Origin of the sequence: Niallia taxi, assembly GCF_004005475.1 — a bacterium.
In the GTDB taxonomy this organism is placed as follows: Bacteria; Bacillota; Bacilli; order Bacillales; family Cytobacillaceae; genus Niallia; species Niallia taxi.
The window spans coordinates 1-56,989 of record NZ_RZTZ01000021.1 but is presented as its reverse complement, the minus strand read 5'-3'; the positions used below and the strand labels follow the sequence as shown (position 1 = coordinate 56,989).

Here is a 56,989-nt window from a genome sequence, read left to right as displayed (position 1 = left end):
GGCTTAGAGCGGTTAACAATCCCCATTTTTGCTAAACCAAACCGCCTTTGCCATCTGGACTGAGCCACTTCAACCTCAATTACTTTACTTCTCTTCGTAAGGAATAAGGAAGTTTCGAGGCTTCCTGTTCTCATCTGCATATATTCATCCTTTACAATATAACTGCTGTTTAAAAAGTCCAGTAAGCGCAATATATAAACGATCAGCAATACTGCAAAGGAGACATACCATAAGTTTTGTTTAAAGATAATAAGTCCTACTAATGCTGCAAGCCACAAAATACTTGGTCTTAACATTTTTGCCACAAGCGCAGTTTTCGGTAAGCTTGTCATGTTTGGGAGGATTTTATATTCAGGTAATAGTTCATGAACAATTTCATATGCCCTATTTACCGGTAAAAATGGGTATAAAGAATTTGTTTTCAAATCCTCTTCTCCTGTTTCACCTGCACTGACCAGTTTAACCTCAGCAAGTCGCAAGATTCTTTTCAGTGGTGATTGGATTACCTCAATAGCCTGAACCTTCTCTTTTAAGATGGAAAAAGCAACCTCGTCCACCAAACCCTTTCTAATATAAATCCTTTTACTGTCAGATAAAATCTGGTATTTACCATACCTCCAATAAGTAGTGATTACACCAAATGCAATTGCAATGAATGTAAAGATAACCAACGTAATAGCAATCAGCCACCAGTATCTCATGATGGCTTTCAGCCAATCCCCCATAATGCTTGTGACTGGCAACAGGTCTTCCATATTAGAATATATCGTAAACACAACAGGTATAAGTGCAAAAAAGCTTAATGATGTGAAGGATGCCTTCAATACATCTTTTTTAGATGCAATAAAATGAATCTCTCTTTCATTCTGTGTCTCCACTATAGAATCAGGATCCTTTTCCTCCTCGGAGGCTTCTGAAATTTCTTCATCATAAACAATTGATGCAATTGTCTCCAGCCAATCTGCTTCTTGTTTAGAAACAGCTGCTAATGCAATTGATCCATTATCGCCTGACTCTCCGGTCTCCATCGTAATGGAAGAAATATTGAATAGTTTATGGATAACAGTAGTACGCTTTTGAATATTTTGGATTTTACTTAAAGAGATTACCCGTTCTGATTTCTTTATGACACCAGATGAAATATGAATAGCCTCGTCTTTTACTGTATACCGGTAGAAACACCAATTGAAGAAGTTATAAACAATTGCCAAAAGAATGAACACGGCAAATAAATACTGTGAAGCTAGCCAAAGTTTGCTGTCTGTACCAAAATGAATAACGTAAAGAAAGAAAATGATTATAAAATTGGTTTTAATCAATGAAACGAAATCCAGCAGCATTTTTACCGGATGCAGCCTTGCTGTTCTTCCTTCCATTATTCCACTTCCTTAATCTTTGCATAATGAGCTATTTGGTTCCTTAGTTCTAGTGCTTCTTCTTCTGGGATAGCCGGAATTTGATGACTGCTTCCCATCGTACCAACAGAAATAGAATACAGCTGATATTTTCTTAAAAGCGGTCCTTGCACAAGTTCAACCGACTGCACCTTTGTCATCGGGATGAGTTGATGCTGTTTTTTCCATATTCCTGATTTTAACTGGATGAATTCTTCATCCACATCATAACGCCAATATTTCTGTTTTAACGACGGTTCAATAATAATTTCCCAGATTGCTGATAATACTGTTAAACCTATAAGGCCAAGAATAATCCAGCCAATCCAGTACGTCCACTCAAAATAATCATCTAAGTAATATAAAACACCAAGCACTACAAGTATCCCAACATTTATTATGGTCTCTGATATGCGCCAAACTTTCATTGCTTTTTCGGATATTCTTTTCTTCGGTTCCTCTATTTTAGAGTACATTACTCTAGCACCTCCTACTTATAGTTTTATTACGAATTATCCGCGGATTAGTTCCAGTTTTTAATAGAAATATGCAGTTTTTGTAAAAAAATAGGTCAATTGATTCTGTTCCACTAATATTGTTAACGTATGATAGATTATGAAAGCGTTTTTAAATTAAAGACGAAAGGAGGTTAATACGGTAAAATCCATTTTGGAGCCGCTCCCCATACATAGTACAACGCCTCAAAGAATTGGAGCTGTCCATTACAAGCACTATGGCTTCCATTTCAAAAAGAAGGAGTTATGTTCATGAAAAAAAGTAATTTGCGGCTTTTACTGACCGCCACTTTAGCTTTAGTACTAACTATTCCAAGCGCTGCATTTGCAGAAAAAACAAATCAAACAAACCTCGCCAGCGCAAAACCTGCAATTCCTGATTATCAAGACGTATCTGTCCATGATCCATCCATAGTAAAGGATGGAGATACTTACTATGTTTTCGGCTCACATATTGAAGCAGCGAAATCAGATGATTTGATCAAATGGGAAACCTTCACAAATGGTTATACAACTCCAAATAACAAGTTATATGGTGACTTATCAAAAAACTTAGCAGGCTCTTTTAAATGGGCTGGAGAAGATGATTCTGACAGCAAGGGCGGTTTCGCGGTATGGGCTCCTGATGTTTTTTGGAATAAAAACTATGTCAATAAAGATGGCAGCAAAGGTGCCTACATGATTTATTATAGTGCATCATCCACTTATATACGATCTGCAATCGGCTATGCTGTTTCACAAAACATTGAAGGTCCCTATGAATATGTTGATACAATTGTCTATTCTGGCTTTACAAAAGAAAGTGCAAAAGACGCTAATAGCAATGTCGACAAAAAGTGGGTCAACACAAACATCCAAGGCTTGATTAATTCCGGAAACTTGAAAAGTGAAAATGACAACTGGTTCAATTCAGACGGCTCCTATAACAATAATCTTTATCCTAATGCTATTGATGCTAATGTGTTCACAGCTGCTGACGGCAAACTTTGGATGACATATGGCTCTTGGTCTGGCGGTATCTACCTGCTAGAGATAGATAAGAAAACCGGAAAACCAATCTATCCTGAGAAAGATGGCAAAACAAAGGACGGCAGAATGATTGACCGCTACTTCGGCACAAAAATTGCTGGCGGCTTTTACAAATCTGGAGAGGGTCCATATATAGTCTATGATAAAAATACGAAATATTATTATCTATATGTGACATATGGCTGGTTAGGTGCTGATGGCGGTTATAATATGAGGCTGTTTCGTTCAAAAACACCAGATGGTCCATATGTAGATGCAAGCGGCCAATCTGCGGTTCTATCTGGAAATGTAGACAATTCACCCTATGGAAATAAGGTTATGGGAAATTTCCTGTTTGAACGAAGAATTGGAGATCCTGGCACTGGTATCGGAGTCGGCTACGTATCACCTGGACATAACTCTGCTTTCATTGATTCTGAAACAGGTCAGCATTTCTTAGTGTTCCATTCTCGCTTCCCTCAAACAGGTGAAATGCATGAAGTGCGTGTTCATCAAATGTTTATGAACAGTGAAGGCTGGCCTATTGCGGCACCATACCGCTATAGTGGGGAAAAGCTCGAAAAAGTAAATAGGCAAGCTTTAATTGGCCAATATCAGTTCGTTAATCATGGAAAAACCTATTCAGGCGATATCACTGAATCTGTATATATCGAGCTTACTAAAAACGGAAAAATAACAGGAGATGTGACTGGTACTTGGAAAAAGACAAGTCATAATGAAGCGGAAATAAAAATCGACGACAGTACCTACAACGGTGTGTTTGTCCGCCAATGGGATGAAGTATCCAAAAGCTATGTGATGGCATTTACAGCCATGTCAAACGAAGGAGTTACAATCTGGGGCAGCAAAATGGAAGATATGACAGACAAGGAAATCGTACAGGATGTTAAAACTGACCTAAATCTTGGCGATACAGCAAACGTAGTTTCTAATATATCCTTACCGACAGAGGGGACCCGTCATACAACTATCACATGGAAAACCTCTGATTCAGATGTCATCTCAGCAACGGGTGCCATAACACGTCCAGAGGCTGGCGCTGCAAGTAAAGATGCTACGTTGACCGCTACCATTACAAAAGGCAAGTTCACAACAACTAAAAACTTTGTCATTACTGTTTTGCCATATAAGGAAAATGGTTTGGCTGCACAATACTCCTTTGAAGGAAATTTAAATGACAGCAATGCACAATTCGACAGCGGTATTATAACAGGAAATAGAATTGATAATACAGGTGGGACTATTTCCTACGCAGATGGTGTAAACGGCGGGAAAGCAGCAAAATTTAATGGTGCTTCAGGCATACGATTGCCAAACGGATTAATATCAAGCGACAGCTACAGTGTTTCCCTCTGGATTAAACCAGAACAACTGACGCAATACACTACTACTTTCTTCGGTGCAAGAGACAGTAACAACTGGATAAGTCTGCTTCCATATGGCACAGGAAACGGCAGCACAGAAGTATGGTCAGGCAGCTCGACATGGTATGATGCATCAATCGGCAGCCAAATAAAAACGGGTGAATGGACTCACCTGGCTTTTACAGTAGATAAAGATGCTATTTTCGTGTACGTTAACGGAATAGAAAAGTATAAAGGCACAGGTTTCCCAAATATATTCACGACAGCAAATGCAAGCTTCAGTCTTGGTGTAAACTGGTGGGACGCACCATTTAAAGGTTCCATGGATGAATTGAAAATTTATAATGGTTTACTTACAGCGGAAGAAGTAAGCAAGCTTGCCCAGGAAAACAAGTAAGTTTTAGAAACCCCGTATGTCCTACATATGGGGCTGCTTATTAACATATAAGATTGAAGAAAAAAAAGACTCTCAAGCAATAAGCTTGAGAGTCTTTTGAAACGTAAAATTAACGTTTTGAGAACTGAGGTGCACGACGAGCGCCTTTAAGACCGTATTTTTTACGTTCTTTCATACGAGCGTCACGAGTTAACAATCCAGCACGTTTAAGTGTTGGACGGTACTCAGGATCTACTTGAAGTAAAGCACGAGCGATACCATGACGGATAGCTCCAGCTTGACCAGTGTATCCTCCACCGCTAACGTTTACTAGGATATTGTAGCTTCCAGTAGTTTCAGTAGCTACTAATGGTTGTTTTACAACTTCACGTAAAGCTGCAAAAGGAATGTAGTTTTCAATTTCACGACCATTGATGATGATTTGACCGTCGCCTGGTACTAAACGTACACGTGCAACGGAACTTTTACGACGACCAGTACCGATATATTGAACCTGTGCCATTTTTTTTACCTCCCTTATTAATTATCCGCGAAGTTCGTAAACTTCTGGTTGTTGTGCTTGGTGCGGATGCTCGCTACCAGCGTATACATGTAATTTTTTGAACATTTGACGACCAAGAGAATTCTTTGGAAGCATGCCTTTGATAGCAAGCTCAAGCATTTTCTCAGCGTAGTTTGTACGCATTTCTAAAGCAGTTCTTTGCTTTAGTCCACCTGGATGCATTGTGTGACGGTAGTAAATTTTATCAGTCAATTTTTTACCAGTCAATTCGATTTTTGAAGCATTTAAAAGAATAACATGATCACCAGTGTCCACATGTGGTGTGAAAGTTGGTTTATGTTTTCCACGTAGGATTGATGCTACTTCACTAGCAAGACGACCTAAAGTTTTGCCTTCAGCATCAATCACGTACCATTTACGGTCAACAGTGTTTGAATTAGCCATGAACGTTGTACGCATGAGTTTCCCTCCTGAATGTTTAAGTTTTTAATTTTTTTGTTGTTTTAATGATTTACGTCTATATGTTCACACAATTAAGTTTCCGGGGCTTAATGTGGGTTTATAATACATACCATATTATGATATATGCTAGAGTGCCATATGTCAAGAAAATGTTACACCAGGTTTAGTTGTTATGAAAATTTCTTTTCATCTTGATATTTTCTACTTAATAGTAGACCTTCCATAAATACAATCCGTTTGCAGAAGCAGTCTTTCCTGCCGCTTTACGGTCTTTTTTCGCTAGAATTGCATTAATGGATTCTGGCTTTCGTTTGCCTCTGCCTACGTCCAACAGTGTTCCGATAATAATACGCACCATATTATAAAGGAAACCATTACCTTTAAAACTAAAAATAAGCATATCATCCTCTTCCACTAGTTCCATTGACGTAATAGTCCTTACCTTATCTTCCTTGTCCGTCTTCATGGAGCAAAAGCTGGTGAAGTCATGTTCTCCAATAAAATATCCAGTAGCTTCACGAATTGCCTCGATATCCAATTTATATGGATAATAATAGGCATGGTTACGCTTGAACGGATCCCTTCTTTCAGAGAGATGGATAAAATAACGGTATTCCTTGCCCGTTACATTGTATCTTGCATGGAAGTCCATATTTACTGGTTCAATGGTGGAAAATACAATATCATGGGGCAGCAGTGCATTTACTGCAAGCTCCCACTTTCCAGCAGGTATATCCAGATCTGAATCAAAATGGATGACCTGTCCTTTTGCATGGACGCCTGCATCTGTACGGCCTGACGCTTGAATCTTTATCTCACTGCCTTTATGGAGCTTTTTTAAAGCTTTTTCTATTTCTCCTTGAACAGTACGGTCTCTTGGCTGAAGCTGAAAACCACAATATTCGGTGCCATCGTAGCTGACTATCCCTTTATATCTTTGCATCACTTTTCTCCATTATGATTTAAATACAAGCAGCAAAACTGCTACAAGTACTAATAATACTATCATGATACTATCCGATTGCTTCCAAACTAGCTGACGATATTTCGTTCTGCCCTCTCCACCTTGGTAGCCTCTCGCTTCCATAGCAGTAGCCAGCTCCTCGGCTCTCTTGAAGGCATTGACAAAAAGCGGAATTAACAAAGGTACAATTGCTTTTATTCTGCTTTGAATTGGTCCACTTGAAAATTCCACCCCTCTTGCCATCTGCGCTTTCATTATCTTCTCCGTTTCATCCATGAGTGTTGGGATGAAGCGTAAAGAGATGGACATCATTAAGGCAAGTTCATGGACTGGAAAACGGATTTTCTTCAGAGGTCCCAGCAATGTCTCCAATGCATCTGTCAGTTCAATTGGTGTTGTCGTTAATGTGAGCAAGGAAGTCATGATTATAAGCAGAAAGAAGCGTAGTGAGATGAGTATCCCCATCCTTAGTCCTTCTGAATAAATTTTTATCCAACCGTATTCAAATAATAGGCTGCCGTCTTTAGTAAAAAACAAATGAAGACAGAACGTGAATAATATAAGCCAAAGTATTGGCTTTAATCCTAGATAAATATATTTAAAAGGAACCTTTGACAACATAATCATCAAGCCTACATAAGCAGCAAGTATAAAATAAGTGGCTGCATTGTTGGCCAGGAAAACAATACATATAAATAAAAATACAATTATAAGCTTTGAACGAGGATCCATTCTGTGCAGTAGTGAGTCAATCGGAACAAAACGACCTATTATCATTTTCCCCATCATTGATGATCCTCATTATTCTTTAAGTAATCCGCTAGTTCCATAATAAATGTCTCCATATTTAAATGCACTTTATCAAGTTTAAAGCCAAGCTGTGCTTCTAATTTCCTTTGAAATCTAACTATATCAGGAACATTCAATCCAATTCCCACTAAATCTTCGCTTTCCGAAAATATTTCCTCAGCAGTTCCTTCTCTATAAACTTTCCCTTTATTCATAATGACGATTTTGTCTGCATACAATGCTGCATCCTCCATACTATGTGTAACCAGTATAGTCGTCAGGTTTCGTTCCTTATGCAGTCTATAGAACATTTCCATGATTTCTTTTCGCCCTCTAGGGTCTAGACCTGCAGTTGGCTCATCTAAAACAAGCACCTCAGGCTCCATAGCCAGAACACCGGCAATTGCCACACGTCTCATTTGCCCGCCTGACAGATCGAATGGAGATTTGTTCAAATAGTCTTCAGAAAGACCTACTTCCTTTAAAGCCCGTTTAGCTCTGATTTTTGCCTCTTCCTCTTTTACTCCAAAGTTCATTGGTCCAAAGCAGATATCTTTTTCTACTGTTTCCTCGAATAACTGGCTTTCTGGAAACTGAAAAACAATTCCTACCTTTTGACGAATTGGAGCAAGGTTCTTGTTCTTACGGCCAGATTCTATTAACCTGTCACCTATTGCAACACTTCCACTAGTAGGTGTTAACAAGGCATTTAAATGCTGAAGAATTGTGGATTTTCCAGAGCCTGTATGACCAATGATAGCCATATAAGAACCTGAGGTTATATTTATGTCCACATTCTCAATTGCCAATCTTTCAAACGGAGTATTCTCTTGATAACGATAGGCTACTTTTTGAAGTGAGATGTCCATAGCTCAGTCACCAACTCTTCTTCTGTCAATGTTATTTTGTCTACCTGTATCCCCTGCGCTTCAAGACCGCTTCTGAGTCTTATGGCAAATGGGATATCAAGTCCTATTTCAATTAATTCCTTCTCTAGCTGGAATATTTCAGAGGGCTTACCCTCCTGATAAACCTTCCCTTTATTCATGATGATAATCCGGTCTGCTCTTGCTGCTTCATCAAGGTCATGGGTGATAGAGATTACAGTCATATTTTCCTGCTTCAGCTCTTTTATTAATTCAAGCACTTCCTGTCTCCCCTGAGGATCAAGCATAGACGTCGCTTCATCAAGAACAATAATGCTTGGTTTCAAAGCAATAACACCGGCAATTGCTACCCGTTGTTTTTGTCCACCTGATAGATGGTGCGGCTCTTGATCAAGAAAAGATAGCATATTTACTTTTTCTAAAGCAGCTTCCACCCGTTTATGCATTTCCTCCCTAGGAATAGCATTGTTTTCTAACCCAAAAGCCACATCATCTTTAACTGTTGTCCCTACAAACTGATTATCAGGGTTTTGAAAAACCATACCTACTCTTTTTCTCGCATCCCAAACTGTTTCTTCTGATATGACTATGTCTCCAATACGGATAGATCCTTCTTTGGTGAAATACAACCCGTTTAATAGCTTAGCAAGTGTTGATTTTCCTGAACCATTATGACCGACGATAGCTACCCATTCTCCCTCCTTTATTTGGAAGGAAACGTTATCCAGTGCTTTTGTCTGCTGATCTTCATACATAAAGGATAAGGAGTCAACTGATACCAAAACTTTATGGTCCATATAATACCCCACTCATTTTTCTTTTGCCAAAAAGAAAACTCGCCTTACGGGCGAGCTTTGAATTGGTTCTACATAAGATATAAATTTGAAGTAAATACCTATGTCCCTGAATACAGGAAATTCATATGTTGTAAATGAATCTTATGATATTCCTATTCTCGCACCCTGAATGCTTCTTTTAAAAACGAAAAAAGCCCGCACCTCCAATTCGACTTGAATTGCAGAGGTGCTAGAGCTAGACGAGACATTTGTTCTTTATTCTTTCCTAATGCTCATCGTAACACTCTGTTTTGGCTTGATAGCATATAGAATGAGACTACTAAAGAAAAAGGGTACTTGAACAAGTTTCATAGCAATATAAACTGTCCGGCACCCTATGTTCCTTAAATCTCTATTATACTAACTCGATAATTACCATTGGTGCACCGTCTCCGCGACGAGGTCCCATTTTCATGATACGTGTGTATCCACCTTGACGTTCAGTGTAACGAGCAGCGATGTCGCTGAACAATTTTTGAACAGCATCTTGGTTTTCTTCAACGTTAGCAACTTCATTACGTACGTAAGCAGCAGCTTGACGACGTGCATGAAGATCTCCACGTTTACCAAGTGTAATCATTTTTTCTACAACAGAACGAAGTTCTTTTGCACGAGCTTCAGTTGTTTCAATGCGCTCGTTGATGATTAAGTCTGTTGTTAAGTCACGTAACATAGCTTTACGCTGTGCGCTAGTGCGTCCTAACTTTCTGTAACCCATGTGTGATTCCCTCCTTTTGTTGTTATTCAAGCAGCTGGGCAATCAAAAACGGCTGTTTATCAGTCGTCTTTTCTTAGGCCTAAACCTAGTTCTTCCAGTTTATGCTTAACTTCTTCCAGAGATTTTCTACCAAGATTTCGAACTTTCATCATATCTTCTTCTGTCTTATTAGCCAATTCTTGCACTGTGTTAATTCCAGCACGTTTTAAGCAGTTATAAGAACGAACAGATAAATCAAGTTCTTCAATCGTCATCTCAAGAACTTTTTCTTTTTGATCTTCTTCTTTTTCTACCATTATCTCAGCATTTTGTGCTTCATCAGTTAAACCAACGAAGATGTTTAAATGCTCTGTCAAAATCTTTGCACCAAGTGCAATAGCATCTTGAGGACCTGTACTACCGTCAGTCCAAACGTCAAATGTTAGTTTATCATAATTAGTCAATTGACCAACACGAGTATTCTCAACTTGATAATTCACTCTAGAAACTGGAGTAAAGATAGAATCAATTGGAATTACTCCAATAGGCTGATCCTCACGTTTGTTTTGCTCAGCAGGTGTGTAACCACGACCACGCTTTGCAGTTAAACGCATGCGAAGATTTCCGTTGCTGCCCAATGTAGCGATATGAAGATCTGGATTTAAGATCTCTACATCACTATCATGAGTGATGTCCGCTGCAGTGACAACTCCTTCACCTTGCATATCAATCTCTAAAGTTTTTTCATCATCAGAGTAGATTTTAAGTGCCAGTTTTTTGATGTTCAATATGATAGATGTTACATCTTCCACGACGCCTTCAATTGTTGAGAACTCATGAAGTACCCCATCAATTTGAATGGATGTGATAGCGGCACCAGGAAGTGAGGATAATAGAATACGACGTAAGGAGTTACCCAAAGTAGTACCATATCCACGCTCAAGTGGCTCTACGACGAATTTGCCGTATTTGGCATCATCGTTGATCTCAACCGTTTCGATTTTTGGTTTTTCTATTTCGATCATCAAAATATACCCTCCTTCAAAACGTCGAAACCCCGGCTAGATTAATAACCGAAATTCCCCATGTTTACGTTCCCGCTTTGTGCACAACAACTGGGTTAATAATTCTGTACGGGCTTTTAAAAAGTTTTAATCAAATCCCAGTATAGACAAGGATAAATGATTTTATACAGAAAAATTAAACGCGGCGACGTTTAGGTGGTCGGCAGCCATTATGAGGAACTGGAGTTACGTCTCTGATAGCAGTAACTTCAAGGCCTGCAGCTTGAAGAGCACGGATTGCAGCTTCACGACCAGCACCTGGTCCTTTTACAGTTACTTCAAGAGTTTTCATGCCATGTTCCATTGATGTTTTAGCAGCAGTTTCAGCAGCCATTTGAGCAGCGAAAGGAGTAGATTTACGAGAACCTCTAAATCCTAGAGCTCCTGCACTTGACCAAGAAAGAGCATTACCATGTACATCAGTGATTGTTACGATTGTGTTATTGAATGTTGAACGAATGTGTGCAATACCAGATTCGATATTCTTTTTCACACGACGTTTACGAGTATTCGTTTTACGTGCCATTTAAAGTACCTCCTTTACGGATTATTTTTTCTTGTTAGCTACAGTCTTACGAGGACCTTTGCGTGTACGAGCGTTGTTTTTCGTGTTTTGTCCGCGAACTGGAAGACCACGGCGGTGACGAAGACCACGGTAGCAACCGATCTCCATTAGACGTTTAATGTTAAGTGAAACTTCACGACGAAGGTCACCTTCAACTTTTAATTTGTCAATGATATCACGGATTTTGTTAAGTTCATCTTCCGTTAAGTCACGAACACGAGTATCTTCAGAAACACCAGCTTCTGCTAATACTTTTTGTGCAGTAATTTTTCCGATACCAAAAATGTATGTTAAAGATATTACTACGCGTTTTTCACGTGGAATATCCACACCAGCAATACGTGCCATCTATATGCGCACCTCCTTATAATTAACCTTGTTTTTGTTTATGTTTAGGGTTTTCACAGATAACCATAACTTTCCCACGTCTGCGGATAACTTTGCATTTTTCGCAGATAGGTTTAACAGATGGTCTAACTTTCATTATCCTAACCTCCTTGATAGTACGGAGTGCAATCAGATTATTTAAAGCGGTAAGTAATTCTTCCGCGAGTCAAGTCATATGGAGATAACTCAACCGTTACTTTATCACCAGGTAAAATACGAATAAAATGCATGCGGATTTTACCAGAAACGTGAGCCAATACAGTATGACCATTTTCTAATTCTACCTTAAACATGGCGTTCGGCAAAGTTTCAGTGATTGTGCCTTCAATTTCGATTACATCGTCTTTAGCCATCGAATAAATTCTCCCTTCATTTTAAAATGCGAAATACTTAAAACTAACTATAGCAAAGTGTAGTTCATCTCTTCTGTAACACGATCGGTGTACATCAACTACTCTGAACTGCTCTATAATATACTAATTTGTCATATAACTGCAACTAATAGATTATAACATAATGTTACACCCACGTCGCTATTAATAACAAATTAATAATAAAAATTATAAACTTCCATCAGAATCGACCAATGTGACCACCAACACAGCTAATATTCGTTTATATGAACTGTTATAAAGCTATATAATATGAAATATTTCTCGCAAACAGTACGATAGAAACAAATAGCCAGTGCTAACTGCAGCCGTTTCATCGCTTATCGTAATTTCCGCAAAAAAATAAAGTCAAAGCTTCTTCAAGAGTCTAACCGTATTCTTTGCATCACATACACAATTGCTTGATGAAATGCCGTTAAGATCTTCGCATTCCGATATTAAAGAGGAATTACCGATAGCGCACACCTGGTCCAATACCTTATGTCCATAATAGAAAGAATAATAGTTACCTTCTTCACTACTAGATAAAAAAGCAATTCAAGCGGAGCTACCATGAAATCCAAAATACTCTGCACCAATTATCTTAAATTGATTATTCTTCTAACTCACATAAACATGACAAAGTTCATATTTATGCTTTACTTGTTACAGATATAACCATAGGAATTATTATACCTTTTGAAAAAAGGAAATGCATCATGTTTAGGAATAAACTCCTTAGCCATTTCATCCCAATTCTTCTATTTGATTCTCTGATTTTAGTCCATGCTAGAACAGATTAGTCTAAGCAAAAGTGTTTTATGAATTAAGGATTACTTTAAAGTACTTAGTAATTCATCCAAATCTGAAAATACTTTCGAAATATCTTGTTGGCCATTGATGTTTTTCAGATAGCCTTTTGACTCATAAAAATCAAGTAATGGTTGAGATTGTTTGATGTTAACATCCAAACGGTTTTTAACAGTAGCTTCGTTATCATCTGCACGTTGATATAACTCTCCGCCACAGCGATCACATGTTTCTGAATTAGCCGGCGGGTTGAACACTAAATGATAAGTGGCCCCACAGCTTTTACAGATACGGCGTCCTGTTAGTCTTTCCATTAATATTTCTTGATCAACTTGAACATTGATCACATAATCAAGTTTTTTTACTAAATCAGACAAAATGGATTCTAAAGCTTCAGCTTGTGGAACAGTACGAGGGAATCCGTCTAGAAGAAAACCCTTTTCACAGTCATCCTTACTAAGTCTTTCGCGAACAATACCAATTGTAACTTCATCTGGTACTAATTCACCTTTATCCATAAATGATTTTGCTTTTAGTCCAAGCTCTGTCTCATCTTTCATTGCAGCACGAAACATATCACCAGTTGAGATATGAGGGATGCCATATTTCTCGACAATCTTCTCGGCTTGTGTACCTTTGCCTGCGCCAGGGAGCCCCATTAAGACTAAATTCATGCGTATTCCCCCCTAAATAAAGTCTTGCACATATAATTCAAGGGACAAGCAGTCCCCTAAATTAATTTATTTAATAAATCCTTTATAGTGACGTTTAACTAGCTGTGATTCAAGCTGTTTCATTGTTTCCAGTGCAACACCGACAACGATGAGTAAACTAGTTCCCCCAATTTGAGCAGATTGCGGCAAGCCCGCAATATTGATAAAGAAAACTGGAAGAATAGCTATAACAGCTAAGAATAATGCTCCAACTAATGTTAAACGGTAAAGAACACGAGTCAAGTATTCTTGCGTACTCTTTCCTGGTCTAATACCTGGAATGTATCCACCTTGCTTCTTCAAGTTCTCAGAAACTTGTTCTGGGTTAACTTGAATGAAAGCATAGAAATAAGTGAAAGCAAGAATTAATACTGTATAGATAACCATTCCAATAGGATGCGTATAGTCGAATACTTTTTGTATCCATGTTGTAACAGCATTTTGTTCAAAGAATGATGCGATCGTTCTTGGTGTTACCAGGAATGAAACCGCAAAGATAACTGGGATAACCCCAGCGGAATTCACTTTAAGTGGAAGATGTGTAGATTGTCCTCCAACAGAGCTGTTTCCATTCGTCATTCTTTTCGCATATTGGATTGGAATCTTTCTAAGTGCTTGCTGGATGAAGATTACTCCTACAACAAGTGCTATCACTGCAACTACGATTAGAAGCACTGTAGCGATGCGCAAGAATAACTGATCACCAGGATTTTCAAACTGTTGTGCGTATATTTGGTTTGCTATTGATGGAATACCAGCAGCAATCCCAGCAAAGATGATAATGGAAATACCATTACCTACACCTTTTGATGTAATTAGTTCACCTAACCACATTAAGAAGGCAGTTCCAGCTGTTAACACAACAGAGATTACTAAGTAGGAACCAATCCCAGGATTAGTAATCAGAGCACCACCAGCTAGGTTGTTAAACCCATATGACATTCCAAACCCCTGAATGAAGCCTAAGACGATAGTGAAGTATCTCGTAAATTGAGTCAATTTACGTCGACCAGCATCACCTTGTTTAGACCATTCAGTGAACTTAGGAACAACATCCATCTGCAGCAAGCTGACAATGATAGATGCAGTAATATATGGCATAATCCCCATAGCGAGTATTGAAAAGTTTTTCAGTGCCCCACCACCGAATGTGTTTAATATTCCGAAGGCACTAAAAGCATCCTGTGCTTGTAAATAATCTGCATTAACATAAGGTACCGGTATGAAAGTACCGATACGGAATATAATCAACATTAATAGGGTGAATATGATTTTACGTCTTATTTCACCCACACGCATAAAATTGGAGATTGTCTGAAACATTAGATCACCTCTGTTTGACCGCCGGCAGCTTCAATAGCTTCCTTTGCAGCAGAGGAGAATTTATGTGCTTTAACAGTAAGCTTTTTCTCTACTTTGCCTTTTGCAAGAATCTTAATTCCTGCTCTTTCGTTGCTCACAACACCAGTTTCGATAAGAAGTTCTGGAGTTACTTCCGTTCCATCTTCGAAGCGGTTTAGAGCGTCAAGGTTTACAATTGCATATTCTTTACGGTTGATGTTTGTAAAACCACGTTTTGGTAAACGACGGAATAAAGGAGTTTGACCACCTTCGAATCCTGGTCTTACACCCCCACCAGAACGTGCATTTTGACCTTTATGACCTTTACCAGCAGTCTTACCAGTACCAGAACCGATACCACGACCTAAACGCTTGCGTTCTTTACGAGAACCTTCTGCAGGTTTTAATTCATGAAGTTTCATATTGGCACCTCCTTATTGAAGAAGAATGATTTTTAGTTTTCTTTAACAGATACTAAATGTGATACTTTAGTGATCATACCGCGGATAGCAGCATTATCATTTTGTTCTACTGTTTGGTTTACTTTACGTAAACCTAACGCTTTAACTGTTTCGCGTTGGTCTTGAGGACGACCAATTACGCTTTTAGTGAGGGTAATTTCCAGTTTGTTTGCCATCTAATTTCCCTCCTTATCCTAACAGTTCTTCTACTGATTTACCACGTAACTTCGCTACGTCTTCAGCACGTTTTAATTGTTTTAAACCGTCTAAAGTTGCACGAACCATGTTAATTGGTGTGTTTGTACCTAAAGATTTAGATAGGATATCAGCAACACCAGCTAACTCAAGCACTGCACGCACTGGACCACCAGCGATAACTCCAGTACCTTCAGAAGCAGGTTTTAGCAAGATTTCACCAGCACCGAAGTGTCCGATAATTTCGTGTGGAATTGTTGTACCAACCATAGGTACTGCCACAAGATTTTTCTTCGCATCTTCAACTGCTTTACGGATTGCATCTGGTACCTCTTGAGCTTTACCAGTACCAAAACCAACATTGCCATTTTTATCTCCAACAACTACAAGTGCAGAGAAACGGAAACGACGTCCACCTTTAACAACTTTCGCTACACGGTTGATAGTTACAACGCGTTCTTCAAGTTCAAGTTTGTTTGGATCAATACTACGACTACGCATCTATTTTTGTCCCTCCTTTGACTATTAAAATTCTAAGCCGTTCTCACGAGCAGCATCAGCTAAAGCTTTTACGCGACCATGATATAAATATCCACCGCGGTCAAAAACAACTGATTTAACGCCTTTTTCTACAGCACGTTTTGCAACTGCTTCACCGATCTTAACAGCAGCATCAACATTACTTGCAGATTCTAAGTTAAGCTCTTTATCTAAAGTAGAAGCACTAGCGATTGTTACACCATTAACATCATCAATAAGTTGAGCGTAAATGTGTTTGTTTGAACGGAACACATTTAGACGAGGACGAGCTTGAGTACCGCTTAATTTAGAACGCACACGTGCGTGTCTTTTTTTACGGGTTACATTCTTGTCAGCCTTCGTAATCATTCAGGTCACTCCTTTCGTTTGCCTATCTGGCATTACTTACCTGTTTTACCTTCTTTTCTACGTACGAATTCGCCTTCATAACGAATACCTTTACCTTTGTAAGGCTCTGGTGGACGAACGTCACGGATGTTAGCAGCAAGTGCTCCAACGCGCTCTTTGCTAGATCCTTTTACAATAACTTTAGTTGCAGAAGGAACTTCGATTTCAAGTCCTACTTCTGGTTCGATCTCAACTGGATGAGAGTAACCTACGTTAAGAACAAGTTTGTTTCCTTGTTTTTGCGCACGGTAACCTACACCGATAAGTTCAAGACCTCTTTCAAAACCTTTAGAAACACCTTCCACCATGTTAGCTAACAAAGCGCGAGTTGTTCCGTGCAATGCACGATGTTCCTTCGCATCTGAAGGACGAGTCACGTTAATTACGTTCTCTTCAACGTTGATTGCGATATCAGAGTTAAAAGTACGAGTTAATTCGCCTTTAGGACCTTTAACCGTTACAGTACTGTTATCAATAGTAACTGTAACGCCTGCTGGTACTTCGACTGGTTTTTTACCTACACGAGACATTTAGTTGCACCTCCATTCATTTAAACCTTTATTACCAAACGTATGCTAAAACTTCTCCGCCAACTTGTTTAGCGCGAGCTTCTTTATCAGTAATTACTCCTTGAGAAGTAGAAACTAGTGCGATTCCAAGACCGTTTAGTACACGTGGAACCTCAGTTGCTTTCGCATATACACGAAGACCAGGTTTACTAATACGTTTAAGTCCAGTAATTACACGCTCATTGCTAGAACCGTATTTAAGGAAAATGCGGATGATTCCTTGTTTGTTATCTTCAATATATTCAACATCACGGATGAAACCTTCACGCTTAAGAATTTCAGCGATTTCTTTTTTCACATTAGAAGCAGGAACCTCTAATTTTTCGTGACGTACCATATTCGCATTACGGATTCTTGTAAGCAAATCTGCAATTGGATCTGTCATAACCATTGTATTAACCTCCTTCCCATAATGGGGTTTTACCAGCTAGCTTTTTTCACACCAGGAATTTGTCCCTTATATGCTAATTCACGGAAACAAATACGGCAAAGCTTAAATTTACGGTACACAGAATGTGGACGACCACAACGTTCGCAGCGTGTATATTCTTGTACTTTATATTTAGGCGTGCGCTTTTGTTTCGCAATCATTGACTTTTTAGCCACATTTACGCCTCCCTCTAATTAAGGATTACTTTTGGAACGGCATTCCAAATTGAGTTAATAATTCACGAGCTTCTTCATCAGTGTTAGCTGTTGTAACAATAACAATATCCATACCTCTAACTTTGTTTACTTTATCGTAATCAACTTCAGGGAAGATCAATTGTTCTTTAACACCTAGAGTGTAGTTACCACGGCCGTCAAAAGATTTCTTAGAAATACCGCGGAAGTCACGAACACGTGGTAGAGAAACAGATACTAGTTTATCAAAAAACTCATACATGCGTTCTCCACGAAGTGTAACTTTCGCTCCGATTGGCATACCTTCACGTAGACGGAAGCCTGCGATAGATTTTTTTGCACGAGTAACAACTGGTTTTTGACCAGAAATTACTGTCAATTCTTCAACTGCAATGTCCAATGCTTTTGCGTTAGCAACTGCTTCACCAACACCCATGTTGATAACAATCTTCTCAAGCTTTGGAACTTGCATTACAGATTTATAATTGAACTTGCTCATAAGAGCAGGTACAGTTTCTTTTGTGTACTTTTCTTTTAGGCGGTTCATCCATAGTACCTCCCTTCTTTTTTAAACTATTTATCTAGAATTTCACCGGATTTTTTCGCTACGCGTACTTTTTTACCGTCAACAGATGTTGAACCTACACGAGTAGGTGTACCTGTTTTAGGATCGATTAGCATAACGTTGGATACATGAATAGCTGCTTCCTGGTCATTGATTCCACCTTGTGGATTCAACTGGGATGGCTTATTGTGTTTCTTAACAATGTTGATTCCTTCAACTAGCACACGGCTTTTTTTAGGGAATGCTGCAAGAACAACACCAGTTTTGCCTTTATCCTTACCAGAGATGACCATTACTTTGTCACCTTTTTTAACATGCATCTTTCGCACCTCCTTAAAGGCAATTGTATTTATGATTTATAGTACTTCTGGAGCTAATGATACAATCTTCATGAAGTTGTTATCGCGTAATTCGCGAGCAACTGGTCCAAAGATACGAGTTCCACGTGGACTCTTATCATCACGGATAATTACACATGCGTTTTCATCGAAACGAATGTAAGTACCGTCTGCGCGGCGTACACCACTCTTAGTTCTTACTACTACTGCTTTTACTACGTCACCTTTTTTAACAACGCCACCTGGTGTTGCTTGTTTCACAGTAACAACGATAATATCACCGATATTTGCAGTTTTGCGGCCAGAGCCACCAAGAACTTTAATAGTTAGTACTTCACGAGCACCAGAGTTGTCAGCAACTTTCAAACGTGATTCTTGTTGAATCATGTGTGTAACCTCCCTTCGGGATGAAGCTTATTCCGAACAATTATATAATAACTGCTTTTTCTACTACTTCTACAAGACGGAAACGTTTTGTAGCTGATAATGGACGTGTTTCCATAATACGTACAACATCGCCAATTTTAGCTGTATTTTGCTCATCGTGAGCTTTATACTTTTTAGAGTATTTCACGCGTTTGCCATATAATGGGTGCTTTTTGTAAGTTTCTACTACAACAGAAATGGTTTTATCCATTTTGTCAGAAACAACACGGCCAGTATAGACTTTGCGTTGATTGCGTTCGCTCATCTTACGAACCTCCTCTCACGTTATCGATTATTGACGCCGATTTCTCTTTCACGAATAACTGTTTTCATGCGAGCAATCGCTTTGCGCACTTCACGAATACGAGCTGTATTTTCAAGTTGTCCTGTCGCTAATTGAAAGCGAAGGTTGAAAAGCTCTTCTTTTAAAGATTTAACTTTTTGTTCAATTTCTGCAGTGGTAAGGTCACGAATTTCATTAGCTTTCATTAGTTTCACCACCAATTTCTTCACGTTTTACAAACTTACATTTAACTGGAAGTTTGTGTGATGCAAGGCGAAGTGCCTCACGAGCGATCTCTTCAGAAACACCAGCAATTTCGAACATAATTTTTCCAGGCTTAACAACTGCTACCCAACCTTCTGGAGCACCCTTACCGGAACCCATGCGGACTTCTAGAGGCTTTGCAGTGTAAGGCTTATGAGGGAAAATTTTGATCCAAACTTTACCGCCACGTTTCATGTAACGAGTCATCGCGATACGAGCAGATTCAATTTGACGGTTAGTAATCCAAGATGCTTCTAAAGATTGCAAACCATATTCACCGAAAGTTACTTCTGTGCCGCCTTTTGCTTGACCGCGCATTTTTCCACGGTGTACACGACGGTATTTAACACGTTTAGGTAGTAACATTATTATTTGCCTCCTTCCTCAGTTTTCTTCTTCGTTGGAAGGATCTCTCCACGATAGATCCAAACTTTAACGCCTAATTTACCATAAGTAGTATCTGCTTCAGCTGTAGCATAATCGATGTCAGCACGTAGAGTGTGCAAAGGAACAGTTCCTTCACTATATGACTCAGAACGAGCGATATCTGCACCACCAAGACGACCTGATACCATTGTTTTAATACCTTTAGCACCCGCACGCATTGAACGTTGGATAGCTTGTTTTTGAGCACGACGGAAAGATACACGGTTTTCTAATTGACGAGCAATGTTCTCAGCAACAAGTTTTGCATCCATGTCCGCTCTTTTAATTTCAAGAATATTGATGTGTACACGTTTACCAGTAAGTGAGTTAAGAGCTTTACGTAAAGCTTCAACTTCTGTACCACCTTTACCAATAACCATTCCTGGTTTAGCAGTGTGAACAGTAACATTCAAACGATTAGCAGCACGTTCGATTTCAACTTTAGAAACAGAAGCGTCATTTAAACGTTTTGTAATGTATTCACGTACTTTAAGGTCTTCGTGTAAAAGATCAGCATAGTCTTTGCCTGCGTACCATTTAGATTCCCAATCACGGATGATCCCGACACGCAAACCGACTGGATTTACTTTTTGACCCACTGATTACCCCTCCTTCTTTTCTGATACAACGATAGTGATGTGGCTAGTACGTTTATTGATCTGACTTGCACGACCCATAGCACGTGGACGGAAACGTTTAAGTGTTGGTCCTTCGTTAACGTATGCTTGTTCAACCACTAAGTTATTGATATCCATTTCGTAGTTATGCTCTGCATTTGCAATAGCAGATTTAAGAACTTTTTCTACGATAGGTGAAGCAGCTTTTGGAGTTAACTTCAAAATTGCTACCGCTTCGCCTACTTGCTTACCTCGAATTAAATCTACGACTAAACGAGCTTTACGAGGAGCAATACGAACTGTATTTGCAACAGCTTTAGCTTGCATATGAATGCCCTCCTCTCATTAACGTCTTGTTTTCTTATCGTCACTTGCATGACCTTTGTAAGTACGGGATGGAGCGAATTCTCCAAGTTTGTGACCTACCATGTCTTCAGTAATGTAGACAGGTACATGCTTACGACCATCATAAACTGCGATTGTTTGACCGATGAATTGTGGGAAGATAGTAGAACGACGAGACCAAGTTTTGATAACTTGTTTCTTATCAGACTCACTTAATTTTTCGATCTTTGATAGTAAATGATCATCAACAAAAGGTCCTTTTTTTAAGCTGCGACCCATGAGTGAACCTCCCTTCGTGATTGTTCTACGGTTCTAATTATGAACCGTAGTTCAACCCCGTTATTTTTTACGGCTACGTACGATAAATTTATCTGATTTGTTTTTCTTCTTGCGAGTTTTAGCACCAAGAGTTGGTTTACCCCAAGGAGACATTGGTGATTTACGTCCGATTGGAGCGCGTCCTTCACCACCACCGTGTGGATGGTCGTTAGGGTTCATTACAGAACCACGAACTGTTGGGCGTTTGCCTAACCAGCGAGAGCGTCCTGCTTTACCAATCTTAATTAATTCGTGTTGCTCGTTACCTACTTGACCGATTGAAGCGCGGCATGTAGCAAGAACTAAACGAACTTCACCAGAATTTAAACGTACAAGTACGTATTTACCTTCTTTACCAAGAACTTGTGCAGAAGTACCTGCAGAACGAACCAATTGTCCGCCTTTACCTGGTTTTAATTCGATGTTGTGGATAACAGTACCCACTGGAATGTTAACTAATGGTAGTGCATTACCTGGCTTGATATCAGCCTCAGGTCCTGACATTACTTCTAAGCCAACTTCTAGATTTTTTGGTGCAAGAATGTAGCGTTTTTCTCCGTCTACATAGTTGATTAACGCGATGTTAGCAGATCTGTTTGGATCATACTCAATTGTAGCAACGCGTCCTGGAATGCCATCTTTATCGCGTTTGAAATCGATGATACGATATTGACGCTTATGACCTCCACCTTGATGACGAACAGTTAACTTACCTTGGTTATTACGGCCGCCTTTTCTGTGTAAAGGAGCAAGCAATGATTTTTCTGGAGTACTTGTAGTGATTTCACTAAAGTCAGAAGACGTCATGTTGCGTCGACCATTAGAGGTAGGTTTGTATTTTTTAATCGCCATTTGTGTTCCCTCCTCTTCTCAGTTATATATTAAGCTTCGAAAAATTCGATTTCTTTGCTGTTAGCTGTTAATTTAACAATTGCCTTACGACGTTTGTTAGTGTAGCCTCCGAAACGGCCCATACGCTTGAACTTACCTTTGTAGTTCATGATGTTAACTTTCTCAACTTCAACGCCGAAAATTTCTTCTACAGCATCTTTAACTTGAGTTTTATTAGCTCTAACATCAACTTCAAACGTATATTTTTTCTCAGCCATTAAGTCAGTAGAACGTTCTGTGATAACGGGGCGCTTAATAGTATCGCGTGCATCCATTATGCAAGCACCTCCTCTACTTTTTCAACTGCTGCTTTCGTCATGATTAATTTATCATGATTTAATACATCTAATACTGTAACATCAGAAGCAGATACAACAGTGATTCCAGGGATGTTACGAGCAGATAATGCTACGTTTTCATCTAGGTCAGCTGTAACGATAAGTGCTTTCTTCTCTACAGATAGATTACCTAAAACAGTTTTGAATTCTTTAGTTTTTGGTGCATCGAAAGCTAGGCTTTGCAATACTAAGATGCTTTCTTCTAATACTTTAGTAGAAAGTGCAGATTTGATTGCAAGTCTACGTACCTTTTTAGGTAATTTGTAGCTATAGCTACGTGGAACTGGTCCAAACACTGTTCCACCACCACGCCATTGTGGAGATCTGATAGAACCTTGACGTGCACGTCCTGTACCTTTTTGGCGCCATGGCTTACGGCCACCACCAGCAACCTCAGAACGAATTTTAGTTTTATGTGTACCTTGACGTAAAGAAGCTCTTTGCATAACAACTGCTTCAAATAGAACGCTGTTGTTAGGCTCGATACCGAATACAGAATCCTTTAATTCGATATCTCCAGCTTGAGTACCGTCTTGGTTGAATAATGCAACTTTAGGCATTCTTGTTTCCTCCTTTCCGGTTTACTAATTATGCTTTAACCGCACTTTTTACTTTTAGTAGAGCTTTTTTAGCTCCAGGAACATTACCTTTGATCAAAAGAAGGTTACGCTCAACATCCACCTTAACGATTTCAAGGTTTTGAACAGTTACTTGCTCTCCGCCCATACGTCCTGGTAATGCTTTACCTTTGAATACACGGTTTGGAGCTACTGGGCCCATTGAACCTGGACGACGGTGGTAGCGAGAACCGTGAGACATTGGTCCGCGAGATTGTCCGTGGCGTTTGATTGAGCCTTGGAAACCTTTACCTTTAGATATTCCTGTTACATCTACGATGTCGCCTTCAGCGAAAACATCAACTTTGACTTCTTGACCAACTTCGTACTCTGCTAAGCTAACTTCTCGCAATTCACGAACGAAGCGCTTAGGAGCAGTGTTTGCTTTAGCAACGTGTCCTTTTTCAGGTTTGTTAGACAACTTTTCACGTTTATCTTCGAAACCGATTTGAACAGCTTCATAGCCGTCAGTTTCAATAGATTTCTTTTGAAGTACAACGTTTTGAGCAGCTTCAACTACTGTTACCGGGATAAGATCGCCGTTTTCAGCAAAAACTTGAGTCATACCAATTTTTCTTCCTAAGATTCCTTTGGTCATTTCAGTCACACCTCCTGGTAGTTATATATTTATTTAAATTATAATTTGATTTCGATATCTACACCTGATGGTAAATCCAAACGCATTAATGAATCTACAGTTTGTGGTGTTGGGTTAACGATGTCGATTAGACGTTTATGCGTACGCATTTCAAATTGTTCACGAGAATCTTTATATTTATGAACCGCACGTAGGATTGTGTAGATAGACTTTTCAGTTGGTAACGGAATAGGTCCAGATACAGCAGCACCAGAGCGTTTTGCAGTTTCAACAATTTTCTCAGCAGATTGATCAAGAATTCTATGATCATACGCTTTTAAACGAATACGAATTTTTTGTTTTGCCATTATTTTCCCTCCTTTTCGCCTATTTTAGAATAGACAGTTCTCCGCAAAAATTTCCCACACACTCGCCATGGCAAAGCGGCCGGGTGTGTCAGCAACCTTCTGCTTCATCGCAGTCAAAGACCAACATTGTCTATTATACATAAACATTGTAAGAAAAGCAATACCTAAATTATTTTTCTTTATACGTTTTGTACACTTTGATTATTATACAGCGACAATCAATATATTTCAACCCATTAATGAATAGTCATAAAATTACAATCTATTCTACTGTGATCATAATTAAATAATAATCATTGAATTTAAGACATATATATAGAAGGAATTAGAAATAAGTCGATTCACATAAAAACAGACCGGATTAAACCGGCCTGTTTATTAAAGGTTATTATTCAACGATTGTAGCAACTACGCCAGCGCCTACAGTACGTCCACCCTCACGGATAGAGAACTTAGTACCTTCTTCGATAGCGATAGAAGAAATCAATTCAACATCCATTTCGATGTTGTCGCCAGGCATAACCATTTCTACACCTTCAGGAAGGTTGCAGATACCAGTTACGTCAGTTGTACGGAAGTAGAACTGTGGGCGGTAGTTTGTGAAGAATGGAGTATGACGTCCACCTTCTTCTTTAGACAAAACGTAAACTTCAGCTTTGAATTTTACGTGTGGAGTAATTGTGCCTGGTTTAGCCAATACTTGACCACGTTGGATATCTTCACGAGCAACCCCACGAAGAAGTGCACCGATGTTGTCACCAGCTTCAGCATAATCAAGCAATTTACGGAACATTTCAACACCTGTTACAGTAGTTGATTTTTTCTCTTCAGCAAGACCGATAATGTCGATAACGTCACCGACTTTAACTTGTCCACGCTCAACACGTCCAGTAGCAACTGTACCACGACCTGTGATAGAGAATACGTCCTCTACAGGCATCATGAATGGTTTTTCAGTGTCACGAGCTGGAGTTGGGATGTACTCATCAACAGCAGCCATAAGCTCGTTGATTTTTTCTTCCCATTCTGCTTCGCCTTCAAGAGCTTTAAGAGCAGAACCTTTGATAACTGGAATGTCATCACCAGGGAACTCATACTCAGAAAGAAGATCGCGAACTTCCATTTCAACTAGTTCAAGAAGCTCTTCGTCATCAACCATGTCACATTTGTTCAAGAATACAACAAGGTGAGGTACACCAACTTGGCGAGACAATAGGATGTGCTCACGAGTTTGTGGCATTGGACCGTCAGTTGCAGAAACAACTAGGATACCGCCATCCATTTGAGCAGCTCCAGTGATCATGTTTTTAACATAGTCAGCATGTCCTGGGCAGTCTACGTGCGCATAGTGACGAGTAGCTGTTTCGTACTCAACGTGTGCAGTAGAGATTGTGATACCACGCTCGCGCTCTTCAGGAGCAGCGTCGATTTGGTCGTAACCTTTAGCTTCACCGCCACCTGCTTTTGCAAGTACAGTAGTGATAGCAGCTGTTAGAGTTGTTTTACCGTGGTCAACGTGACCAATAGTTCCGATATTTACATGGGGCTTTGAACGATCGTATTTAGCTTTTGCCATTAGGAAAATCCTCCTTTGATTTGTAAAAATTAAGTATTGAGCTGTGACATTAAATCACAGCTTTATTGCTTACATAGTAGTTATACTTCATTAAAAGGGTAAAATCAATCATTACCCTTTATTTTTTTTGATGATCTCTTCAGAGATTGATTTTGGTACTTCTTCGTAGTGATCAAATGTCATTGAGAACACACCACGACCTTGAGTGCTTGAACGTAAAGTTGTAGCATAACCAAACATTTCTGATAGAGGTACCATTGCACGAACAACTTGTGCGTTACCACGAGCTTCCATACCTTCTACACGTCCACGACGTGAAGTAATGTTACCCATGATATCACCCATATATTCTTCTGGAATGATAACTTCTACTTTCATGACTGGCTCAAGGATTACAGGATTACATTTTGAAGCAGCATTTTTAAGTGCCATAGAAGCGGCAATTTTAAACGCCATTTCAGATGAGTCAACATCATGGTACGAACCATCAAACAATTTAGCTTTGATGTCTACCAATGGGTAACCTGCAAGAACTCCTCTATCTAATGCATCTTCAAGACCAGCTTGAACTGGAGCGATATATTCACGTGGAACTACCCCACCAACGATTGCATTTTCAAATTCGAAGCCTTTACCTTCTTCGTTCGGAGCAAATTCGATCCAAACGTGTCCGTATTGTCCGCGTCCACCAGACTGACGTGAGAACTTACCTTCAACTGAAGCAGAAGAACGGAATGTTTCACGGTAAGCAACCTGAGGAGCACCAACATTAGCTTCAACCTTGAATTCACGACGCATACGGTCTACTAAAATATCCAAGTGAAGCTCACCCATACCAGCAATGATTACTTGTCCAGTTTCCTGGTTAGTATGTGCACGGAATGTAGGATCTTCTTCTTGTAATTTTTGTAGTGCAGTTGTCATTTTATCTTGGTCAGCTTTTGATTTTGGCTCAATAGATAATTCAATAACTGGCTCTGGGAATTCCATAGACTCTAGAATAACTAGGTTTTTGTCATCACAAAGAGTATCTCCAGTTGTTGTATCTTTTAAACCTACAGCAGCAGCGATGTCACCAGCATGTACTTCTGTAATCTCTTCACGGCTGTTAGCATGCATTTGTAGGATACGTCCTACACGCTCACGCTTACCTTTAGTAGAGTTTTGTACGTATGAACCAGAGCTCAAAGTACCAGAGTATACGCGGAAGAAAGTTAATTTACCAACATAAGGGTCAGTCATAACTTTAAACGCTAAAGCAGCAAATGGCTGATCATCACTTGATGGTCTTGTTACTTCTTCATCAGAATCAGGTATAGTACCTTTAATAGCAGGTACGTCTAATGGAGATGGCAAGTAATCAATAACTGCATCAAGCATTTTTTGAACACCTTTGTTTTTGAAGGCAGAACCACAAATTACAGGATAGAATTCAACGTTTACAGTTCCTTTACGGATTGCAGCTTTCAATTCTTCTTTAGTGATTTCTTCTCCACCAAGGTATTTTTCCATTAAGTCTTCATCAAGTTCTGCTACTGCTTCAACCAATTTTTCACGGTATTCATCAGCAAGATCTTTGTACTCTTCAGGAATTTCTCGGTCTTCGATATCAGTTCCAAGGTCATTACCATAGAACGTAGCCTTCATTTCAACTAGGTCAATGATGCCTTCGAATTGATCTTCAGCACCGATTGGTAGTTGGATTGCATGAGCATTTGCTTGTAAGCGTTCATGCAAAGTTTTTAATGAATAAAGGAAGTCTGCACCAATTTTATCCATTTTGTTAACAAATACAACACGAGGTACACCGTATGTTGTTGCTTGACGCCAAACTGTTTCAGTTTGTGGTTCAACACCAGACTGTGCATCCAATACTGCTACAGCACCATCTAATACACGTAGAGAACGTTCAACTTCAACAGTGAAGTCTACGTGCCCTGGAGTATCGATAATGTTTACACGATTACCTTTCCATTGTGCAGTTGTTGCTGCAGATGTGATCGTGATACCACGTTCTTGTTCTTGCTCCATCCAGTCCATTTGAGATGCACCTTCGTGAGTTTCACCAATTTTGTGGATACGACCAGTATAGTAAAGTACGCGCTCAGTTGTAGTCGTTTTACCGGCATCGATGTGAGCCATGATACCGATATTACGAGTATTTTCTAAGGAGAACTCTCTAGCCATTGGTATTTCTCCTTCCATAAGAAAGTATTTTTGAAATGCTAAATCCTACCAGCGGTAATGAGCAAATGCTTTGTTTGCTTCCGCCATTTTGTGTGTATCTTCACGCTTCTTAACAGATGCACCAGTGTTGTTAGCTGCATCTAGAATTTCGTTAGCCAATCTCTCTTCCATCGTTTTTTCTCCACGAAGACGAGCGTAGTTAACTAACCAACGAAGACCTAAAGTCGTACGTCTGTCTGGACGAACCTCCACTGGTACTTGATAGTTAGAACCACCAACACGACGAGCTTTAACTTCAAGTACTGGCATGATGTTCTTAAGAGCTTGATCGAATACTTCGATTGCCTCTTGTCCAGAACGTTGTGCAACGATATCAAAAGCTGAGTATAGGATAGCTTGAGATTTACCTCTCTTACCATCTATCATCATTTTGTTAATCAAACGAGATACAAGTTTAGAATTGTATATTGGATCTGGTAATACGTCTCTTTTTGCTACAGGACCTTTACGTGGCATTTGATTTCCTCCTTTCAACCGATTGTTATATTATTAGTATATTATTTTTTTGCTGGTTTTGGTCTTTTCGTACCGTATTTAGAACGACCTTGCATACGACCGTTAACTCCAGCTGTGTCAAGAGCACCACGTACGATATGGTAACGTACCCCTGGTAAGTCTTTTACACGTCCTCCACGGATAAGTACAACGCTATGTTCTTGTAGGTTGTGTCCTATTCCTGGAATGTAAGCTGTAACCTCGATACCGTTAGTCAAACGCACACGCGCATATTTACGTAACGCTGAGTTTGGTTTCTTCGGTGTCATTGTACCAACACGAGTACATACCCCGCGTTTTTGAGGTGAAGATACATCAGTTTGTGATTTTTTGAAGCTGTTATAACCTTTGTTTAACGCAGGAGACTTCGACTTCTCTTGAGCAGATTGACGAGGCTTGCGTACTAATTGGTTAATAGTTGGCATTTAATTTTCCTCCCTTCCATTTATGTTTGAAGTCCACACATCCAGGTGGTTCATATTAGGGCAAAAACAAAGTCTTCATGGTTTAGTTCCATAAAAACAGTTTTTAAATATTTATCGCAACAGTCGTCGCGCCTACTTCAATTCCACATGACTTGCCGAGCTTTATCATGGAGTCTACGAGTATGACAGGTACATTTGCTTCTTTGGCAGCTTCTACTACTTTTCCAATTAGAATTGGATCAGCATCTTCTGCTACAATCACTTCCACAACTTTCCCAGCCTTTAACGCTTTTACCGTTTGCTTTGTTCCTACTACTATTTTTTTGGCCTGTGATACTTTTTCATAAGACATAAAATGATATCCTCCAAAGCAACAGGTGAATAGGAGCACCTTTGATATAGTATCATCTATGAAAATAGATGTCAATTCTTTTCCCAAAAAAATTATAGGTTTATTACAATATACCAAGAGCAGTGCTAAAAACTATGGTTATGCCTTTAGCACATGCTTATTGGTATCATATTGATTTATCTCAATAAATTATTCTACTGAAACGGATTCTTCTGTTGTTTCATCCACTGTAATTGGCTCTGCATGACGGTATCTTGGCATACCTGTTCCAGCAGGAACTAGTTTACCAATGATAACATTTTCTTTCAATCCAAGCAGTTCATCACGTTTACCTTTAATAGCAGCATCTGTAAGAACTCTTGTAGTTTCTTGGAATGAAGCTGCAGATAGGAATGAATCAGTTTCAAGAGATGCTTTAGTTATACCTAACAATACTGGTCTTCCAGTTGCAGGTAATTTGCCTTCTCTTAGTGCTTTCGCATTTGCATCAGTAAATTGGTGGATATCCAATAGTGTTCCTGGTAGAACTTCTGTTTCACCAGCATCAACTACGCGCACTTTTCGAAGCATTTGGCGCACCATTACTTCAACGTGCTTATCCCCGATTTCAACCCCCTGCATGCGGTAAACCTTTTGCACTTCACGAAGAAGATATTCCTGTACAGCAGTAACGTTCTTCACTTTGATCAATTCTTTTGGATCTATAGAACCCTCAGTCAATTCTTGACCTTGTTCTACTACATCATCAATCTTAACCTTAAGTCTAGCAGTATAAGGCGCAGTGTATGTTCTTGTTTCAAGTTCTCCTTGAACCACGATTTCATGCTGACGGTCTCTTCCTTCGTTGATTCCGACAATTACCCCTGCCATTTCTGTAATTACAGCCTGACCTTTAGGGTTACGTGCTTCAAAAATCTCCTGAATACGAGGTAGACCCTGAGTGATATCGTCTCCAGCAACCCCACCTGTATGGAATGTACGCATCGTTAACTGTGTTCCTGGCTCTCCGATAGATTGGGCAGCGATAATACCAACTGCTTCACCAACTTCAACTTCTTGACCAGTTGCAAGGTTACGTCCGTAACATTTTTTACATACACCATGGCGAGTGTTACATGTAAACGCAGAACGAATCCACACTTCTTTAATGTCAGCTTCTACGATTTCAACAGCAAGATCTTCTGTAATAAGTTCGTTTTCTGCTACAATAACTGCTTTTGTTTCTGGGTGTTTAATTGCTCTTCTTGCATAACGTCCAATTAGACGCTCATCCAATGGCTCAATAATTTCTGTGCCTTCTTTAAGAGCTGCAACAAGCAATCCTCTGTCAGTTCCACAGTCATCATCACGTACAATGACATCCTGTGCAACGTCAACAAGACGGCGAGTCAAGTAACCAGAATCGGCTGTTTTCAGTGCTGTATCGGCAAGACCTTTACGCGCACCATGTGTAGAGATAAAGTATTCCAATACAGTTAATCCCTCACGGAAACTTGAGATGATAGGTAACTCGATGATTCTACCAGCCGGGTTGGCCATCAATCCGCGCATACCTGCAAGCTGTGTAAAGTTAGATGCGTTACCACGGGCACCGGAGTCACTCATCATGAAGATTGGGTTTCGTTTATCCAATGACTTCATCAGTTTCGCCTGGATGACATCCTTAGCAGCACTCCATATAGAGATTACTCTGTCATAACGCTCTTCTTCTGTGATTAGACCACGTCTGAATTGCTTCATAACATTATCTACTTTACCTTGTGCTTCATCAATAATTTCTTGTTTTTCTCCAAGAACTACGATATCCGCAACACCAACAGTAATACCTGCTTTTGTTGAGTGTCTAAAGCCAAGATCCTTCATTCTATCAAGCATCTTAGAAGTTTCAGTGATTTTGAATCGCTTGAACACTTCAGCGATGATATTTCCAAGTATTTTCTTCTTGAATGGCTCAATGATCGGCATAGCTTGGATAGCTGCACGTACATCTGTACCTTGCTCCACAAAGAATCTTTCTGGAGTTTTTTCTTCAAGATTAGATTTTGTTGGTTCGTTAATGTACGGGAAAGATTCAGGAAGAATTTCGTTGAATACTAATTTCCCTACAGTTGTCAATAGAAGCTGGTTGTTTTGTTCTTCTGTGAATGTTTGGTTATTCAAAGAACTTGCACGCACAGCAACACGAGTATGCAAATGAACATAACCATTTTGGTATGCCAATAATGCTTCGCTCGTATCATTGAAGATCATACCTTCACCAACAGAGTCTTCTCTTTCAAGTGTCAAGTAGTAGTTACCAAGAACCATATCCTGTGACGGCGTAACAACTGGTTTTCCATCCTTAGGGTTCAAGATGTTCTGAGCAGCGAGCATTAGCAATCTAGCTTCCGCTTGTGCTTCAGAAGACAACGGAACATGGACAGCCATTTGGTCACCATCGAAGTCAGCGTTATAAGCTGTACAAACAAGTGGGTGCAAACGGATAGCGCGACCTTCTACTAGTGTTGGTTCAAACGCTTGGATACCTAGTCTGTGCAAAGTCGGTGCACGGTTAAGCAATACTGGATGCTCTCTGATAACTTCTTCTAAGACATCCCATACTTCTGGTTGAACTCTTTCAATTTTGCGCTTAGCAGATTTAATGTTATGCGCCAAACCTTTTTCAACCAATTCTTTCATAACGAAAGGCTTAAATAGCTCTAACGCCATTTCTCTTGGAAGTCCACATTGATACATTTTCAAGTTTGGTCCAACTACGATAACTGAACGACCTGAGTAGTCAACACGTTTACCAAGCAAGTTTTGACGGAAACGACCTTGTTTCCCTTTAAGCATATGAGAAAGTGATTTAAGGGGTCTGTTCCCTGGACCTGTAACAGGACGACCACGACGACCATTGTCGATAAGCGCATCTACTGCTTCTTGAAGCATACGCTTTTCGTTTTGCACAATGATACTTGGAGCACCTAAATCCAATAGTCTTTTCAGACGATTATTACGGTTAATTACACGACGGTATAAGTCATTTAGATCTGATGTTGCAAAACGTCCACCATCCAATTGAACCATTGGTCGCAATTCTGGAGGAATGACAGGAAGAACATCTAAAATCATCCATGAAGGCTCATTCCCTGAACCACGGAATGCTTCAAGAACTTCCAATCTTTTAATCGCACGAGTACGACGTTGACCTTGTGCTGTTTTTAATTCTTCTTTTAAACCTTCTACATCTTTGTTTAAATCGATGTCAGAAAGAAGCTTTTTGATAGCTTCAGCACCCATGGATGCTTGGAACTTAACACCATATTTATCTCGGTATGCACGGTACTCTTTCTCAGAAAGAAGCTGTTTCTTTTCAAGTGCAGTATCACCTGAATCAGTTACTACATAAGAAGCGAAGTAAATAACTTCTTCTAAAGCACGTGGTGACATATCTAAAACAAGACCCATGCGGCTCGGAATGCCTTTGAAGTACCATATGTGAGATACAGGTGCTGCTAATTCGATATGACCCATACGTTCACGACGCACTTTTGCACGAGTTACTTCTACTCCGCAGCGGTCACAAACTACACCTTTATATCTTACACGCTTGTATTTCCCACAATGACATTCCCAGTCTTTTGTAGGACCAAAAATACGCTCACAGAATAAGCCGTCTTTTTCTGGTTTTAAAGTTCTATAGTTAATTGTTTCAGGTTTTTTTACCTCACCAAATGACCATGAACGGATTTTATCTGGTGAAGCTAAACCGATTTTCATGAATTCAAAATTATTTACATCCAACAAGGGTCCTACCTCCCTTTTGATCTTCAGGCTAAGCCCTACATACATTTGCTAAAAAAAGTCTAATCTAGGAAGGCTGACCCTTTTTCACTAGTGTCAGCCTTCCTCCAAAATTACGTCAAGTTACTCTTGCATGCCTACTTTTTCTGATGCAGGCTCTTGTGCATCTGGTGCTATAGTTAGAGATTCAGCTTGTTGAATATCATCATCATCTTCTGTATCTCGCATTTCTATTTCTTCTTCTGTGCTAGAAAGAATTTTAACATCCAATCCTAAGCTTTGAAGCTCCTTCATCAATACGCGGAATGATTCTGGAACACCTGGTTCTGGTACATTTTCGCCTTTAACAATTGCTTCATACGTCTTCACACGACCAACAACGTCATCTGATTTAACAGTAAGAATCTCTTGTAAAGTATAAGCTGCACCATAAGCCTCAAGTGCCCAAACCTCCATCTCACCGAAACGCTGTCCACCAAATTGAGCTTTACCACCCAATGGCTGCTGCGTAACAAGAGAGTAAGGACCAGTTGATCTAGCGTGAAGCTTATCATCAACCATGTGAGCAAGTTTAATCATGTACATGACACCAACAGATACCCTGTTATCAAATGGTTCGCCTGAACGTCCATCATAAAGTACTGTTTTAGCATCTTGTGCCATACCAGCTTCTCTAATTGTTTCCCAAACATCTTCCTCGCGTGCACCATCGAATACTGGAGAAGCTACATGGATATTCAAGCTTCTTGCAGCCATACCCAAGTGCAGTTCAAGCACCTGTCCGATGTTCATACGAGAAGGAACGCCTAGTGGGTTTAACATGATATCAACAGGTGTTCCATCAGGAAGGTAAGGCATATCTTCTTCAGGCAATATGCGGGAGATAACCCCTTTATTACCGTGGCGTCCTGCCATTTTATCGCCTTCATGAATTTTACGTTTTTGTACAATATAAACACGAACAAGCTGGTTTACACCTGGTGGAAGTTCATCGCCGTCTTCACGGTTAAACACTTTAACGTCGTGGACAATTCCGCCGCCGCCATGTGGTACACGAAGACTAGTGTCACGTACTTCACGTGCTTTTTCACCAAAGATTGCATGAAGCAGACGCTCTTCTGCTGTAAGCTCTGTTACCCCTTTAGGAGTTACTTTACCAACAAGAAGATCTCCATCCTTAACTTCAGCACCTACACGGATAATACCACGGTCATCCAAGTTGCGAAGAGCATCTTCACCAACGTTTGGAATGTCACGTGTAATTTCTTCAGGTCCTAGCTTTGTATCACGAGACTCAGATTCATATTCCTCAATATGGATGGAAGTATAAACATCGTCTTTAACTAATCGTTCACTCATGATGATGGCATCCTCATAGTTATAGCCATCCCAAGTCATGAAGGCAACAAGGACGTTTCTTCCTAGAGCTAATTCTCCCAATTCCATAGAAGGTCCATCAGCAAGGATTTCGCCCTTAGTCACTCTATTCCCAACAGCCACGATAGGTCTTTGGTTGTAGCATGTTCCTTGGTTAGAACGAATGAACTTAAGCATTCTGTATTTATCTAAATTGCCTTTTACTTCTTGGCCGTCAATAACAGTAATTCTTCTTACCCAAACTTCACGCGCTTCTACATGTTCAACAATACCTTCGTGCTTACAAATAACAGCTGCACCTGAGTCTTTACCTGATACATATTCCATACCAGTACCAACTCTTGGAGCTTCTGGCTGCATCAAAGGTACAGCTTGACGTTGCATGTTCGCTCCCATTAGGGCACGGTTCGAGTCATCGTTTTCTAAGAACGGAATACATGCTGTCGCAGCGGACACAACTTGCTTTGGAGATACATCCATATAGTCAATGCGATCGCGCTTAACAACAGTGTTTTCCCCTCTGAAACGTGACACTACTTCTTCATCAAGGAATGATCCGTCATCACCAAGACGAGAGTTCGCCTGTGCAACAACATAGTTGTCTTCCTCATCAGCAGTCAAGTAATCGATATGATTCGTTACTTGGCCTGTTTCTGCATCAACACGTCTGTAAGGTGTTTCAATGAAACCAAAACGGTTCACTTTAGCAAATGAAGACAAGGAGTTAATCAAACCAATGTTTGGTCCCTCTGGAGTTTCGATTGGACACATACGTCCATAGTGAGAGTAGTGAACGTCACGTACTTCAAATCCAGCACGTTCACGAGTCAAACCACCAGGTCCTAATGCAGACAAACGACGTTTGTGTGTCAATTCAGCAAGTGGATTCGTTTGGTCCATGAACTGAGAAAGCTGTGAGCTTCCGAAGAACTCTTTAATGGATGCAATAACAGGTCTGATGTTAATCAGTTGCTGTGGAGTGATCGTGTTTGTATCCTGGATGGACATTCTTTCACGCACTACACGCTCCATTCTTGATAAACCAATTCGGAATTGGTTTTGAAGCAATTCACCAACAGAACGAAGACGTCTGTTACCTAAATGGTCAATATCATCTGTAAGACCTACACCGTGAAGCAAGTTAAAGAAATAACTGATTGAAGAAATAATATCTGCAGGAGAGATGTTTTTAACAGCTTCCTCCACATATGCATTACTTATAACATTAATTTCTTTTTCTCCATCATCGATAGGTGCATAGATTTTAACCGATTGAACTGTTACATCATCTTCCAAAACGCCAGCATAAGGGCTAAGTGTCTTGAAACCGATGTTGTTTTCCAAATTAGGAATAATACGGTCCAATGCACGGCGATCTAAAAGTGTACCCTTCTCAGCAATAATTTCACCAGTTTCAGGGTCTACAAGCGTTTCTGCTAGACGTTGACCGAACAATCTATTTTTTATATGAAGCTTTTTGTTGATTTTATATCTACCTACATTTGCTAAGTCATATCTCTTAGGATCAAAGAATCTTGATACTAATAGACTTTTAGCATTTTCAACAGTAGGTGGCTCACCAGGACGTAATCGCTCATAGATTTCTAATAGAGCTTTTTCCGTACCTTCAGTATTGTCTTTTTCTAAAGTATTTCTCAAGTATTCATTGTCACCGATTAAATCAAGAATTTCTTGATCAGATCCAAATCCTAATGCACGCAATAATACAGTAATCGGAAGTTTGCGTGTACGGTCAATACGTACATATACAACATCCTTTGCATCCGTTTCATACTCAAGCCAAGCACCACGGTTTGGAATTACAGTAGCTGTAAAACCTTTTTTACCGTTCTTATCTAATTTACCATTATAATAAACACTCGGAGAACGCACTAACTGCGAAACGATAACACGCTCTGCGCCGTTAATTACGAACGTACCAGTCTCTGTCATAAGTGGGAAATCACCCATGAACACATCTTGGTCCTTTACTTCCCCTGTTTCTTTGTTAACAAGACGCACCTTTACACGCAATGGCGCGGAATATGTAACATCTCGCTCTTTTGATTCCTCGACAGAGTACTTTGGTTCACCTAAGCTATAGTCGATAAAATCTAATGATAAGTTGCCAGTAAAATCTTCAATTGGTGAAATATCTTGGAACATTTCACGCAATCCCTCATCTAGAAACCATTGATAGGAAGAGGTTTGGATTTCTATTAGATTTGGTAATTCTAAAACTTCACTAATTCGTGCGTAGCTTCTGCGCTGGCGGTGTCGTCCATACTGAACAAGTTGACCTGTCAACTGATTCACCCCTCAAATCAAACGTTATAGTACATCTATTAACATCTTATAAGCAGCATATAACGCTATTTATAAGACAAAAAGAAAAAGGGTTTTCAAAACAAAAAACCGCATTTTTCATATTTCAAGTATTATTTTGTTAGCTTTTCCGAAATCCACCATATTTATACAATAAATAAATAAAAATAATGGATAAAAGAAAAATAATATATTGGCATTATACAATGCTATCACAACGATTCGGACTAGTCAATCCTTTTTGCTTTTATAATAAAATATCCTTTTTGCTTTTCTACAACTTCCACTTCTTGAAATAATTGCTCTAGCTTTTCCAGAGCAGAAGGTGCACCTTGCTTTTTCTGAATTACAATCCACAACTCTCCATTATGGATAAGATGCTCAAAACTTTGTTCAAAAATATCATGGACTACCTTTTTTCCTGCACGAATTGGCGGGTTTGTTAAGATAGCAGCAAATTTATTCCCTTTTACCTGCAACAACCTGTCACTTTCATAAATTAAAACATTATCAATATGGTTGATTTCCGCATTTTCTTGCGCAAGATTCAATGCTCTTTCATTCACATCAACCATGTGTATAGTTCTGTCCTTCCCCTCTTTTGCTACAGAAAGTCCAATCGGTCCATATCCGCAGCCGACATCAAGTATGTCGCCATCCACTTCCGGATATGAAAATGCTTCTATTAATACACGCGAACCGAAGTCGACTTCTTTTTTCGAAAAAACACCGTTATCTGTTTTAAAGCGAAACCTGTTTCCTTTCAGGGTGAAATCCCAATGATTTGGATCACTGCTAACATTTTGGGAACGAGAGTAATAATGTTCAGTCATACTTGACCACCTCCATGGAGAAATTTATAGAAGAATAATACCGAGGATATTGACAAAACTTATTTTAACAGGTGTTCATTTCAAGGTCAAAAAAGCCCGCCTATGCAGCGGGCTTTTCCAAACTAACATTACTTAACTTCAACGTTAGCTCCAACTTCTTCAAGTTTAGCTTTGATTTCTTCAGCTTCTTCTTTAGTAGCTCCTTCTTTAACTGCTTTAGGAGTGTTGTCAACAAGTTCTTTCGCTTCTTTAAGACCAAGGCCTGTGATTTCACGAACAACTTTGATAACTTTGATTTTTTGATCTCCAGCAGATGCAAGAACAACATCAAATTCAGTTTGTTCAGCTGCAGCTTCTCCGCCAGCAGCACCAGCAACAGCAACAGGAGCTGCTGCAGTAACACCGAATTCTTCTTCAATAGCTTTAACTAGGTCGTTTAGTTCTAAAACAGTCATGTTTTTAACTGCTTCTAAGATTTGTTCTTTAGACATTATAAATTTCCTCCTTGTTTTGTATGTGTTTTATTAGGATACTTGATAGTAGCGTAATAGATTACGCTCCTTGTTCTTCTTTTTGATCTGCAACTGCTTTTGTAGCAAGAGCCAAGTTGCGGATTGGTGCTTGAAGCACGCTGAGAAGCATAGAAAGAAGTCCTTCGCGAGATGGTAGCTCAGCAAGAGCTTTAACATCTTCAACAGAAGCGATATTTCCTTCGATTACACCCGCTTTAATTTCAAGCGCTTCGTGTTTCTTAGCAAAGTCATTAATGATTTTTGCTGGTGCAACTACATCTTCATTACTGAATGCAATAGCGTTAGGACCAGTCAAAGCTTCATTAAGACCGCTTAGTTCAGCAACTTCAGCAGCGCGGCGTGTCATTGAGTTTTTGAAAACTTTGAATTCAACGCCAGCTTCACGAAGTTGTTTACGAAGTTCAGTTACTTCAGAAACAGTAAGACCACGGTAGTCAACAACGATTGTTGACTTACTTGCTTTCAATTTATCTGCGATATCAGATACAATTTGCTGCTTTTGTTCGATAATGCTGCTCATCTTTACACCTCCTGTAGAATTACATTCATACCGGCAAATAAAATCCTCCATATCAGGAAAAGACATGGAGGAATATACAATAGTCGTTTACACAACTGTTAAGTCTATCGTATTACCTCGGCAGGAAATTAAGCTTAATGCACCTGCTGTCTTTGGTATAAATGTTTATATTTATTTTAACAACAAGATGAAGTATATGCTATTCATCTTATTTTGTCAAATGCCAATTTTTATCAAACAGTAGAAGGATCTACTTTAACGCCAGGACCCATTGTTGAAGTAACAGAAACGTTCTTCATGTAAGTTCCTTTAGCTGCTGCTGGCTTAACTTTTTGCATTGTATCAAAAATAGTTGTGAAGTTATCAACTAGTTGAGCATCTTCGAAAGATACTTTACCGATTGGAACGTGGATGTTTCCAGCTTTATCAACACGGTATTCTACTTTACCAGCTTTAATTTCGTTAACTGCTTTTGTTACATCAAAAGTAACTGTTCCAGTTTTAGGGTTTGGCATTAAACCTTTAGGTCCTAATACGCGACCAAGTTTACCAACTTCACCCATCATGTCTGGAGTAGCAACGATAACGTCAAAATCGAACCAACCTTGTTGGATTTTAGTGATATATTCAGCATCTCCAACAAAATCTGCACCTGCAGCTTCTGCTTCTTTAAGTTTTTCACCTTTAGCAAAAACTAACACGCGTTGAGTTTTACCAGTACCGTGTGGAAGAACAACTGCTCCACGGATTTGTTGGTCAGCTTTCTTAGGATCTACTCCTAGACGGAAAGCAACTTCAACTGATGCATCAAATTTTGTAGTGCTTGTTTTTTTAACTAGTTCAATTGCTTCTGCAACTGGGTAAGCTTTAGTACGATCAACTTGTTTGATAGCCTCTAAATACTTCTTACCTTTTTTAGCCATAACATATTTCCTCCTTGAATTGTGGTTTTAGCGGAATTACCTCCCACGAATAAAGGTTGCGACGCTAACAAAAGATGTCGCAACCTTAATCAACAGAACCATATTAGATATGGTTTAGTCTTCAATAACAATACCCATGCTGCGGGCAGTACCTTCAACCATACGCATAGCTGCTTCAACGCTAGCTGCATTTAGATCAGGCATTTTTGTTTCAGCAATCTCGCGTACTTTATCACGCTTAACAGTTGCTACTTTATTACGGTTAGGTTCACCAGAACCAGACTCAATACCAGCTGCTTTTTTCAATAAAACTGCAGCAGGTGGAGTTTTTGTAATAAATGTAAATGAACGGTCTTCAAAAACCGTAATCTCAACAGGAATGATTAAACCAGCTTGTTCAGCTGTACGAGCGTTAAACTCCTTACAGAATCCCATGATGTTAACACCTGCTTGACCTAGTGCTGGTCCAACTGGTGGCGCCGGATTTGCTTTAGCTGCTGGAATTTGCAATTTAACAACCTTAATTACTTTTTTAGCCACGAGACACACCTCCTTAAAGTCCGTGATGTGGTAATAGGGGTTTTCCCCTCCCACTCAACACATATGATCTTTATATTATCATAAAGAGTTCGACAATATCTTGTCTCTTTATTTGAGACATACTGACCTTTGAAATATTAACACTTTTTCGTGCTCATTTCAAGTTTTTCAGATTAAAATTTTTCAATTTGTGTAAAATCAAGCTCCACAGGAGTATCTCTGCCGAACATATTCACTAAAACTTTCACTTTTGCTTTGTCAGTATCGATCTCTTCAACTGACCCAGTAAAGTTTGCAAACGGACCTTCGTTTACCTTCACTGTTTCACCTAATTCAAATTCAATTTCAATGCGTTGCTCGTCAACACCCATTCTCTTAAGGATGACTTGCACCTCATCAGGCATAAGTGGTGTTGGCTTTGAACCAGAACCAGCAGAACCAACAAATCCTGTTACTCCTGGCGTATTGCGGACAACATACCAAGAATCATCTGTCATGACGATTTCCACAAGCACATAGCCTGGGAAAACCTTTCTCTTAACAACTTTTGTTTTGCCGTTTCTTACATCTGTTTCTTCTTCTTCTGGCACGATTACACGGAATATCTTATCTTGCATTCCCATTGTTTCAACGCGCTTTTCCAAGTTAGTTTTAACTTTATTCTCATAACCAGAGTAAGTATGAACTACATACCAATTTTTTTCCATATTAGAGGACTGTTATGTCCGTCCCTCCTTAACGCTATTTGCTCTTCATGCCTTATGTAACCTGCTCCTATAAAAAGAGCTATCGCATAAAAAAGCTTTTTTATTATTTTCAAGCAATGAAAAAACCCGTTTCCGGGCTTTGTGTGTTTCCTATTGTGTTACCATTATACCATGAGTGGACAACAGTTATTCAAGTATTAAACGAATTAGTTCAGAAATTCCCATATCAACAAGTGCAAAGAACACAGAAAAGAATATTACTGTCGCAAGAACAGTGATTGTATAGTTAGTCAGTTCTTTTCTCTTCGGCCAACTAACCTTTTTCATTTCTCTGCCTACTTCACGGAAAAAGTTAACAGTGCGTTGCATTTCGTTACCTCCATATTTAAAAGCGGGTAGCCTGTCTTAAGCAGTAATTTGCTATTTTGTCTCTTTATGAACTGTATGTGCATTGCATGTTTGACAATATTTCTTTACTTCAAGGCGATCTGCGGTTTTGCTGCTCATTGTAGAATAGTTTCTAGAGCTGCACTTCTCACAAGCCAGTACAATCTTATTTTTCATTTAAATTACACCTACTACGTCCTTTATATCTCCCCAAACTGTAACATGGACATGAATGTATGTCAATATTAGTCAGTTATTTGCCTTTTCTTACGAATTTGCTCTTATTAAAGTGAAAACTCACGAATCTCTAAATAACGCTCAAGCTTTCTCTTTACCCTTTGAAGAGCATTATCTATCGACTTCACATGTCTGTTTAGCTCTTCGGAAATTTCCTGATAGGATTGGCCATCTAAATAGAGGGCCAGCACTTTTCTTTCCAAATCACTAAGAAGCTCCGACATTTTTACTTCAATATGGTCAAACTCTTCCTGATTGATAATCAACTCTTCTGGATCTAATATCTTTGCTCCAGAAATAACATCCATTAATGTTCGATCTGACTCTTCATCATATATAGGCTTATCAAGAGAGACGTAGGAATTTAAAGGAATATGCTTCTGTCTTGTTGCTGTCTTAATAGCAGTTATAATCTGCCTCGTAATGCATAGTTCGGCAAATGCTTTAAACGACGAGAGCTTGTCCCCTTTAAAATCTCGGATTGCCTTATATAAGCCGATCATGCCTTCTTGGACAATATCTTCTTTATCAGCACCAATTAGGAAATAGGATCTAGCTTTAGCTCTTACAAAATTACGATACTTCTGGATGAGAAAGTCTAATGCATCACTTTCTCCTTTATGAACTAATTCGACCAGTGTTTCATCTTCAAGCTCTAAATACTTCTCAACACTTTCATTGCTCTTACTCCTGTTGTCAGTACTCATACAGATCCCCCCGACCGCGCAATCATGGATAAAACCATTATACAGTAGGGTTTTTTTAAGCGTCAACAACTCATTTTTCGCCACGGCGCCATTTTTCAAATAATTCTTCCATTTCTTTCGAAAGCGGTATCTTGATTACAGGCTTTCTTTCCTTAATTCGCTTCACTTTTTTTTCAATATTTTTTTCTATCTCTGCCATTTCAATCAGAAGCTCTCTCGCTGAGATTCTTAGAGCTCCTTGTCCAAAAATAGCCCACTGTTCGGTAAAGTCAGATGTGGCAACATGGATTTGTGTTCTCCTGTTGCTGAGCTCCTTGGCAAGCTTTTCAATTCTTTCATCAGCCGTTTCATTTTCCTTTGTGAAAATGACCTCAACCTTGGAGTTCTTAAGCTTCTTTTCTGTGCCCCTAACATAATAAGCATCAAAAACAACGATAACACGATAGCCTGAGAATCCCTGGTATTCTGCCATTTTCTCTAAAAGAGCATCTCTTGCAGCAGATAAATCCTTATTTTTCAGCTTGTTGAGCTCTGGCCATGCTCCAATAATGTTATAGCCATCAACTAAGAGTATATCCATTGTTATCCCTCAAGTGGATGGCGTTTACGATAAACCTCATACATTAAGAGTGCTGCAGCTACAGATGCATTCAATGATGTAACTGCTCCTGCCATTGGTAGCTGAATTAGAAAATCGCACTTATCACGGATGAGCCTTCCCATGCCCTTTCCTTCACTTCCAATTACAAGTCCAAGCGGCATCGTCCCATCAAACTGACGATAATCCTCTTTCCCTTTAGCATCAGTTCCCGCAATCCAGACTCCTCTTTCCTTCAGTTCATCGATTGCTCTAGCCATATTTGTTACCCTAACCACAGGAATATGCTCAATGGCACCCGTTGATGCTTTAGCAACTGTTGCAGTGAGGCCAACAGCTCTCCTTCTTGGGATAATAATACCATGAGCTCCTACAGCATCCGCAGTCCTCATGATAGATCCTAAATTATGAGGATCCTCTATCTCATCCAGCAGCATGAAAAATGGTGCTTCATTCCGTTTTTCTGCAAGAGCAAACAAATCATCTATCTCAGCATATTGATATGCCGCTACTTGTGCCACAACACCTTGGTGGTTCGCATCCACTAATGTATCTAACTTTTTCTTTGGCACAAACTGGACAAGCACATTTTCACTTTTCGCCAAACCTATAACAGTTTGCATCTGTCCTTTTTGTGAACCCTCTGCAATAAGGATTTTATTTACATCCCTTTCGGATTTTAACGCTTCAATTACGGCGTTTTTCCCAACAATATAATCATTATCCACTTTTTTGTTCCTCCTACTGCTTTTCAATGATGGACAGTGCGGCTTGGATAATCTCCTCAAGCCGCTTCTCATCCTCAGTCAAATATAGATATCCAAGCACAGCTTCAAATCCTGTACTGTACCTGTATGTTTGAACATCTGTGTTCTTAGGGATACTTCCTGATTTTGCATTTCTTCCTCTTTTCATTACCGCAAATTCCTCAGGTGTAAAGAATTCATCCTCTATAAGTGCATGAACCACCTTTGCCTGCCCCTTGGCAGAAACATACTTTGTTGCTTCTCTATGCAGCTGGTTTGGTCGCACCTTCCCACTGTATAAAAGATGTCGTCGTACATATATCTCCAGAACAGCATCACCCATATAAGCAAGCGCCAAGCTGTTCAATTGTTTTTCATCAAGTTTCTTATCATAAAGGAGCATCCATTACCCTCTTTTCCAGCGAATGCCCTGTGGTGTATCTTCCAAAATGATGTTCATCGCCTTCAGTTGATCTCTAATTTGGTCTGCCAACTGGAAGTTGCGGTCCTTACGGGCTTGGTTCCGCTTCTCAATAAGTGCTTCAATCTCTTCATCAAGCAGTTCTTCCTTCACAAGAGAAAGTCCAAGAACACCAAACAGCTCTTCAAACTCTTTTATGAAAGCATTAATGACTGTAGCAGACGTAGTCTTTTCCAGCAAGTAATAGTTCGCTTGTTGTGAAAGCTCAAAAAGAACAGAAATTCCGTTAGCCGTATTAAAATCGTCATCCATGCTTGTGATAAACTGTTCATGTAAGCTGTTAATCTTATTTAACCACTCTTCATTTGTATCCGTTAAGTCAGTACTTGTAACCTTACGATGCAACAGATTGTCATAAGAAGTTCTGATTCGTTCCAATCCAGCTCTTGTATTCTCTAATACTTCTTCACTGTAATTGATTGGGTTACGGTAATGAACTGACAGCATGAAGAATCTTAATACTTGTGGATCATGAATCTTCAGAATATCGTGAACTGTAATAAAGTTACCTAAGGATTTGGACATTTTTTCATTATCTATATTAATATATCCGTTGTGCATCCAATAGTTTGCAAATGTCTTTCCGGATAATGCCTCAGATTGGGCAATTTCGTTCTCATGATGAGGGAAGGCTAAATCCTGTCCTCCTGCATGGATATCAATTGTGTCTCCTAAATACTTCTTAACCATTGCTGAGCACTCTATATGCCAGCCAGGTCTTCCTTGCCCCCATGGACTATCCCAAGAAATCTCTCCTTCTTTCGCATTCTTCCATAGCGCAAAATCAAGAAAATCCTGTTTTTTCTCTCCAACAGCTATTCTCGCACCAGACTTCAGTTCATCAATTGATTGATGAGATAATTTACCATACCCCTCAAACTTCCTTGTATGGTAATACACATCTCCCTCAGACTCATAAGCATAGCCTTTCTCTATCAGTGCCTCGATAAATTCAATAATGATGTCCATGCTTTCTGTTACACGCGGATGAGTATCTGCTTTTTTGCAGCCCAATGCAGTAACATCTTCAAAATATGCTTCAATAAAGCGGTCTGCAATTGCAGGAACCTCTTCACCTAACTCATTGGCAGCTCTGATAAGTTTATCGTCAACATCAGTGAAATTAGAAACAAAGTTAACATCATATCCTCTAAATTCTAGATATCTCCTTACTGTATCAAATACAATGGCAGGTCTTGCGTTTCCAATATGGATATAATTGTATACCGTTGGACCGCAAACGTACATTTTAACCTTACCCTCTTCTAATGGGACAAACTCTTCCTTTTCCCTTGATAATGTATTATAAATTTGAATAGACATTATCTATGTCTCCCTTCCTTTTTCAACTCATTCAATTCATTTTTTAAATGAAGCAACTCATTCTCAAGTTCCTTCATTCGCTCTGCAAACGGGTCAGGTAAATCGGAATGGTTTAAGTCTTTTTTGATCCTAATACCATCCTGCACCACTACAGTCCCAGGAATACCTACAACGGTAGAATTAGGTGGCACATCTTTCAAAACGACAGACCCGGCACCAATTTTTGCATTTTCTCCAATAATTATTGATCCTAATACCTTTGCTCCTGTTGCAATCAGAGCATTATCATTAACGGTTGGATGCCTCTTTCCTTTCTCTTTCCCTGTTCCCCCTAAGGTTACCCCTTGAAATATCGTGACATTATCGCCTATTTCACAAGTTTCCCCTATAACAACTCCCATGCCATGGTCAATGAAGAGTCTTCTTCCGATTGTTGCACCTGGATGTATTTCTATTCCAGTTAGTAAACGGCTGAATTGAGATATTGTACGGGCTAGAAAATACCATCTATGTTTATAGAAATGATGCGCAATGCGATGATGCCAAATTGCGTGTAATCCAGAGTAAGTAAGTATTACTTCAATTGAGCTTCTCGCTGCCGGATCTTGTTCAAATACTACTGATATATCTTCTTTAATGCGCTTAAACATTTTAACCCTCCCAATTCATCCTCTATTTACATGAAAGCCGACTAACTTCTATCTCAGCTTTATTTATAATAACGAACTACATAAAAAAAAGCGTCTCTGTCCCAAAAGACAGAGACGCTTTTACGCGCGGTTCCACTCTGTTTAGATTATTCCCTAGGCAATAATCTCCACTTAAACCTTGTTAACGGTTAGGTACCGCCTCTATTTACTAAACCAAAGTCCTAGGCTATTACTCTGCCTATGCTTAGTTGTTCAATACAGGACTCAGAGGGGCACTTCAAAAAAGGAGAGGCTTGAACCACTTTCAGCCGATGATGATTCTCTCTAATAAGCATCCTTTTTTTACTTTTCCTCTTCTACGTTTTTGTTATATAGACGTTTTTTCTTTACTATATTACATTTTTATCAGAATGTTAACTAATTAGTGATAATAATCTTTTTTCAATCTTAGAAGCTCCAAGCAATTCAATTGCTTTTGGCAGATCTGGACCATGAGTTTGACCAGTTGCAGCTACACGAATTGGCATAAATAAGTTCTTGCCTTTTTGGCCTGTTGCCTTTTGAACACTTTTTATAGCAGCTTTAATATTATCTGCATTCCAATCCGTTAAGTTAGCAAGCTCTTCCTTAAAGGCAGAGAGAACATCCTTCACTTGCTCACCAGCTAAAACCTCTTTTGCTTCTTCATCATACTGAATATCTTCACTGAAGAATAATGAAGACAGTCCGACAATATCAGCACCACAGCTCATTTGTTCTTGATATAAGCCAATTAGGTTATTAACCCATTGCTCTTCTTCAATGGAACGGTTCTCTTGCACAAGTCCAGCTTTAATAAGATGTGGCAATGCTAATTCAATAACTTTGTTTAAGTCGGCCTTTTTAATGTATTGGTTGTTCATCCATGCTAGCTTATTCTGGTCAAATAAAGCTGGTGACTTCGATAATCTTGCAGCATCAAAGATTTTGATGAACTCTTCCTTCGTAAATAGTTCCTCTTCACCTTCTGGAGACCAGCCTAGCAGTGTAATGAAATTGAAAAGCGCTTCTGGCAAGTAGCCAAGCTCTTCATATTGCTCGATAAATTGAATGATCGACTCATCACGTTTGCTTAATTTCTTTCTGCTTTCATTGACAATTAAAGTCATATGTCCGAAAATCGGTCTTTTCCAGTTAAGTGCATCATAAACCATTAACTGTTTTGGTGTATTTGTAATGTGGTCATCTCCTCTAAGAACATGAGAGATTTCCATTAGATGGTCATCAATAGCTACCGCAAAGTTATATGTTGGTGTGCCATCCTTTTTAACGATAACATAATCGCCAATTGTTTCTGATTCAAACGAAACGGAACCTTTAACCATATCTTCGAACTCATAAACAACATTCTCTGGAACCTTGATGCGAATGCTCGGCTGTCTGCCTTCTGCCTCTAGCTTCGCTTGTTCTTCCTTTGTCAAGTGACGGCATTTACCTGAATATTTAGGTGTCTCATTGTTGTTAACTTGTTCTTCACGCTCTGCTTCAATTTCAGCTTCTGTGCAATAGCATTTATATGCTAATCCTCGATCAAGCAATTCTGTGTAATATTTCTTATAAATATCATTTCGCTCAGATTGGCGGTATGGTCCAAATTCTCCACCAACATCTACGCTTTCATCCCAGTCAATGCCAAGCCATTTCAAGTACTTTAATTGGCTTTGCTCTCCACCTTCAATATTGCGTTTTTTATCTGTATCCTCAATTCGGATAATAAACTTCCCACCCAAATTGCGTGCATATAAATAATTAAATAATGCAGTACGTGCATTCCCTATGTGCAAATGTCCCGTTGGACTTGGGGCATAACGAACACGTATTTCGTTAGTCATGGTTCTGCCTCCTTGATTTTGTTTCAACCTATTTCTTGTTTATTCTATCATTTAGTATTTTCCATTAAAAGAGTGTTACTGTACTTTTCTCTGTAAAAGGACTACTGCTAATGAAGCAATGCCCTCTCCTCTTCCAGTAAATCCTAGTTTTTCAGTCGTCGTTGCCTTTACATTGACATTTTCCTGTTCTGTTTCTAACAGTTCAGCAATCCTTGATTGCATTGCTTTAATATGTGGAGCCATTTTAGGCTGCTGTGCCATGATGGTGCAATCAGCATTAACTAATTCATAACCTTTGGATTTCACCAGGCTCCAGACCTCTTTTAACAGAATTGCCGAATCAAAGTCCTTAAAAGCTTGATCTGTATCAGGAAAATGCTTGCCGATATCTCCTTCTCCAATTGCTCCTAAACAAGCATCTGCTATAGTATGTAAAAGTACATCTGCATCTGAGTGCCCAAGTAGACCCTTTTCGTGTGGAATTTCAATGCCGCCAATGATGAGTGGTCTTCCCTCTACTAATTGATGCACATCAAAGCCTTGTCCTATTCGTAACATATTATGTACTCCTTTTGCTGTTATATTTAGACTTTATATTTCTGAATGATTGCTTCAGCAAAATATAAATCCTCTGGTGTCGTTAATTTTATATTGTCATAGTTACCCATGACTATTTTTACATTATGCCCCAATCTTTCTACAAGACTAGCATCATCTGTACCGAGAAACTCCTCACGAATTGCTTTTTCATGAGCCTCTTTTAATAAGGAAATACGAAAAGCTTGTGGGGTTTGGATAGCCCACAAGCTAGAACGATCTACTGTCTCTTCGACTGTGTCACCTGTTACCTTTTTAACGGTATCTTTAATCGGGACTGCTAAGACAGCTGCTCCATTCGTTGCTGCAACTTCTGTCAATTCCTTCATTTGGTGAACATCAATGAATGGTCTGGCGGCATCATGGACTAATACAATAGCATCTTTAGAAATTTCTTTTACAGCATTGTATACACTATATTGTCTTTCATCTCCACCATCAACAATAGCAGCAATTTTCGTTATTTTATTCCTTTTTATTAGTGAATGCATCTCTTGTTTATCCTGGGGGCTGGTCACCAGCCAAATCTTACTGCAGTTTTCATCCTTTTCGAATACCTTTAAAGTATGAATAAAAACTGGCAGACCGTCTATTTTGAGAAACAGTTTATTTTTTCCTGCTCCCATTCTTTTCCCCTGACCCGCGGCCGGTATAATGACTTCATAAGCCATAAAACAAACTCCCATCCATTACAATGCTTTTTCTAATAATTTCGGTTTTGCAAAAATCATTCTTCCTGCAGATGTCTGTAAAACACTCGTTACAAGGACATCAATATGTTTTCCGATAAAATTGCGACCTTCCTCTACAACGATCATTGTGCCGTCATCTAAGTAGGCTACACCTTGATTATGTTCTTTACCGTCCTTAATAATAAGGATCTTCATTTCTTCACCTGGAAGCACCACTGGTTTAACAGCATTAGCTAAATCATTAATATTAAGAACAGCTACTTGCTGTAATTCACAAACTTTGTTTAAGTTAAAGTCATTTGTAACCACAACACCATTTGTTATTTTAGCCAGCTTTACAAGCTTGCTGTCCACTTCTGTAATCTCTTCAAAATCGCCTTCATATATCTCTACCTTAATTGCAAGTTCCTTTTGAATACGGTTGAGAATATCTAGTCCTCTTCTACCTCTGTTTCGTTTCAATGCATCAGATGAATCAGCTATATGCTGCAATTCTCCAAGCACAAATTGAGGTATCACAATCGTTCCTTCAAGAAAACCAGTTTGGCAGATATCAGCGATTCTTCCGTCAATAATGACACTTGTATCTAGTATTTTCAGCTTGCCCTTTTCTGTTTTTAATACTTCTTCTTCATTTGATTTTTTCTTTCTAGCCGCAAAAAGATTGGATAGCTCGTCTCTCTTTTTGAATCCTACTTGAAAACCTAAATAGCCAAAAAGTAAAGTTAAAAGAATAGGCGCGACCGTATTGATTAACGGTACTTTTATGGCGGTAAGTGCATAGCCTATCAAAAAGGCCAATATCAGTCCGAAAGCTAAACCGACACTTCCGAAAATAATATCAGTGATTGGAGCCTTTACAAGGGTTTCTTCCACCAACTTGATAAAATTAACAATATAATCTATCGCCCATAAAGTAATAAAATAAAAAATAATGGCACCAAGTATTGCCGATACGTAAGGGTTATTTATTAAATTATGATTTAGATTAACCATATTTAATAAATCAGGAATAAAGACTATTCCTAAAGTACCCCCAATAATTAAAAAACATGCCTGTACAATCCGTCTTAACAATACTTACACCTCCTCTTTCACATTATAAACAAATTCCCGAATTTGAAACCTAATATTACAGAGAATTTTTTTATTTGTAATGAAAAAGTTAATTAGCAAACTTTTTGTTCTTTTTTGGCTATTTTTAGAGTAGCATTATTGGTAATTCACTGTCAAATTATTTAAACATTACATTTTATCATACCAATAATGCAACATCAAATGTTTTTTTATGAAAGACAGTTATTCTCCTAATGCTGCCTTTAACGCCTCTCCGACAGAGCTGACACCTATTAGCTGAATACCTTCAGGGGCCTTGAGACCAGATAGGTTATTGGCAGGCAATATAACACGCTCGAATCCCAATTTAGCCGCTTCCTGAACTCTTTGTTCAATCCTAGATACTCGACGCACTTCTCCAGTTAACCCAACTTCCCCGATAATACAATCAGTTGCTCTGGTTGTCTTATCTCTAAAGCTGGATGCAATACTAACTGCAATAGCTAAGTCAATTGCTGGTTCATCAAGCTTAACCCCTCCTGCAACCTTTAAATAGGCATCTTGGTTTTGGAGAAGCATTCCTACCCTTTTCTCAAGAACAGCCATTAACAGCGGCACACGATTATGATCTATCCCTGTTGCCATACGCCTTGGATTTCCAAAGCTTGTTGGAGAAATAAGAGCTTGAATCTCAACAAGTACTGGTCTTGTTCCTTCCATAGAAGCAACAACTGTCGAACCAGCAGCACCTTGTGAGCGTTCCTCCAGGAAAATTTCCGAAGGATTTTCCACTTCCTCCAGCCCAAATTCTTTCATTTCAAATATGCCCATTTCATTTGTAGATCCGAAACGGTTTTTTACTGCTCTTAATATTCTGTATGTGTGGTGTCTTTCCCCTTCAAAATATAGAACAGTGTCTACCATATGCTCAAGCAGCCTTGGACCAGCAATAGAACCTTCCTTCGTCACATGACCAACGATAAAGATAGCAATCCCTTTCGTCTTTCCTATCCTCATTAGCTCAGCCGTACACTCCCGCACTTGAGAAACACTTCCTGGAGCAGATGTGACTTCTGGATGAAAAATTGTTTGGATAGAATCTATAACGACAAAATCAACCTTTGAATTTTCTATTGTTCTGCTGATTTCCTCTAAATTAGTCTCTGAATATACAAGAAGCTGATCAGACATTACTCCAAGCCTGTCTGCTCTTAATTTTGTTTGTTTTTGAGATTCCTCACCTGAAACATATAGGACAGATTGTTTTTTCAGTGCTAGTTGAGCGGACACCTGAAGAAGCAGCGTCGACTTTCCGATCCCGGGATCTCCTCCAATTAGGACAAGGGAACCAGGCACTACACCACCACCTAAAACGCGGTTAAGCTCTCCTAAGTCTGTTTTTATTCTAGGTTCATTAACTGTTTCAATGCTTGTAACAGGGATGGGCTTAGCAGCTAACGTCATACCTTGAGAATGAGCAAAGGCACCTTTTCTCTGTGCTGGTGCTTTTTCAACTTCCTCCACCATTGTATTCCAATTTCCACAGCCAGGACATTTACCCATCCATTTTGCAGATTCATAGCCGCATTCCTGACATAAGAATTTAGTCTTTCTTTTCGCCATTCTTGTATCTCCTTACCTTTTGTCAATCAGGTAACCTTTTAAGGCCCCTATAAAGAACAAATGGCACACGCAATAGTAAAACGTGTGCCATTTATGATATTAACTGTTATTTTTGCAAGTTTGTCAATTGCTGTGCGTCCTTCACATTTACAGTGAATTCCCCATCAGCTACATCTAAATCAATATGCTGACCATTTAAGACAGTACCTTTAAGGAGCTCTTCTGACAGACGGTCCTCAATATGCTTCTGAATAGCCCTGCGCAATGGTCTTGCTCCGTATTCAGGGTCATAACCTTCTTCAGCAATCTTCGCTTTAGCTGCATCTGTAATAGTAAGATTAATATCTTGCTCTTTAAGTCTGCTAACTAACTGGTCCGCCATTAGAGAAACGATTTCTTGAAGATGTTTCTTCTCTAAGGAATGGAATACAATAATTTCATCTATACGGTTCAAGAACTCTGGACGGAATGCTCTTTTCAGCTCTTCCATCACACGCCCTTTCATATCCTTATAGTCTTGTTCTCCGTCCTGAATATTGAAGCCTACATATTTATTTGATTTTAATGCAGATGCACCAACATTTGATGTCATAATGAGCACAGTATTTCTGAAGTCTACTGTTCGACCTTTAGAGTCAGTTAAGCGCCCATCTTCTAACACTTGCAATAGGATGTTGAAAACATCAGGGTGGGCTTTTTCTATTTCATCTAAAAGTACAACTGAATAAGGTTTTCTTCTTACTTTTTCAGTAAGCTGTCCGCCTTCCTCATAACCCACATATCCTGGAGGTGAACCTACTAGTCTAGAAGTGGAATGCTTCTCCATATACTCAGACATATCAATACGAATCATCGCATCCTCGTCTCCAAACATTGATTCAGCAAGGGCACGGGCAAGCTCTGTTTTACCAACACCTGTTGGACCTAAGAAAATGAAGGAGCCGATTGGACGTTTTGGATCCTTTAAACCTGCTCTTGCTCTTCTTACAGCTTTAGAGATTGCTTTTACTGCTTCCTCTTGACCGATTACTCTGTTATGAAGAATGCTTTCCATATTAAGAAGCTTATCAGTTTCTGTTTGTGCCAATCTTGATACAGGAATTCCAGTCCAGCTTGATACGACACTTGCAATATCTTCAACTGTCACTTCTGTATTTTCCTGACCTTGTTTCTCTTTCCAATTTTTCTTCGTTTCTTCTAGCTGTTCACGAAGTCTTTGCTCTGTATCGCGTAATGAAGCAGCCTTTTCAAATTCCTGACTTTGAACAGATGCATCCTTCTCTTTACGTACCTCTTCTAGTTTAACCTCTAATTCTTTTAAATTAGGAGGAGTTGTATAAGATCTTAATCTTACTTTCGAACCAGCTTCATCGATTAAATCAATCGCTTTATCTGGCAAGAAGCGGTCTGAAATATAACGATCTGATAATTTTACAGCTGCTTCAATTGCTTCATCAATAATGGAAACTCGGTGATGTGCTTCATATCTGTCACGCAATCCTTTAAGAATCTGAATAGACTCTTCCATTGTTGGCTCATCAACTGTGATTGGCTGAAATCGTCTTTCTAATGCTGCATCTTTTTCAATATACTTGCGGTATTCATCAAGTGTAGTTGCACCAATACATTGCAGCTCTCCTCTTGCTAATGACGGCTTTAATATGTTGGATGCATCGATAGCACCTTCTGCTCCACCTGCTCCAATTAACGTATGCAACTCGTCAATGAATAAGATGATGTTTCCTGCTTGGCGGATTTCATCCATCACCTTTTTCAAGCGATCTTCAAACTCACCTCGGTACTTTGTTCCTGCCACAACAGTACCCATATCTAAAGTCATAACCCGTTTATCTCTCAAAATCTCAGGAACTTCATTTTGAACAATTTGTTGAGCCAAGCCTTCTGCTATAGCCGTTTTACCGACACCAGGCTCCCCGATTAATACTGGATTATTCTTTGTTCTTCTGCTCAATACTTCAATAACACGTTGAATTTCCTTGCTTCTGCCGATAACCGGATCAAGGCTGCCTTCTCTTGCAATCGCAGTCAAATCTCTCGCAAGGCTATCTAGTGTTGGAGTATTTGCACTTGCAGCAGAGCTTCCTTGATGGCCACCTGATTCACTGCTTCCAAGCAGCTGGAGTACCTGCTGTCTTGCTTTATTTAGACTTACACCTACATTATTCAATACACGTGCTGCTACACCTTCTCCTTCACGGATAAGTCCAAGGAGAATATGTTCTGTTCCTACATAGGAGTGACCAAGCTTTCTTGCTTCATCCATAGATAGTTCAATTACCTTTTTTGCTCTAGGAGTATAATGAATTGTTTGAGAGCCCTCTTGCCCACGGCCAATAAGATTTTCAACTTCTTCTTGAATTTTTTCAGGTCCTAGCCCAAGAGCTTGCAATGCCTTTGCAGCAATGCCTTCTCCCTCGCGGACTAATCCAAGCAAAATATGTTCTGTTCCAATATTGTTATGTCCTAAGCGGATTGCCTCTTCTTGAGAAAGTGCTAATACCTTTTGTGCTCTTTCTGTAAAACGTCCAAACATCATAATGTCATCCTCCCAATTATATAATTACTCTGTTTCCAACAATAATCTTTCTCTTATTAAGGATGCGCGGCGAATGTCGCGATCATTTGGATTCATCTGCCCGCCTGAATAAAGCTGGAGAAAACCAGGCTGAGTCAAGATAAGCAGCTCGTTAAGTATACCTTTTGAGACATTTTTAATAAAACCCAGGTCGATTCCCAATTGAAGATCTGATAAGCATTTAGCTGCTTCTTTTGTTTCAATGATTCGGCTGTTGCAGAGGATTCCATATGATCGGAAAACTCTATCTTCTAATTGTATGTTTGAAGTTCTTGCTAATGCCTCTCTTGCAGCTCTTTCTTGCTCAATTAGCTGAAGTACTACACTTTTTAATTCTTCTACTATATCTGCTTCTGATTTGCCTAATGTAATTTGGTTGGAGATTTGAAATATATTCCCTAAAGCTTCGCTGCCCTCCCCGTAAATTCCTCTTACAACAAGCCCTAATTGACTAATGGCTGGTATAATTCTATTCATCTGCTGGGTTAAGACCATCCCTGGGAGATGCATCATGACAGAGGCCCTTAAACCTGTGCCTATATTTGTGGGACAACTCGTTAAATACCCTAATTCAAGGTGATATGCATAATCTATAGATTCTTCTAACCAATTATCTATATCGTTTGCTTTATCTAAAGCCTCCATTACTTGTAGTCCAGGTTTGATGCACTGGATTCTAATATGATCCTCTTCATTAAGCATAATACTTACTTCTTCATCGTCTGATAGAACACACGCTCCATAGACTGCTTCATTAGCAAGAAGAGGACTGATTAGATGCTTTTCAACAAGCACCCTTTTTTCAAGTTGTTGAAGTTCTTCCATCTTCAATAGCTCTAAATTTTCAACTTTTTCATTTGATTGGTCAGCAAGCTTTTCACTAACCTTATGAATCACGGATTCTGCTTCCTCATTTGAAAACAGGATTGGAAACCTTAATGTGTTTATATTCCTGGCTAATCTTATTCGAGAGGTTAGTACAATATCAGAGTCAGGTCCATCTGAACACATCCAGGATGTTTTTGCATTATTAATGAATTTTTCAAAAGACACTCCTACTCTCCCCTCTCATCAAAAGTTACCAGTTGTTTTTCTTTTTTTCTAATGTCATCTCTGACTTCAGCAGCCTTTTCAAACTCTTCCTGGATAATAAGTTCCTTTAAGTGTTCTCGTAGCTTACCAATTTCCTTTTTAATTAGAATATGGCCTCCAACTCTTGCAGGAACCTTGCCTTTATTTTCAACATTTCCGCCATGAAGTCTTTTGAATATAGGTTGTAATCTGTCCTTGAATGTATCATAGCAATTTGGACAGCCAAATCTTCCTATCTTCGTGAACTGTGGGAAAGTCATAGAGCATTCCTTGCATTGAAGATCCGCTTCTTTTTGGTAAGTATCATGCTTAATTTGCTGAAAGCTAGGCTCCATATTTAGCAAACTGGCTAAAAGGCTGTTAAATGAAAATCCAGGAGATTCATTTGCAACAAATAAGTCGCCCTTTTCTTTAGCACAATATTCACACAGATGAAACTCGATTTTATTACCATTAATGGTTTTAGAAAAATGAAGTGTTGCAGGCCTTTGCTGACATTCTGAACAGTTCATGCTTTCACCTCACAGCTAACATTCTTATTTATATTTTAATGTTGTTAACATTGCCTTTAAAAGTCTTGCTCTTAATTCATCTCTATATGGAAGGTCAAGGTACAGCACAGAGCGGTCAATTACACTCAGCATTATTTTCGCTTCTCGTTCATTAATTACCTCTTCTTCAACGAGCCGGAAAATAACGTCTTCTGCACTGCTTTGAGGTATTCGACTTTGTATTAGGGAAAGTAATTGGTCAATGAGATCAGCGGAATCATGTGATTGCACCTTCATTATTCGGATGAAGCCGCCTCCACCTCGTTTACTTTCAACCATGTATCCTTTTTCAATTGTAAATCGAGTATTGATGACATAGTTTATTTGTGATGGTACACAATCAAACCTATCGGCAACTTCACTTCTTTTAATTTCAACAAGTGATTTTCCGCTCATCTCTAACACTTGTTTTAAATAATTCTCAATTATATCCGAAATATTTCTCACCAAGCCTCCCCCTTCTGACTTTGACTATATTTGACTATAATTATACATGATAAAAAAGATTTTTAGCAAGATTGATGTTTTATTAATTTTCCCATTATTACTCAATCTCAAACCTGAAAGGGGCGAACTTTTATTAATGAACAGTAAGTTTTTACGATTAAATTATATATACTATAGTCTGATTTGAATCGATTATCAAGTGAGAGCTATAGACTCTGCAGAATTAATCTTAGAAAATGAAGGGATTTAGAGGGGAAATATCTTAGATGTATGTTTAAAATCTTTATAAATACATAAAAAGGCCTTAAAAGCTAATGCTTTTAAGGCCTTGGGTGCCTGGCGACGTCCTACTCTCACAGGGGGAGAGCCCCCAACTACCATCGGCGCTGAGAAGCTTAACTTCCGTGTTCGGTATGGGAACGGGTGTGACCTTCTCGCTATCGCCACCAGACTATTATGT

The 56,989-nt window shown here is 39.2% G+C and carries 68 protein-coding genes, 1 rRNA gene and 2 other annotated features (1 of these 71 cut by a window edge); of the genes, 1 reads left to right on the top strand and 68 read right to left on the bottom strand.

The features are described from left to right. Both EM808_RS26325 and EM808_RS26320 read right to left on the bottom strand, forming a co-directional pair. Positions 1–1,376 carry the 5' portion of a PH domain-containing protein gene (locus EM808_RS26325; protein ID WP_127742467.1) on the bottom strand. It extends 103 nt beyond the left edge of the window, so 1,376 of the gene's 1,479 nt are visible here — the first part of the coding sequence; its start codon is at positions 1,374–1,376; its stop codon lies off the left edge, out of view. Beyond that, positions 1,376–1,870, bottom strand: a complete 495-nt coding sequence (locus EM808_RS26320; protein WP_127742465.1) for a PH domain-containing protein — start codon at positions 1,868–1,870, stop codon at positions 1,376–1,378. The genes EM808_RS26325 and EM808_RS26320 overlap by 1 nt, the downstream gene beginning before the upstream one ends. A gap of 291 nt (positions 1,871–2,161) precedes the next feature. Between EM808_RS26320 and EM808_RS26315 the strand changes: the two genes are divergently transcribed. Further along, positions 2,162–4,699: a LamG-like jellyroll fold domain-containing protein gene (locus EM808_RS26315; protein WP_127742463.1), complete on the top strand. Its 2,538-nt coding sequence runs from the start codon at positions 2,162–2,164 to the stop codon at positions 4,697–4,699. Positions 4,700–4,808: 109 nt separating this feature from the next. On the opposite strand, the gene rpsI is transcribed toward EM808_RS26315, so the two are convergent. The 66 genes from rpsI to rrf all read right to left on the bottom strand — a co-directional run bounded on the left by rpsI (position 4,809) and on the right by rrf (position 56,980). Further along, complete coding sequence (gene rpsI, locus EM808_RS26310) at positions 4,809–5,201, bottom strand: 30S ribosomal protein S9 (protein WP_127742461.1); 393 nt, start codon at positions 5,199–5,201, stop codon at positions 4,809–4,811. Positions 5,202–5,222: 21 nt separating this feature from the next. Further along, complete coding sequence (gene rplM, locus EM808_RS26305) at positions 5,223–5,660, bottom strand: 50S ribosomal protein L13 (protein ID WP_127742459.1); 438 nt, start codon at positions 5,658–5,660, stop codon at positions 5,223–5,225. Positions 5,661–5,868: 208 nt separating this feature from the next. Continuing rightward, the gene (truA, locus tag EM808_RS26300; RefSeq protein WP_127742457.1) at positions 5,869–6,606 is read right to left on the bottom strand and encodes a tRNA pseudouridine(38-40) synthase TruA; all 738 of its coding nucleotides are present in this window, start codon (positions 6,604–6,606) and stop codon (positions 5,869–5,871) included. A gap of 12 nt (positions 6,607–6,618) precedes the next feature. Beyond that, a complete protein-coding gene (locus EM808_RS26295; protein ID WP_127742455.1) occupies positions 6,619–7,416 on the bottom strand; it encodes an energy-coupling factor transporter transmembrane component T family protein in 798 nt (265 codons plus the stop codon). Further along, positions 7,413–8,285 carry an energy-coupling factor ABC transporter ATP-binding protein gene (locus EM808_RS26290; RefSeq protein ID WP_127742453.1) on the bottom strand — a complete coding sequence of 291 codons (873 nt, stop codon included), beginning with the start codon at positions 8,283–8,285 and terminating at the stop codon, positions 7,413–7,415. The genes EM808_RS26295 and EM808_RS26290 overlap by 4 nt, the downstream gene beginning before the upstream one ends. After that, positions 8,261–9,100, bottom strand: coding sequence for an energy-coupling factor ABC transporter ATP-binding protein (locus EM808_RS26285; RefSeq protein WP_127742451.1), 840 nt, complete (start codon positions 9,098–9,100; stop codon positions 8,261–8,263). Before EM808_RS26285 ends, EM808_RS26290 begins: the two co-directional genes overlap by 25 nt. Positions 9,101–9,494: 394 nt before the next feature. Beyond that, complete coding sequence (gene rplQ, locus EM808_RS26280; protein ID WP_127742449.1) at positions 9,495–9,857, bottom strand: 50S ribosomal protein L17; 363 nt, start codon at positions 9,855–9,857, stop codon at positions 9,495–9,497. A 59-nt stretch (positions 9,858–9,916) separates the two neighbouring features. Further along, positions 9,917–10,861, bottom strand: a complete 945-nt coding sequence (locus EM808_RS26275) for a DNA-directed RNA polymerase subunit alpha (protein ID WP_127742484.1) — start codon at positions 10,859–10,861, stop codon at positions 9,917–9,919. A 175-nt stretch (positions 10,862–11,036) separates the two neighbouring features. After that, the gene (gene rpsK, locus EM808_RS26270; protein ID WP_009791303.1) at positions 11,037–11,426 is read right to left on the bottom strand and encodes a 30S ribosomal protein S11; all 390 of its coding nucleotides are present in this window, start codon (positions 11,424–11,426) and stop codon (positions 11,037–11,039) included. Between the two features lie 21 nt (positions 11,427–11,447). Continuing rightward, positions 11,448–11,813 (bottom strand): 30S ribosomal protein S13, encoded by a 366-nt coding sequence (gene rpsM, locus EM808_RS26265; RefSeq protein WP_127742447.1) that lies wholly within the window; start codon positions 11,811–11,813, stop codon positions 11,448–11,450. A 22-nt stretch (positions 11,814–11,835) separates the two neighbouring features. Then, complete coding sequence (rpmJ, locus tag EM808_RS26260; RefSeq protein ID WP_000868344.1) at positions 11,836–11,949, bottom strand: 50S ribosomal protein L36; 114 nt, start codon at positions 11,947–11,949, stop codon at positions 11,836–11,838. 37 nt (positions 11,950–11,986) lie between these two features. Continuing rightward, positions 11,987–12,205, bottom strand: a complete 219-nt coding sequence (gene infA, locus EM808_RS26255; RefSeq protein WP_016204578.1) for a translation initiation factor IF-1 — start codon at positions 12,203–12,205, stop codon at positions 11,987–11,989. Positions 12,206–13,056: 851 nt separating this feature from the next. Next, positions 13,057–13,707, bottom strand: a complete 651-nt coding sequence (locus tag EM808_RS26250; RefSeq protein ID WP_127742445.1) for an adenylate kinase — start codon at positions 13,705–13,707, stop codon at positions 13,057–13,059. 66 nt (positions 13,708–13,773) lie between these two features. Continuing rightward, entirely contained in the window at positions 13,774–15,069 is a 1,296-nt protein-coding gene (gene secY / locus EM808_RS26245; protein ID WP_127742443.1) for a preprotein translocase subunit SecY, read from the bottom strand. Beyond that, complete coding sequence (gene rplO / locus EM808_RS26240; protein WP_127742435.1) at positions 15,069–15,509, bottom strand: 50S ribosomal protein L15; 441 nt, start codon at positions 15,507–15,509, stop codon at positions 15,069–15,071. The genes secY and rplO overlap by 1 nt, the downstream gene beginning before the upstream one ends. A 32-nt stretch (positions 15,510–15,541) precedes the next feature. Then, the gene (gene rpmD, locus EM808_RS26235; RefSeq protein ID WP_127742433.1) at positions 15,542–15,724 is read right to left on the bottom strand and encodes a 50S ribosomal protein L30; all 183 of its coding nucleotides are present in this window, start codon (positions 15,722–15,724) and stop codon (positions 15,542–15,544) included. Positions 15,725–15,737: 13 nt separating this feature from the next. Further along, entirely contained in the window at positions 15,738–16,244 is a 507-nt protein-coding gene (rpsE, locus tag EM808_RS26230) for a 30S ribosomal protein S5 (protein ID WP_127742431.1), read from the bottom strand. A 24-nt stretch (positions 16,245–16,268) separates the two neighbouring features. After that, complete coding sequence (gene rplR / locus EM808_RS26225) at positions 16,269–16,631, bottom strand: 50S ribosomal protein L18 (protein WP_127742429.1); 363 nt, start codon at positions 16,629–16,631, stop codon at positions 16,269–16,271. A 32-nt stretch (positions 16,632–16,663) separates the two neighbouring features. Next, positions 16,664–17,200, bottom strand: a complete 537-nt coding sequence (gene rplF, locus EM808_RS26220) for a 50S ribosomal protein L6 (protein ID WP_127742427.1) — start codon at positions 17,198–17,200, stop codon at positions 16,664–16,666. Between the two features lie 31 nt (positions 17,201–17,231). Then, positions 17,232–17,630: a 30S ribosomal protein S8 gene (gene rpsH / locus EM808_RS26215; protein WP_127742425.1), complete on the bottom strand. Its 399-nt coding sequence runs from the start codon at positions 17,628–17,630 to the stop codon at positions 17,232–17,234. Between the two features lie 29 nt (positions 17,631–17,659). Beyond that, on the bottom strand, positions 17,660–17,845 hold the full coding sequence (gene rpsN / locus EM808_RS26210) for a 30S ribosomal protein S14 (RefSeq protein ID WP_009499044.1): 186 nt from the start codon (positions 17,843–17,845) through the stop codon (positions 17,660–17,662). A 25-nt stretch (positions 17,846–17,870) separates the two neighbouring features. After that, positions 17,871–18,410, bottom strand: coding sequence for a 50S ribosomal protein L5 (gene rplE, locus EM808_RS26205; protein ID WP_127742423.1), 540 nt, complete (start codon positions 18,408–18,410; stop codon positions 17,871–17,873). 26 nt (positions 18,411–18,436) lie between these two features. Continuing rightward, positions 18,437–18,748, bottom strand: a complete 312-nt coding sequence (gene rplX, locus EM808_RS26200) for a 50S ribosomal protein L24 (RefSeq protein WP_127742421.1) — start codon at positions 18,746–18,748, stop codon at positions 18,437–18,439. Positions 18,749–18,784: 36 nt separating this feature from the next. Then, positions 18,785–19,153, bottom strand: coding sequence for a 50S ribosomal protein L14 (rplN, locus tag EM808_RS26195; protein ID WP_016204567.1), 369 nt, complete (start codon positions 19,151–19,153; stop codon positions 18,785–18,787). 40 nt (positions 19,154–19,193) lie between these two features. Then, a complete protein-coding gene (gene rpsQ / locus EM808_RS26190) occupies positions 19,194–19,457 on the bottom strand; it encodes a 30S ribosomal protein S17 (protein WP_127742419.1) in 264 nt (87 codons plus the stop codon). A 20-nt stretch (positions 19,458–19,477) separates the two neighbouring features. Next, positions 19,478–19,681, bottom strand: coding sequence for a 50S ribosomal protein L29 (rpmC, locus tag EM808_RS26185; RefSeq protein WP_003351417.1), 204 nt, complete (start codon positions 19,679–19,681; stop codon positions 19,478–19,480). After that, positions 19,671–20,105 carry a 50S ribosomal protein L16 gene (gene rplP / locus EM808_RS26180; protein ID WP_127742417.1) on the bottom strand — a complete coding sequence of 145 codons (435 nt, stop codon included), beginning with the start codon at positions 20,103–20,105 and terminating at the stop codon, positions 19,671–19,673. The genes rpmC and rplP overlap by 11 nt, the downstream gene beginning before the upstream one ends. Before the next feature lie 2 nt (positions 20,106–20,107). Further along, entirely contained in the window at positions 20,108–20,764 is a 657-nt protein-coding gene (gene rpsC, locus EM808_RS26175; protein ID WP_127742415.1) for a 30S ribosomal protein S3, read from the bottom strand. A 3-nt stretch (positions 20,765–20,767) separates the two neighbouring features. Beyond that, positions 20,768–21,109, bottom strand: a complete 342-nt coding sequence (gene rplV, locus EM808_RS26170) for a 50S ribosomal protein L22 (RefSeq protein WP_127742413.1) — start codon at positions 21,107–21,109, stop codon at positions 20,768–20,770. A gap of 18 nt (positions 21,110–21,127) precedes the next feature. Continuing rightward, positions 21,128–21,406: a 30S ribosomal protein S19 gene (rpsS, locus tag EM808_RS26165; RefSeq protein WP_127742411.1), complete on the bottom strand. Its 279-nt coding sequence runs from the start codon at positions 21,404–21,406 to the stop codon at positions 21,128–21,130. A gap of 60 nt (positions 21,407–21,466) precedes the next feature. Beyond that, positions 21,467–22,297 carry a 50S ribosomal protein L2 gene (rplB, locus tag EM808_RS26160; protein WP_127742408.1) on the bottom strand — a complete coding sequence of 277 codons (831 nt, stop codon included), beginning with the start codon at positions 22,295–22,297 and terminating at the stop codon, positions 21,467–21,469. A 29-nt stretch (positions 22,298–22,326) separates the two neighbouring features. Beyond that, positions 22,327–22,611, bottom strand: coding sequence for a 50S ribosomal protein L23 (rplW, locus tag EM808_RS26155; RefSeq protein WP_127742406.1), 285 nt, complete (start codon positions 22,609–22,611; stop codon positions 22,327–22,329). Then, positions 22,611–23,234, bottom strand: a complete 624-nt coding sequence (gene rplD / locus EM808_RS26150) for a 50S ribosomal protein L4 (protein ID WP_127742403.1) — start codon at positions 23,232–23,234, stop codon at positions 22,611–22,613. The genes rplW and rplD overlap by 1 nt, the downstream gene beginning before the upstream one ends. 28 nt (positions 23,235–23,262) lie before the next feature. Beyond that, a complete protein-coding gene (rplC, locus tag EM808_RS26145; protein ID WP_127742401.1) occupies positions 23,263–23,889 on the bottom strand; it encodes a 50S ribosomal protein L3 in 627 nt (208 codons plus the stop codon). A 38-nt stretch (positions 23,890–23,927) separates the two neighbouring features. Then, entirely contained in the window at positions 23,928–24,236 is a 309-nt protein-coding gene (gene rpsJ, locus EM808_RS26140; RefSeq protein ID WP_009336571.1) for a 30S ribosomal protein S10, read from the bottom strand. Between the two features lie 388 nt (positions 24,237–24,624). Continuing rightward, positions 24,625–25,812, bottom strand: coding sequence for an elongation factor Tu (tuf, locus tag EM808_RS26135; protein ID WP_127742399.1), 1,188 nt, complete (start codon positions 25,810–25,812; stop codon positions 24,625–24,627). 111 nt (positions 25,813–25,923) lie between these two features. After that, complete coding sequence (fusA, locus tag EM808_RS26130; RefSeq protein ID WP_127742397.1) at positions 25,924–27,999, bottom strand: elongation factor G; 2,076 nt, start codon at positions 27,997–27,999, stop codon at positions 25,924–25,926. Positions 28,000–28,044: 45 nt separating this feature from the next. Continuing rightward, a complete protein-coding gene (gene rpsG / locus EM808_RS26125; RefSeq protein WP_127742395.1) occupies positions 28,045–28,515 on the bottom strand; it encodes a 30S ribosomal protein S7 in 471 nt (156 codons plus the stop codon). A gap of 41 nt (positions 28,516–28,556) precedes the next feature. After that, positions 28,557–28,979, bottom strand: a complete 423-nt coding sequence (gene rpsL / locus EM808_RS26120) for a 30S ribosomal protein S12 (protein WP_127742393.1) — start codon at positions 28,977–28,979, stop codon at positions 28,557–28,559. A gap of 103 nt (positions 28,980–29,082) precedes the next feature. After that, positions 29,083–29,331: a 50S ribosomal protein L7ae-like protein gene (locus EM808_RS26115; protein ID WP_127742391.1), complete on the bottom strand. Its 249-nt coding sequence runs from the start codon at positions 29,329–29,331 to the stop codon at positions 29,083–29,085. Between the two features lie 189 nt (positions 29,332–29,520). Then, entirely contained in the window at positions 29,521–33,120 is a 3,600-nt protein-coding gene (rpoC, locus tag EM808_RS26110) for a DNA-directed RNA polymerase subunit beta' (protein ID WP_127742389.1), read from the bottom strand. Positions 33,121–33,240: 120 nt separating this feature from the next. Continuing rightward, a complete protein-coding gene (gene rpoB / locus EM808_RS26105) occupies positions 33,241–36,801 on the bottom strand; it encodes a DNA-directed RNA polymerase subunit beta (protein ID WP_127742387.1) in 3,561 nt (1,186 codons plus the stop codon). Positions 36,802–37,046: 245 nt separating this feature from the next. Beyond that, positions 37,047–37,652, bottom strand: a complete 606-nt coding sequence (locus tag EM808_RS26100; RefSeq protein ID WP_127742385.1) for a class I SAM-dependent methyltransferase — start codon at positions 37,650–37,652, stop codon at positions 37,047–37,049. Positions 37,653–37,780: 128 nt separating this feature from the next. Continuing rightward, positions 37,781–38,143 (bottom strand): 50S ribosomal protein L7/L12, encoded by a 363-nt coding sequence (gene rplL, locus EM808_RS26095; protein ID WP_127742383.1) that lies wholly within the window; start codon positions 38,141–38,143, stop codon positions 37,781–37,783. Positions 38,144–38,204: 61 nt separating this feature from the next. Beyond that, complete coding sequence (gene rplJ / locus EM808_RS26090; protein ID WP_127742381.1) at positions 38,205–38,705, bottom strand: 50S ribosomal protein L10; 501 nt, start codon at positions 38,703–38,705, stop codon at positions 38,205–38,207. 29 nt (positions 38,706–38,734) lie between these two features. Beyond that, positions 38,735–38,879 (bottom strand) — a sequence feature (ribosomal protein L10 leader region). Between the two features lie 59 nt (positions 38,880–38,938). After that, positions 38,939–39,628 (bottom strand): 50S ribosomal protein L1, encoded by a 690-nt coding sequence (gene rplA, locus EM808_RS26085; RefSeq protein ID WP_127742379.1) that lies wholly within the window; start codon positions 39,626–39,628, stop codon positions 38,939–38,941. A gap of 114 nt (positions 39,629–39,742) precedes the next feature. After that, positions 39,743–40,168, bottom strand: coding sequence for a 50S ribosomal protein L11 (gene rplK, locus EM808_RS26080; RefSeq protein WP_141434103.1), 426 nt, complete (start codon positions 40,166–40,168; stop codon positions 39,743–39,745). A gap of 173 nt (positions 40,169–40,341) precedes the next feature. Beyond that, positions 40,342–40,875: a transcription termination/antitermination protein NusG gene (gene nusG, locus EM808_RS26075; RefSeq protein WP_127742377.1), complete on the bottom strand. Its 534-nt coding sequence runs from the start codon at positions 40,873–40,875 to the stop codon at positions 40,342–40,344. A 186-nt stretch (positions 40,876–41,061) separates the two neighbouring features. After that, positions 41,062–41,244 carry a preprotein translocase subunit SecE gene (secE, locus tag EM808_RS26070; RefSeq protein WP_127742375.1) on the bottom strand — a complete coding sequence of 61 codons (183 nt, stop codon included), beginning with the start codon at positions 41,242–41,244 and terminating at the stop codon, positions 41,062–41,064. Between the two features lie 51 nt (positions 41,245–41,295). Next, entirely contained in the window at positions 41,296–41,439 is a 144-nt protein-coding gene (gene rpmG / locus EM808_RS26065; protein ID WP_127742373.1) for a 50S ribosomal protein L33, read from the bottom strand. A gap of 107 nt (positions 41,440–41,546) precedes the next feature. Beyond that, positions 41,547–42,206 carry an RNA polymerase sporulation sigma factor SigH gene (sigH, locus tag EM808_RS26060; RefSeq protein WP_127742371.1) on the bottom strand — a complete coding sequence of 220 codons (660 nt, stop codon included), beginning with the start codon at positions 42,204–42,206 and terminating at the stop codon, positions 41,547–41,549. Between the two features lie 70 nt (positions 42,207–42,276). Continuing rightward, complete coding sequence (locus EM808_RS26055; RefSeq protein ID WP_127742369.1) at positions 42,277–42,786, bottom strand: NYN domain-containing protein; 510 nt, start codon at positions 42,784–42,786, stop codon at positions 42,277–42,279. A 2-nt stretch (positions 42,787–42,788) separates the two neighbouring features. Continuing rightward, complete coding sequence (gene rlmB / locus EM808_RS26050; protein ID WP_127742367.1) at positions 42,789–43,532, bottom strand: 23S rRNA (guanosine(2251)-2'-O)-methyltransferase RlmB; 744 nt, start codon at positions 43,530–43,532, stop codon at positions 42,789–42,791. 13 nt (positions 43,533–43,545) lie between these two features. Next, entirely contained in the window at positions 43,546–43,953 is a 408-nt protein-coding gene (locus EM808_RS26045; RefSeq protein WP_127742365.1) for a Mini-ribonuclease 3, read from the bottom strand. Between the two features lie 3 nt (positions 43,954–43,956). Then, positions 43,957–45,354 (bottom strand): cysteine--tRNA ligase, encoded by a 1,398-nt coding sequence (cysS, locus tag EM808_RS26040; RefSeq protein WP_127742363.1) that lies wholly within the window; start codon positions 45,352–45,354, stop codon positions 43,957–43,959. After that, a complete protein-coding gene (gene cysE / locus EM808_RS26035; RefSeq protein WP_127742361.1) occupies positions 45,354–46,004 on the bottom strand; it encodes a serine O-acetyltransferase in 651 nt (216 codons plus the stop codon). Before cysE ends, cysS begins: the two co-directional genes overlap by 1 nt. A gap of 107 nt (positions 46,005–46,111) precedes the next feature. After that, positions 46,112–46,372, bottom strand: a binding site (T-box leader). Between the two features lie 45 nt (positions 46,373–46,417). Next, complete coding sequence (gene gltX / locus EM808_RS26030; RefSeq protein WP_127742359.1) at positions 46,418–47,875, bottom strand: glutamate--tRNA ligase; 1,458 nt, start codon at positions 47,873–47,875, stop codon at positions 46,418–46,420. A 75-nt stretch (positions 47,876–47,950) separates the two neighbouring features. Further along, positions 47,951–48,433, bottom strand: coding sequence for a 2-C-methyl-D-erythritol 2,4-cyclodiphosphate synthase (gene ispF, locus EM808_RS26025; protein WP_127742357.1), 483 nt, complete (start codon positions 48,431–48,433; stop codon positions 47,951–47,953). Positions 48,434–48,459: 26 nt separating this feature from the next. Further along, positions 48,460–49,143: a 2-C-methyl-D-erythritol 4-phosphate cytidylyltransferase gene (gene ispD / locus EM808_RS26020; RefSeq protein ID WP_127742355.1), complete on the bottom strand. Its 684-nt coding sequence runs from the start codon at positions 49,141–49,143 to the stop codon at positions 48,460–48,462. 18 nt (positions 49,144–49,161) lie between these two features. After that, positions 49,162–50,241 (bottom strand): PIN/TRAM domain-containing protein, encoded by a 1,080-nt coding sequence (locus EM808_RS26015; protein WP_127742353.1) that lies wholly within the window; start codon positions 50,239–50,241, stop codon positions 49,162–49,164. A 222-nt stretch (positions 50,242–50,463) separates the two neighbouring features. Then, complete coding sequence (gene radA / locus EM808_RS26010; RefSeq protein WP_127742351.1) at positions 50,464–51,843, bottom strand: DNA repair protein RadA; 1,380 nt, start codon at positions 51,841–51,843, stop codon at positions 50,464–50,466. A gap of 106 nt (positions 51,844–51,949) precedes the next feature. Continuing rightward, a complete protein-coding gene (gene clpC, locus EM808_RS26005) occupies positions 51,950–54,400 on the bottom strand; it encodes an ATP-dependent protease ATP-binding subunit ClpC (RefSeq protein ID WP_127742349.1) in 2,451 nt (816 codons plus the stop codon). Between the two features lie 24 nt (positions 54,401–54,424). Beyond that, complete coding sequence (locus EM808_RS26000) at positions 54,425–55,492, bottom strand: protein arginine kinase (protein WP_127742347.1); 1,068 nt, start codon at positions 55,490–55,492, stop codon at positions 54,425–54,427. A gap of 2 nt (positions 55,493–55,494) precedes the next feature. Further along, positions 55,495–56,043 carry a UvrB/UvrC motif-containing protein gene (locus EM808_RS25995; RefSeq protein ID WP_127742345.1) on the bottom strand — a complete coding sequence of 183 codons (549 nt, stop codon included), beginning with the start codon at positions 56,041–56,043 and terminating at the stop codon, positions 55,495–55,497. A 24-nt stretch (positions 56,044–56,067) separates the two neighbouring features. Then, a complete protein-coding gene (locus EM808_RS25990; RefSeq protein ID WP_127742343.1) occupies positions 56,068–56,529 on the bottom strand; it encodes a CtsR family transcriptional regulator in 462 nt (153 codons plus the stop codon). 334 nt (positions 56,530–56,863) lie between these two features. Beyond that, positions 56,864–56,980 (bottom strand): 5S ribosomal RNA (gene rrf / locus EM808_RS25985). Positions 56,981–56,989 lie beyond the last annotated feature (9 nt).

Coding starts and splice junctions, on each gene's coding strand:
- EM808_RS26320 (WP_127742465.1), bottom strand. CDS start 1,870: ATGTACTCTAAAATAGAGGAACCGAAGAAAAGAATATCCGAAAAAGCA.
- EM808_RS26315 (WP_127742463.1), top strand. CDS start 2,162: ATGAAAAAAAGTAATTTGCGGCTTTTACTGACCGCCACTTTAGCTTTA.
- rpsI (WP_127742461.1), bottom strand. CDS start 5,201: ATGGCACAGGTTCAATATATCGGTACTGGTCGTCGTAAAAGTTCCGTT.
- rplM (WP_127742459.1), bottom strand. CDS start 5,660: ATGCGTACAACGTTCATGGCTAATTCAAACACTGTTGACCGTAAATGG.
- truA (WP_127742457.1), bottom strand. CDS start 6,606: ATGCAAAGATATAAAGGGATAGTCAGCTACGATGGCACCGAATATTGT.
- EM808_RS26295 (WP_127742455.1), bottom strand. CDS start 7,416: ATGATGGGGAAAATGATAATAGGTCGTTTTGTTCCGATTGACTCACTA.
- EM808_RS26290 (WP_127742453.1), bottom strand. CDS start 8,285: ATGGACATCTCACTTCAAAAAGTAGCCTATCGTTATCAAGAGAATACT.
- EM808_RS26285 (WP_127742451.1), bottom strand. CDS start 9,100: ATGGACCATAAAGTTTTGGTATCAGTTGACTCCTTATCCTTTATGTAT.
- rplQ (WP_127742449.1), bottom strand. CDS start 9,857: ATGGGTTACAGAAAGTTAGGACGCACTAGCGCACAGCGTAAAGCTATG.
- EM808_RS26275 (WP_127742484.1), bottom strand. CDS start 10,861: ATGATCGAAATAGAAAAACCAAAAATCGAAACGGTTGAGATCAACGAT.
- rpsK (WP_009791303.1), bottom strand. CDS start 11,426: ATGGCACGTAAAACGAATACTCGTAAACGTCGTGTGAAAAAGAATATC.
- rpsM (WP_127742447.1), bottom strand. CDS start 11,813: ATGGCACGTATTGCTGGTGTGGATATTCCACGTGAAAAACGCGTAGTA.
- rpmJ (WP_000868344.1), bottom strand. CDS start 11,949: ATGAAAGTTAGACCATCTGTTAAACCTATCTGCGAAAAATGCAAAGTT.
- infA (WP_016204578.1), bottom strand. CDS start 12,205: ATGGCTAAAGACGATGTAATCGAAATTGAAGGCACAATCACTGAAACT.
- EM808_RS26250 (WP_127742445.1), bottom strand. CDS start 13,707: ATGAATTTAGTCTTAATGGGGCTCCCTGGCGCAGGCAAAGGTACACAA.
- secY (WP_127742443.1), bottom strand. CDS start 15,069: ATGTTTCAGACAATCTCCAATTTTATGCGTGTGGGTGAAATAAGACGT.
- rplO (WP_127742435.1), bottom strand. CDS start 15,509: ATGAAACTTCATGAATTAAAACCTGCAGAAGGTTCTCGTAAAGAACGC.
- rpmD (WP_127742433.1), bottom strand. CDS start 15,724: ATGGCAAACAAACTGGAAATTACCCTCACTAAAAGCGTAATTGGTCGT.
- rpsE (WP_127742431.1), bottom strand. CDS start 16,244: ATGCGTAGTCGTAGTATTGATCCAAACAAACTTGAACTTGAAGAACGC.
- rplR (WP_127742429.1), bottom strand. CDS start 16,631: ATGATTACGAAGGCTGACAAGAATGTAACCCGTAAAAAAAGACACGCA.
- rplF (WP_127742427.1), bottom strand. CDS start 17,200: ATGTCTCGTGTAGGTAAAAAACCAGTCGAAGTACCAGCAGGCGTTACA.
- rpsH (WP_127742425.1), bottom strand. CDS start 17,630: ATGGTTATGACAGATCCAATTGCAGATTTGCTTACAAGAATCCGTAAT.
- rplE (WP_127742423.1), bottom strand. CDS start 18,410: ATGAACCGCCTAAAAGAAAAGTACACAAAAGAAACTGTACCTGCTCTT.
- rplX (WP_127742421.1), bottom strand. CDS start 18,748: ATGCATGTTAAAAAAGGTGACAAAGTAATGGTCATCTCTGGTAAGGAT.
- rplN (WP_016204567.1), bottom strand. CDS start 19,153: ATGATTCAACAAGAATCACGTTTGAAAGTTGCTGACAACTCTGGTGCT.
- rpsQ (WP_127742419.1), bottom strand. CDS start 19,457: ATGAGCGAACGCAATCAACGCAAAGTCTATACTGGCCGTGTTGTTTCT.
- rpmC (WP_003351417.1), bottom strand. CDS start 19,681: ATGAAAGCTAATGAAATTCGTGACCTTACCACTGCAGAAATTGAACAA.
- rplP (WP_127742417.1), bottom strand. CDS start 20,105: ATGTTACTACCTAAACGTGTTAAATACCGTCGTGTACACCGTGGAAAA.
- rplV (WP_127742413.1), bottom strand. CDS start 21,109: ATGCAAGCTAAAGCTGTTGCAAATACAGTTCGTATTGCTCCTCGTAAA.
- rpsS (WP_127742411.1), bottom strand. CDS start 21,406: ATGGGTCGCAGCTTAAAAAAAGGACCTTTTGTTGATGATCATTTACTA.
- rplB (WP_127742408.1), bottom strand. CDS start 22,297: ATGGCGATTAAAAAATACAAACCTACCTCTAATGGTCGACGCAACATG.
- rplW (WP_127742406.1), bottom strand. CDS start 22,611: ATGGATGCACGCGATACTATTAAGCGCCCCGTTATCACAGAACGTTCT.
- rplD (WP_127742403.1), bottom strand. CDS start 23,234: ATGCCTAAAGTTGCATTATTCAACCAAGACGGTACTCAAGCTGGAGAT.
- rplC (WP_127742401.1), bottom strand. CDS start 23,889: ATGACCAAAGGAATCTTAGGAAGAAAAATTGGTATGACTCAAGTTTTT.
- rpsJ (WP_009336571.1), bottom strand. CDS start 24,236: ATGGCAAAACAAAAAATTCGTATTCGTTTAAAAGCGTATGATCATAGA.
- tuf (WP_127742399.1), bottom strand. CDS start 25,812: ATGGCAAAAGCTAAATACGATCGTTCAAAGCCCCATGTAAATATCGGA.
- fusA (WP_127742397.1), bottom strand. CDS start 27,999: ATGGCTAGAGAGTTCTCCTTAGAAAATACTCGTAATATCGGTATCATG.
- rpsG (WP_127742395.1), bottom strand. CDS start 28,515: ATGCCACGTAAAGGTCCTGTAGCAAAAAGAGACGTATTACCAGATCCA.
- rpsL (WP_127742393.1), bottom strand. CDS start 28,979: ATGCCAACTATTAACCAATTAGTACGCAAGCCTCGTCAATCTGCTCAA.
- EM808_RS26115 (WP_127742391.1), bottom strand. CDS start 29,331: ATGTCTTATGAAAAAGTATCACAGGCCAAAAAAATAGTAGTAGGAACA.
- EM808_RS26100 (WP_127742385.1), bottom strand. CDS start 37,652: ATGACTGAACATTATTACTCTCGTTCCCAAAATGTTAGCAGTGATCCA.
- rplL (WP_127742383.1), bottom strand. CDS start 38,143: ATGTCTAAAGAACAAATCTTAGAAGCAGTTAAAAACATGACTGTTTTA.
- rplJ (WP_127742381.1), bottom strand. CDS start 38,705: ATGAGCAGCATTATCGAACAAAAGCAGCAAATTGTATCTGATATCGCA.
- rplA (WP_127742379.1), bottom strand. CDS start 39,628: ATGGCTAAAAAAGGTAAGAAGTATTTAGAGGCTATCAAACAAGTTGAT.
- nusG (WP_127742377.1), bottom strand. CDS start 40,875: ATGGAAAAAAATTGGTATGTAGTTCATACTTACTCTGGTTATGAGAAT.
- secE (WP_127742375.1), bottom strand. CDS start 41,244: ATGCAACGCACTGTTAACTTTTTCCGTGAAGTAGGCAGAGAAATGAAA.
- rpmG (WP_127742373.1), bottom strand. CDS start 41,439: ATGAAAAATAAGATTGTACTGGCTTGTGAGAAGTGCAGCTCTAGAAAC.
- sigH (WP_127742371.1), bottom strand. CDS start 42,206: ATGAGTACTGACAACAGGAGTAAGAGCAATGAAAGTGTTGAGAAGTAT.
- EM808_RS26055 (WP_127742369.1), bottom strand. CDS start 42,786: ATGGATATACTCTTAGTTGATGGCTATAACATTATTGGAGCATGGCCA.
- EM808_RS26045 (WP_127742365.1), bottom strand. CDS start 43,953: ATGCTCCTTTATGATAAGAAACTTGATGAAAAACAATTGAACAGCTTG.
- cysS (WP_127742363.1), bottom strand. CDS start 45,354: ATGTCTATTCAAATTTATAATACATTATCAAGGGAAAAGGAAGAGTTT.
- cysE (WP_127742361.1), bottom strand. CDS start 46,004: ATGTTTAAGCGCATTAAAGAAGATATATCAGTAGTATTTGAACAAGAT.
- gltX (WP_127742359.1), bottom strand. CDS start 47,875: ATGACTAACGAAATACGTGTTCGTTATGCCCCAAGTCCAACGGGACAT.
- ispF (WP_127742357.1), bottom strand. CDS start 48,433: ATGTTACGAATAGGACAAGGCTTTGATGTGCATCAATTAGTAGAGGGA.
- ispD (WP_127742355.1), bottom strand. CDS start 49,143: ATGGCTTATGAAGTCATTATACCGGCCGCGGGTCAGGGGAAAAGAATG.
- radA (WP_127742351.1), bottom strand. CDS start 51,843: ATGGCGAAAAGAAAGACTAAATTCTTATGTCAGGAATGCGGCTATGAA.
- clpC (WP_127742349.1), bottom strand. CDS start 54,400: ATGATGTTTGGACGTTTTACAGAAAGAGCACAAAAGGTATTAGCACTT.
- EM808_RS25995 (WP_127742345.1), bottom strand. CDS start 56,043: ATGAACTGTTCAGAATGTCAGCAAAGGCCTGCAACACTTCATTTTTCT.